At 43.1% G+C, this 57,671-nt stretch carries 54 protein-coding genes (2 of these 54 only partly in view); 17 read left to right on the plus strand and 37 right to left on the minus strand.

Features of this window, described 5'->3' with window-relative positions; genetic code table 11:
- From rpoC to NTZ93_03845, 29 genes are all read right to left on the minus strand, one after another.
- Nucleotides 1-699, minus strand: the beginning of a protein-coding gene (gene rpoC / locus NTZ93_03705; protein MCX6816945.1) for a DNA-directed RNA polymerase subunit beta'. The gene continues 2,976 nt to the left of window position 1, outside the view; the window shows 699 of its 3,675 coding nt (coding positions 1-699); it begins with the start codon at nucleotides 697-699; its stop codon lies beyond the left edge, outside the window.
- Nucleotides 692-3,994, minus strand: coding sequence for a DNA-directed RNA polymerase subunit beta (gene rpoB, locus NTZ93_03710; GenBank protein ID MCX6816946.1), 3,303 nt, complete (start codon nucleotides 3,992-3,994; stop codon nucleotides 692-694). Before rpoB ends, rpoC begins: the two co-directional genes overlap by 8 nt.
- A gap of 184 nt (nucleotides 3,995-4,178) precedes the next feature.
- Nucleotides 4,179-5,117 (minus strand): endolytic transglycosylase MltG, encoded by a 939-nt coding sequence (gene mltG / locus NTZ93_03715; GenBank protein MCX6816947.1) that lies wholly within the window; start codon nucleotides 5,115-5,117, stop codon nucleotides 4,179-4,181.
- A gap of 2 nt (nucleotides 5,118-5,119) precedes the next feature.
- Nucleotides 5,120-5,320, minus strand: a complete 201-nt coding sequence (locus NTZ93_03720; protein MCX6816948.1) for a hypothetical protein — start codon at nucleotides 5,318-5,320, stop codon at nucleotides 5,120-5,122.
- Entirely contained in the window at nucleotides 5,313-5,723 is a 411-nt protein-coding gene (ruvX, locus tag NTZ93_03725) for a Holliday junction resolvase RuvX (protein ID MCX6816949.1), read from the minus strand. Before ruvX ends, NTZ93_03720 begins: the two co-directional genes overlap by 8 nt.
- The gene (locus NTZ93_03730) at nucleotides 5,720-6,469 is read right to left on the minus strand and encodes a class I SAM-dependent methyltransferase (protein ID MCX6816950.1); all 750 of its coding nucleotides are present in this window, start codon (nucleotides 6,467-6,469) and stop codon (nucleotides 5,720-5,722) included. Before NTZ93_03730 ends, ruvX begins: the two co-directional genes overlap by 4 nt.
- Before the next feature lie 4 nt (nucleotides 6,470-6,473).
- Nucleotides 6,474-7,184 (minus strand): sortase, encoded by a 711-nt coding sequence (locus NTZ93_03735; protein MCX6816951.1) that lies wholly within the window; start codon nucleotides 7,182-7,184, stop codon nucleotides 6,474-6,476.
- On the minus strand, nucleotides 7,185-9,284 hold the full coding sequence (locus NTZ93_03740) for a hypothetical protein (protein ID MCX6816952.1): 2,100 nt from the start codon (nucleotides 9,282-9,284) through the stop codon (nucleotides 7,185-7,187). It abuts the gene before it with no gap.
- A complete protein-coding gene (locus NTZ93_03745) occupies nucleotides 9,247-10,974 on the minus strand; it encodes an alanine--tRNA ligase (protein MCX6816953.1) in 1,728 nt (575 codons plus the stop codon). Before NTZ93_03745 ends, NTZ93_03740 begins: the two co-directional genes overlap by 38 nt.
- Nucleotides 10,975-10,997: 23 nt before the next feature.
- Nucleotides 10,998-11,318, minus strand: coding sequence for a YtxH domain-containing protein (locus NTZ93_03750; GenBank protein MCX6816954.1), 321 nt, complete (start codon nucleotides 11,316-11,318; stop codon nucleotides 10,998-11,000).
- Complete coding sequence (locus tag NTZ93_03755) at nucleotides 11,293-11,577, minus strand: hypothetical protein (protein MCX6816955.1); 285 nt, start codon at nucleotides 11,575-11,577, stop codon at nucleotides 11,293-11,295. The genes NTZ93_03750 and NTZ93_03755 overlap by 26 nt, the downstream gene beginning before the upstream one ends.
- 39 nt (nucleotides 11,578-11,616) lie before the next feature.
- On the minus strand, nucleotides 11,617-12,411 hold the full coding sequence (locus NTZ93_03760; protein MCX6816956.1) for a hypothetical protein: 795 nt from the start codon (nucleotides 12,409-12,411) through the stop codon (nucleotides 11,617-11,619).
- Entirely contained in the window at nucleotides 12,408-13,013 is a 606-nt protein-coding gene (locus NTZ93_03765) for a helix-turn-helix domain-containing protein (protein ID MCX6816957.1), read from the minus strand. Before NTZ93_03765 ends, NTZ93_03760 begins: the two co-directional genes overlap by 4 nt.
- Complete coding sequence (locus NTZ93_03770; protein ID MCX6816958.1) at nucleotides 12,997-15,105, minus strand: DNA translocase FtsK; 2,109 nt, start codon at nucleotides 15,103-15,105, stop codon at nucleotides 12,997-12,999. The genes NTZ93_03765 and NTZ93_03770 overlap by 17 nt, the downstream gene beginning before the upstream one ends.
- Nucleotides 15,106-15,114: 9 nt before the next feature.
- Complete coding sequence (locus NTZ93_03775; GenBank protein MCX6816959.1) at nucleotides 15,115-16,449, minus strand: ribonuclease J; 1,335 nt, start codon at nucleotides 16,447-16,449, stop codon at nucleotides 15,115-15,117.
- A gap of 3 nt (nucleotides 16,450-16,452) precedes the next feature.
- Entirely contained in the window at nucleotides 16,453-17,421 is a 969-nt protein-coding gene (locus tag NTZ93_03780; GenBank protein MCX6816960.1) for an AAA family ATPase, read from the minus strand.
- Nucleotides 17,422-17,451: 30 nt separating this feature from the next.
- Nucleotides 17,452-18,525, minus strand: coding sequence for a J domain-containing protein (locus NTZ93_03785; GenBank protein MCX6816961.1), 1,074 nt, complete (start codon nucleotides 18,523-18,525; stop codon nucleotides 17,452-17,454).
- A gap of 48 nt (nucleotides 18,526-18,573) precedes the next feature.
- Nucleotides 18,574-19,041 (minus strand): isoprenylcysteine carboxylmethyltransferase family protein, encoded by a 468-nt coding sequence (locus NTZ93_03790; GenBank protein ID MCX6816962.1) that lies wholly within the window; start codon nucleotides 19,039-19,041, stop codon nucleotides 18,574-18,576.
- A gap of 28 nt (nucleotides 19,042-19,069) precedes the next feature.
- Nucleotides 19,070-21,214: a polyribonucleotide nucleotidyltransferase gene (locus tag NTZ93_03795; protein ID MCX6816963.1), complete on the minus strand. Its 2,145-nt coding sequence runs from the start codon at nucleotides 21,212-21,214 to the stop codon at nucleotides 19,070-19,072.
- The gene (gene rpsO / locus NTZ93_03800; GenBank protein MCX6816964.1) at nucleotides 21,214-21,483 is read right to left on the minus strand and encodes a 30S ribosomal protein S15; all 270 of its coding nucleotides are present in this window, start codon (nucleotides 21,481-21,483) and stop codon (nucleotides 21,214-21,216) included. Before rpsO ends, NTZ93_03795 begins: the two co-directional genes overlap by 1 nt.
- Before the next feature lie 24 nt (nucleotides 21,484-21,507).
- Complete coding sequence (locus tag NTZ93_03805; protein MCX6816965.1) at nucleotides 21,508-22,395, minus strand: hypothetical protein; 888 nt, start codon at nucleotides 22,393-22,395, stop codon at nucleotides 21,508-21,510.
- A 54-nt stretch (nucleotides 22,396-22,449) separates the two neighbouring features.
- Nucleotides 22,450-23,871: a GTP-binding protein gene (locus NTZ93_03810; protein MCX6816966.1), complete on the minus strand. Its 1,422-nt coding sequence runs from the start codon at nucleotides 23,869-23,871 to the stop codon at nucleotides 22,450-22,452.
- Entirely contained in the window at nucleotides 23,822-24,841 is a 1,020-nt protein-coding gene (gene nusA / locus NTZ93_03815) for a transcription termination factor NusA (protein ID MCX6816967.1), read from the minus strand. Before nusA ends, NTZ93_03810 begins: the two co-directional genes overlap by 50 nt.
- A gap of 187 nt (nucleotides 24,842-25,028) precedes the next feature.
- Complete coding sequence (locus NTZ93_03820) at nucleotides 25,029-25,898, minus strand: J domain-containing protein (protein ID MCX6816968.1); 870 nt, start codon at nucleotides 25,896-25,898, stop codon at nucleotides 25,029-25,031.
- Between the two features lie 9 nt (nucleotides 25,899-25,907).
- Nucleotides 25,908-27,797 carry a molecular chaperone DnaK gene (dnaK, locus tag NTZ93_03825; protein MCX6816969.1) on the minus strand — a complete coding sequence of 630 codons (1,890 nt, stop codon included), beginning with the start codon at nucleotides 27,795-27,797 and terminating at the stop codon, nucleotides 25,908-25,910.
- Nucleotide 27,798: 1 nt separating this feature from the next.
- On the minus strand, nucleotides 27,799-28,242 hold the full coding sequence (locus tag NTZ93_03830) for a nucleotide exchange factor GrpE (GenBank protein MCX6816970.1): 444 nt from the start codon (nucleotides 28,240-28,242) through the stop codon (nucleotides 27,799-27,801).
- Between the two features lie 6 nt (nucleotides 28,243-28,248).
- The gene (locus NTZ93_03835) at nucleotides 28,249-28,974 is read right to left on the minus strand and encodes a hypothetical protein (protein ID MCX6816971.1); all 726 of its coding nucleotides are present in this window, start codon (nucleotides 28,972-28,974) and stop codon (nucleotides 28,249-28,251) included.
- 44 nt (nucleotides 28,975-29,018) lie between these two features.
- Nucleotides 29,019-29,681, minus strand: coding sequence for a sortase (locus NTZ93_03840; GenBank protein MCX6816972.1), 663 nt, complete (start codon nucleotides 29,679-29,681; stop codon nucleotides 29,019-29,021).
- A gap of 3 nt (nucleotides 29,682-29,684) precedes the next feature.
- Complete coding sequence (locus NTZ93_03845; GenBank protein ID MCX6816973.1) at nucleotides 29,685-31,088, minus strand: hypothetical protein; 1,404 nt, start codon at nucleotides 31,086-31,088, stop codon at nucleotides 29,685-29,687.
- 64 nt (nucleotides 31,089-31,152) lie between these two features.
- On the opposite strand from NTZ93_03845, the gene NTZ93_03850 reads away from it, so the two are divergent.
- A complete protein-coding gene (locus NTZ93_03850) occupies nucleotides 31,153-32,511 on the plus strand; it encodes a glycosyl hydrolase (protein MCX6816974.1) in 1,359 nt (452 codons plus the stop codon).
- On the opposite strand, the gene lepA is transcribed toward NTZ93_03850, so the two are convergent.
- Both lepA and murJ read right to left on the minus strand, forming a co-directional pair.
- Nucleotides 32,491-34,293, minus strand: a complete 1,803-nt coding sequence (lepA, locus tag NTZ93_03855; GenBank protein ID MCX6816975.1) for a translation elongation factor 4 — start codon at nucleotides 34,291-34,293, stop codon at nucleotides 32,491-32,493. The two genes, NTZ93_03850 and lepA, sit on opposite strands and share 21 nt — an antisense overlap.
- The gene (gene murJ / locus NTZ93_03860; protein MCX6816976.1) at nucleotides 34,268-35,875 is read right to left on the minus strand and encodes a murein biosynthesis integral membrane protein MurJ; all 1,608 of its coding nucleotides are present in this window, start codon (nucleotides 35,873-35,875) and stop codon (nucleotides 34,268-34,270) included. The genes lepA and murJ overlap by 26 nt, the downstream gene beginning before the upstream one ends.
- Nucleotides 35,876-35,912: 37 nt before the next feature.
- Between murJ and rpsT the strand changes: the two genes are divergently transcribed.
- The 7 genes from rpsT (at nucleotide 35,913) to NTZ93_03895 (ending at nucleotide 41,031) form a co-directional block, all read left to right on the plus strand.
- Nucleotides 35,913-36,161: a 30S ribosomal protein S20 gene (rpsT, locus tag NTZ93_03865; protein ID MCX6816977.1), complete on the plus strand. Its 249-nt coding sequence runs from the start codon at nucleotides 35,913-35,915 to the stop codon at nucleotides 36,159-36,161.
- Nucleotides 36,162-36,170: 9 nt separating this feature from the next.
- Nucleotides 36,171-36,719 (plus strand): PilN domain-containing protein, encoded by a 549-nt coding sequence (locus tag NTZ93_03870; GenBank protein MCX6816978.1) that lies wholly within the window; start codon nucleotides 36,171-36,173, stop codon nucleotides 36,717-36,719.
- Nucleotides 36,716-37,306 (plus strand): type 4a pilus biogenesis protein PilO, encoded by a 591-nt coding sequence (pilO, locus tag NTZ93_03875; GenBank protein ID MCX6816979.1) that lies wholly within the window; start codon nucleotides 36,716-36,718, stop codon nucleotides 37,304-37,306. The genes NTZ93_03870 and pilO overlap by 4 nt, the downstream gene beginning before the upstream one ends.
- Nucleotides 37,307-37,609, plus strand: coding sequence for a hypothetical protein (locus NTZ93_03880; GenBank protein ID MCX6816980.1), 303 nt, complete (start codon nucleotides 37,307-37,309; stop codon nucleotides 37,607-37,609).
- Nucleotides 37,596-38,930 carry an Ig-like domain-containing protein gene (locus NTZ93_03885; GenBank protein MCX6816981.1) on the plus strand — a complete coding sequence of 445 codons (1,335 nt, stop codon included), beginning with the start codon at nucleotides 37,596-37,598 and terminating at the stop codon, nucleotides 38,928-38,930. Before NTZ93_03880 ends, NTZ93_03885 begins: the two co-directional genes overlap by 14 nt.
- Nucleotides 38,931-40,132: 1,202 nt before the next feature.
- Nucleotides 40,133-40,420 carry a hypothetical protein gene (locus NTZ93_03890; protein MCX6816982.1) on the plus strand — a complete coding sequence of 96 codons (288 nt, stop codon included), beginning with the start codon at nucleotides 40,133-40,135 and terminating at the stop codon, nucleotides 40,418-40,420.
- 2 nt (nucleotides 40,421-40,422) lie between these two features.
- Nucleotides 40,423-41,031, plus strand: coding sequence for a hypothetical protein (locus NTZ93_03895; protein ID MCX6816983.1), 609 nt, complete (start codon nucleotides 40,423-40,425; stop codon nucleotides 41,029-41,031).
- Nucleotides 41,032-41,033: 2 nt separating this feature from the next.
- On the opposite strand, the gene NTZ93_03900 is transcribed toward NTZ93_03895, so the two are convergent.
- Entirely contained in the window at nucleotides 41,034-42,236 is a 1,203-nt protein-coding gene (locus tag NTZ93_03900; GenBank protein MCX6816984.1) for a glycosyltransferase family 39 protein, read from the minus strand.
- On the opposite strand from NTZ93_03900, the gene NTZ93_03905 reads away from it, so the two are divergent.
- Nucleotides 42,235-43,668 (plus strand): hypothetical protein, encoded by a 1,434-nt coding sequence (locus NTZ93_03905; GenBank protein MCX6816985.1) that lies wholly within the window; start codon nucleotides 42,235-42,237, stop codon nucleotides 43,666-43,668. The genes NTZ93_03900 and NTZ93_03905 overlap by 2 nt on opposite strands.
- 13 nt (nucleotides 43,669-43,681) lie before the next feature.
- Here NTZ93_03905 and NTZ93_03910 read toward each other — a convergent pair whose 3' ends face one another.
- Entirely contained in the window at nucleotides 43,682-44,848 is a 1,167-nt protein-coding gene (locus tag NTZ93_03910; GenBank protein ID MCX6816986.1) for a glycosyltransferase family 87 protein, read from the minus strand.
- Nucleotides 44,849-44,863: 15 nt separating this feature from the next.
- Here NTZ93_03910 and NTZ93_03915 point away from each other — a divergent pair, with 15 nt between their 5' ends.
- Nucleotides 44,864-46,306 carry a hypothetical protein gene (locus NTZ93_03915; GenBank protein ID MCX6816987.1) on the plus strand — a complete coding sequence of 481 codons (1,443 nt, stop codon included), beginning with the start codon at nucleotides 44,864-44,866 and terminating at the stop codon, nucleotides 46,304-46,306.
- Here the strand turns inward: NTZ93_03915 and NTZ93_03920 are convergent.
- A complete protein-coding gene (locus tag NTZ93_03920) occupies nucleotides 46,288-47,337 on the minus strand; it encodes an LCP family protein (GenBank protein MCX6816988.1) in 1,050 nt (349 codons plus the stop codon). The genes NTZ93_03915 and NTZ93_03920 overlap by 19 nt on opposite strands.
- Before the next feature lie 14 nt (nucleotides 47,338-47,351).
- Here NTZ93_03920 and NTZ93_03925 point away from each other — a divergent pair, with 14 nt between their 5' ends.
- The 4 genes from NTZ93_03925 to NTZ93_03940 are packed head-to-tail and all read left to right on the plus strand — an operon-like array spanning nucleotide 47,352 to nucleotide 51,373.
- Nucleotides 47,352-49,091 (plus strand): UvrD-helicase domain-containing protein, encoded by a 1,740-nt coding sequence (locus tag NTZ93_03925; GenBank protein MCX6816989.1) that lies wholly within the window; start codon nucleotides 47,352-47,354, stop codon nucleotides 49,089-49,091.
- Entirely contained in the window at nucleotides 49,081-50,118 is a 1,038-nt protein-coding gene (locus NTZ93_03930; GenBank protein MCX6816990.1) for a peptidoglycan bridge formation glycyltransferase FemA/FemB family protein, read from the plus strand. Before NTZ93_03925 ends, NTZ93_03930 begins: the two co-directional genes overlap by 11 nt.
- Nucleotides 50,115-50,927: a peptidoglycan bridge formation glycyltransferase FemA/FemB family protein gene (locus tag NTZ93_03935; protein MCX6816991.1), complete on the plus strand. Its 813-nt coding sequence runs from the start codon at nucleotides 50,115-50,117 to the stop codon at nucleotides 50,925-50,927. Before NTZ93_03930 ends, NTZ93_03935 begins: the two co-directional genes overlap by 4 nt.
- Nucleotides 50,909-51,373, plus strand: coding sequence for a TrmH family RNA methyltransferase (locus NTZ93_03940; GenBank protein ID MCX6816992.1), 465 nt, complete (start codon nucleotides 50,909-50,911; stop codon nucleotides 51,371-51,373). The genes NTZ93_03935 and NTZ93_03940 overlap by 19 nt, the downstream gene beginning before the upstream one ends.
- Here the strand turns inward: NTZ93_03940 and NTZ93_03945 are convergent.
- The 3 genes from NTZ93_03945 to NTZ93_03955 are packed head-to-tail and all read right to left on the minus strand — an operon-like array spanning nucleotide 51,356 to nucleotide 55,993.
- Nucleotides 51,356-51,997 carry a hypothetical protein gene (locus tag NTZ93_03945; GenBank protein ID MCX6816993.1) on the minus strand — a complete coding sequence of 214 codons (642 nt, stop codon included), beginning with the start codon at nucleotides 51,995-51,997 and terminating at the stop codon, nucleotides 51,356-51,358. The genes NTZ93_03940 and NTZ93_03945 overlap by 18 nt on opposite strands.
- A gap of 16 nt (nucleotides 51,998-52,013) precedes the next feature.
- Nucleotides 52,014-54,977 carry an ATP-dependent DNA helicase gene (locus NTZ93_03950; protein ID MCX6816994.1) on the minus strand — a complete coding sequence of 988 codons (2,964 nt, stop codon included), beginning with the start codon at nucleotides 54,975-54,977 and terminating at the stop codon, nucleotides 52,014-52,016.
- Complete coding sequence (locus NTZ93_03955) at nucleotides 54,974-55,993, minus strand: DNA recombination protein RmuC (protein ID MCX6816995.1); 1,020 nt, start codon at nucleotides 55,991-55,993, stop codon at nucleotides 54,974-54,976. The genes NTZ93_03950 and NTZ93_03955 overlap by 4 nt, the downstream gene beginning before the upstream one ends.
- Before the next feature lie 15 nt (nucleotides 55,994-56,008).
- On the opposite strand from NTZ93_03955, the gene NTZ93_03960 reads away from it, so the two are divergent.
- The 3 genes in view from NTZ93_03960 to NTZ93_03970 are tightly spaced (at most 48 nt apart) and all read left to right on the plus strand, a layout consistent with a single transcriptional unit that may run on beyond the window.
- On the plus strand, nucleotides 56,009-56,335 hold the full coding sequence (locus NTZ93_03960) for a hypothetical protein (GenBank protein ID MCX6816996.1): 327 nt from the start codon (nucleotides 56,009-56,011) through the stop codon (nucleotides 56,333-56,335).
- 48 nt (nucleotides 56,336-56,383) lie between these two features.
- Nucleotides 56,384-56,755 carry a Trp family transcriptional regulator gene (locus tag NTZ93_03965; protein ID MCX6816997.1) on the plus strand — a complete coding sequence of 124 codons (372 nt, stop codon included), beginning with the start codon at nucleotides 56,384-56,386 and terminating at the stop codon, nucleotides 56,753-56,755.
- 17 nt (nucleotides 56,756-56,772) lie between these two features.
- Nucleotides 56,773-57,671 carry the 5' portion of a methionine--tRNA ligase gene (locus tag NTZ93_03970; GenBank protein MCX6816998.1) on the plus strand. The gene runs 517 nt beyond the window's last position, so 899 of the gene's 1,416 nt are visible here — the first part of the coding sequence; its start codon is at nucleotides 56,773-56,775; its stop codon lies beyond the right edge, outside the window.

Below are 57,671 nucleotides of genomic sequence, written 5' to 3' on the forward strand. Positions count from 1 at the left end.
TAAATCTTTAACGGCGTTAAAAACTTCTTTAGCGGTGTCTTTTTCGCCGGCAACGGTTTCGCGAATTGAAGCGATTTCCCGCTTGGTTTTTAAGTTAGCTTCATTAATTGCCAGTTCGCTTTGTTCTTTTGATTTAATTTTGGCCTTGACGGTTTTAACAGCTTCAACACCAATGGTCTGAGCGGCTTTAATATCACTAGTGGCTTTGGTGTCCAGTTCTTTAATTTTGGCGTCAAATTGTTTATCAAGATCGATAAAAACGGCTTTTTTGGCGTCTTTATCAACATCAATAACCAGGTATTTAGAAAAATAAATCACCCCGGCTAGATTACGTGGAGAAATGTTTAAAAGCAGAGAGAGGTGAGAAGGAGCGCCTTTGAAAAACCAGATATGGGCAACCGGACAGGCCAAATTAATATGACCCATGCGTTCGCGGCGAACACGGCTTTGGGTGACTTCGACACCACATTTATCGCAGATAATGCCGCGGTAGCGGATGCGTTTATATTTGCCGCAGTAACATTCCCAATCTTTGGTAGGCCCAAAAATACGCTCACAAAATAAACCATCTTTTTCCGGCTTCAGGGTACGATAGTTGATGGTTTCCGGTTTTAAAACTTCACCGTGTGACCAAGACCGGATCACTTCGGGCGAAGCCAGCTTAATTTGAAGGGTGGAAAAGTCAGTTAATTTACTCATTTTTGGCAGCCTCTTCTTTTTCTTTAATTTCTTCTTTGGTCTCTTCTAAGTCTTCGTCTTTAACTTCTTCGACTAACCCGCCGGGAATAATATTTAAGCTTAAACTTTGCAGTTCTTTAACTAAAACGCGGAAAGATTCCGGAATCATGGCTTCGGGAATATCCAGGCTTTTGACAATCGCCTCAAAGGCCTTGGCTCGGCCAACAACATCGTCGGATTTAATCGTTAACATTTCCTGAAGGGTGTGAGCCGCCCGGTGGGCCTCCAAAGCCCAAACTTCCATTTCCCCCAGACGCTGACCACCCATTTGGGCTTTACCACCGAGAGGCTGTTGGGTGACTAGAGAATACGGCCCGGTGGAGCGAGCGTGAGTTTTATCCTCCACCATGTGGATTAACTTAAGAATATAAGCGACACCAACAGCTGTTTGATTAGAGAAAGCTTCGCCGGTGCGGCCGTCAAAAAGTTGAATTTTACCGTTAACCGGCAAGTTGGCTTTTTTCAATTGTGCGGTAATCAAGGCTTCATTAATCGGTTCAAAAACCGGCAAGGCGACTTTATAGCCGAGTTTTTTGGCAGCCCAACCCAACTGTGCTTCCAAAAGCTGACCTAAATTCATACGGGCAAGCACTGATAAAGGAGAAATAATAATATCGACCGGGCTCCCATCGGAAAAATAAGGCATGTCGGCAGCGGGAACAATTTTAGAAATAACGCCTTTATTACCATGACGGCCGGCCAGTTTGTCACCAACGACAATTTTACGCATTTGAGCGACCTGAACAACTACTTTTTTAATCACGCCTGGGTCAAGTTCGTCTCCTTTATCGCGATCAAAAATTTTAACTTCGATAACTGTGCCGCCTTCACCGTGGGGTACGCGCAGAGAAGTATCACGGACTTCACGGGCTTTTTCGCCAAAAATTGCCCGTAACAACCTTTCTTCGGCAGTTAACTCCGTTTCTCCCTTGGGCGCAATTTTACCAACTAAAATATCATTGGGTTCCACCTGACTGCCAATGACCACAATGCCATCTTCCCCCAAATTAGCTAATTCAGTTTCGCCGACATTAGGAATATCCCGGGTTAATTCTTCTGGGCCAAGCTTAGTGTCCATGATTTTAGCTTCATATTCGTTAATCATGACTGAGGTTAAAATGTCTTCTTTCACCAAACGGTCGGAAATAATGACGGCGTCTTCATAACCCAAACCCTCATAACTCATATAAGCGATGGTGAGGTTTTGTCCGAGCGCCAACTCGCCGTGATCAGAGGCGGGAGCGTCAATAATCAAATCGCCGGCTTTTACTTTATCGCCAACCGCCACTAAGGGTTTTTGAGAGTAGCAGGTAGATTGGGTAGTGCGACTAAATTTAACAACCTGATATTCAATTTCGTTACCAGAAATAATAATACTTTCCGGTAAATTATTTTTGAGGTTTTTCAGTTTAACCACATCTTTGGGCGCGGTTTTAACACAAACTTTTTCACTATCGACGTAAGTGACGGTCCCGGAAACCAAAACAGTAACATTACGCTTCATGGCGGCGACTACGGCGGTTTCCATGCCCGTGCCGACGATCGGCGCTTCGGGATTAACTAAAGGCACTGCCTGACATTGCATGTGTGTCCCCATCAGGGCACGGTTCGCTTCATCATGAGCAATAAAGGGAATTAAGGAAGCGGAGGTGCCGACCACTTGACGGGGAACAACATCAATGTATTCAATTTGTAAAGCAGGCGCCTCAATAAATTCGGTTTGGTAACGGACGGCAACCCAATCTTCAAGAATGTAACCCTTATTGTCAATTTTGATACCGGCGTGAGTAATATAGTGATTTTCCTCTTCGTCCGAGGCCAAATAAACAATTTCATTACTTACCCGCCGATTGGTAACTTTGCGGTAAGGAGTTTCCAAAAAGCCGTATTGATTCACCCGGGCATAAAGGGCCAAATAAGTAACCAAGCCAATGTTCGGACCCTCGGGAGAGCGAACCGGACAAATGCGGCCGTATTGACTGCTATTAATATCCCGCATAGAAAAAGAGGCACGTTCGCGGGTAACACCACCCGGGCCCATAACCGACAGGCGGCGCAAGTTGTCAATTTCTGATAAAGGATTGGTTTGATCTAAAATAGTCGAAAGGCGGTTGCGGCGGAAAAAATCAGAAACAGCGGCAATCACCGGCCGAGGGTTAACTAAAGTGCTGGGAGTAACTTCTACGTCGGCCTTAGACAAACTCATTTTTTCCCTAATGGACCGTTCCAGGCGTAAAAGCCCCACGCGAAAAGCGCTGGTAACGACCAGCTCGCCGACGCGGCGAACCCGGCGGTTCGATAAACTATCAATGTCATCAACCCGGCCGACGCCGTTTTGCAAACTAATTAAATATTTAATCGTGGCAATAATATCTTCGGGGGTTAAGACTCGAGTATTCAGGTCAACATTAAGTTTTAAGCGGCGATTCATTTTGTAGCGGCCAACATCGCCGAGGTCATAACGTTTAGGATCAAAAAACATTCGGCGCAAAAGCTCTTTGGCGTTGTCCAAAACTGCCGGTTCACCTGGGCGCATTTTTTGATAAATTTCAATTAAGGCCTCTTCGTGAGTTTTGGCAGAATCTTTTTCCAGGGTCGACAAAATATAAGAGTGTTTTTGGTCGGTGTCCACGTCGCTAAAAAGTTTTAATAATTCTTCATCATCAAATGACTTGCAGGCGCGCAGTAAGGTGGTAGCAGGCAATTTACGATGACGGTCGATTTTAACAGAAACGGTATTGTAGCGGGAAATGTTAACTTCCAGCCAAGAACCGCGCAAGGGTCTTAATTCAGCCTGATAAAGATTCCGGCCGGTAGATAAATCGACTATGCCTGAAAAGAAAACGCCCGGAGACCGAACCAATTGGCTAACAACAGAGCGTTCGATGCCATTAATAATAAAAGTGCCGATATCCGTCATCTGAGGAATATCGCCCATGAAAACTTCCTGCTTGGTGACTTCGCCGGTTTGGAGGTTGGTTAACCTAGCTTTAACTTTTAAAGGGACTTCATAGGTTAGGCCTTTTTTAATTGTCTGGCTGGCCGAATATTTAGGCTGGCCGATGGAATGTTCACCGAATTCCAAGCGCCAATTTTTACCGGTAAAATCATCAATGGGCGAAGCGCTTTCCAGGGCTTCTTTAATTCCCTGATTTAAAAACCAATTATAAGAATCTTTTTGGACGTCCAACAAATTTAACTGAGGCAAATTGGTGGGCTGAGTTTTCCAAAATTGTCGTTGGTTGGGTTTAATCATGGCAAAAATTTAAACACAAAAAACGGGCGGCAAACCCGTTTTATCTTGAAAAAATAATTAATTGTCAATGTTAAGACTAGAAAAAAGCACTTGGTTTCCTTGTTTAAGGCGTAACTTGGAAATTGACGAACGAAAACCCGCCTGATACCTTAACAGGCTAGGATAAGGGTAATATAGCAAATAATTAAGGATTGTCAACAAGCAAATACTTAGCAATGTTGACGTTGTGCTCGGACAGAGTGGCGGCGTAGTGATTATAACCGGAAGAATCAGAAACGTAATATAAGTAGTTCGTTTGGGCTGGATTAAGGGCGGCTTGAAGACTGGACAGACCGGGGTTGCAGATGGGCCGCGGGGGTAAACCAGGATTTAAATAAGTGTTATAAGGCGAGGCAATTTTTAGATTATCATGAGTTAAATCTTTCGGCCACCAATTACCGGTTTTGCCTAAAACATATTGTACGGTGGCATCAACCTGCAGGGCCAGATTAATTTTTAAACGATTGTGGAAAACGCTACTAACTAAGATTCTGTCTGCTTCGTGTTTGGCTTCCCGCTCGATTAAGGAGGCTAAAATAATCATTTGTTTGTCCTGAGTGGAACTTTTTGATTTAAAAGTGTCCACTAAAAGATTAACAATGTCTTCGACAGAGGCAGATTGAGGAATTAAATAAGTATCAGGGAAAAGTTGGCCTTCATAGGGTTTGGCGGCCAAGATAAAATCCTGCGGGATAAGTGAAGATTTGGCGGCTAAACGTTCGGCATACTCCTCGACCCGCAAGCCCTCGGGAAAAGTAATCCAGTAGTCCAAACTGCCGTGAGTTAAAGATTCAATAATCTGCTCTAAGTTCATTGAGGGCGATAAACGAAAGTCGCCGGCTTGGAGTTTGGCGCTTAAATTTTTCTGGTCAACCAACAACCGAAACACCAGCTCATTTTTAATAAAACCGGATTGCTTTAAACGACTGGCAATAATTTTAGCCGACTGGCCCTGAGGCACCACAAAAACTTGCGGAGTATTATTTTTTGGATTAACCGGCTGACTGGCCCAAGACCAATAAATAAAAACTAGTAGGGAGCCAAGAATTAGCGCTAAGATAACGCTAAAAAATCTCTTAATCATGGCTAGACTTCTTCGAACAAAGCGCGGCGGTATTTATTGCTGGCAGTATCTTTAATAAAAATCCGGCCGCATTTGCAGCTAATTTTTTCCTGACCGGGTTTAAAAGAACTAACTTTAGCTTTAGTTAAGGGCATGCCACAACCAACGCATTGGCCGCGGGATAATAACCAAGCCTGAACCGGAGCAATGACATTTTTAAACATTTTCTTTCCCTCCTTTATTTAACTCAATCGTATCAAGATAATCCTGCAAAATCAAGGCGGCGGCGGCGCTATGGTCCCGGCGGCGCTTGAATTGAGGCACATGAGCGGCAATAAGTTTTTGTTTGGCTTCAACCGAGGAGAGGCTTTCATCCTGGAAGAAAATCGGCAAATTGACAAGAGTTTTTAATTTTTCAACAAAGGTTTTAGTGGTTTCGGCCATCTTGCCCTCGGATAAACCAAAAATTATCTGGTTAATCGCCTGTTCCTCACATAAACGGGCAATAAATTGAAGGGCTTGAGATTCTTCATCATACTTTTTTTCACCAAAAGTTTCTGCCAATGGACCATCAGCAATCGCCAGCCCTAAATGTTTCAAACCAAAATCAATACACAAATATTTCATAATTTTTGCGCCAAAATTACAATTCGGTGACGGGGCAAATTAATTCCTTGTTCCAGGTTGAATTTTCTAACATACTCATCTAACAATTTTTTATCTTTGTGGGAATCATAATCTTCAAAAATCGGTACACCCTGTAAAAAAAGATCTAAATCCGTCCTGGAAAGATAGTATTCGTTATACAAAAAATTACCGCAATAAATTATTTTAAACCCGACTTTGCTAAGCTGTGTTTTTTTTGCTTCTAAAAAAGACTTGTGCCATTTCCCAAAATTTTGTCCCCTGTTAAAAACTTCTTTAATCGCTTGGGTGTCTTTTTCGCCAATATCAATTGCCAGATAATACCCGCCTGATTTTAAAATCTTATAAAACAACGGAAAATCTTCAGGGCCGCGGCGATTATAGATAATATCAAAAGAGTTGGCGGGAAAACTTATTTTATGAATATTTTGCTGGACAAAATTAACATTGGTAATTTGACTGGTTTGTTGATATTTTCTGGCTGCTTGAAGCATTCCTTTAGAATTATCAATGGCAACTATTTTCTTAAAATAAGAGGCTATGGAAAGGGTAAAAACACCATCAGCGCAACCGGAGTCTAAGGCAGTTTTATTTTTACTGCTAATAGCTAATAATTTTTGTTTAAAAATCGCTTCCGGATTACCTTGAGGAAATTCATTAAGGATGTTGATTTTGCTTTGATAGTTTCCAAATTTTTTAGCAACTTTATCATAGAAGTTCTTAGCCATAAATTTAAATTTCCACGAGCTTAGCTTTGACGATGCCGCGGCGGAGCATAGTGCCGGGGGGAACGCAGGTGACCAAAGTTAAATCACGATGATCATACTGCTGCTCCAAAACATCAATTTCCCCCGGGGCGACTTCAAAATAATCGTAGACAATGTATTTATAAATAATCCCGTCAAAGCTGATCAAGATTTCATCGCCGGATTTTAGGGTAGGAATAAGGGAGAAAATCGCCCGGTAAGAGCTAGGATTATAAAACTGTTGCAAAATGGAGTGGCCAAAAATTACCACACTGCCGGCTTCGCCAGGATTGGCGGTGCCGCCATATTGAATTAAACTTGTCCATAGATTGTCGCCACCGATGGTAACCAAGGCATCTTTAATCCGCAATTTAGGAATACTAAGAGTGTAATGAGTAATATTTGACGGGGTTAAAAATGTCTGCTTTTGGGAAAAATTAAACCAAGAAGAAACTTGATTATAATCAGTTTGAGCTAAGACCGGGGCGGTTTGAGCCAGACTTTCCCGGGGCACTGGACTAATAACATTCTGGCGTTGAGATTTTAAGCCGATGGTCAACTCGTAAGAAAGAATCGGATAACCGACAGAAATTAACAGGCTGGCACCAACCACCATCATAACTGTCGGCATTAATGATTTAAGCCGGGGCCAAAAAGATGAAATTTTAACTGGGGCAGTTTTGTAATAAACAATCATTTAGTTTTTAATTTCCAGGGTAATATTTTTGGCCACGTGCGGCAGAGTTTTTAAGGCTTTAGGCAGGCTGGGTTTGATAATAATATCGGCTTTCAAGAAACTCGGCAAAGAAGTTAAAAAGGGTTGAATGGCTTGAGGGTAACGGCCTTTAATTTTAGCTTTAATGGCCGGCAGGTCCAGCTTGGGAAGAAGCTGAATTTGAAAATCAACGGAAGCGGTTGCGGTATTCTTAACCATTTTAACGGCGGTTAATTCGGCGTCGTTGGTAGAACCAATAATAAAATCTGCCGGGATTTTATCCTGAACGAAGGCACTTAAAAGTGTCAGTAAATCTTTTTGACTATAACTTAAAGTCTGATAATCAAGCTTGGCTTCCAACGTTAAGTTGTCAGCCTGTTCGCCAACATTATGGTTAAAATTTTTGGAAGTCAACTTATCCTGACCCTTAATCGTCATGGACCGTTTATCATTGCCGAGGCGGCTTTGTAAATCTGTTTGGGCCTGATTAATTAATTGGTTGGTTAAATTAGTTAATAACTGGTCTTGGTCCGCTTGAGAGACGGCCTTAACTTCCTGACTGGAGCCGTTGGAAAGACCGCTGGTTTTAGCATAAAAATCAGCTTCACTAAACTGCTTAAAAACCAGGCGGGTATCGTTGGCGAGATTCCCCTCGGCGCCGATACTTTTGGCGGTAATTTTGGCATTGGCCTTACCGGGGGTAATGGTAATGACGCCCTCACTACTTTCCTGACTGGAACTGGAGGCAATGGTCGTATCTTCATCCAGAGTAAAGGTTAAGTTGCTGGGGTCGATGAGAACGGTAGCTTGAGTAAATGTTTTTGCTTGGCTGGTTTTATTATAAATAGTAATGTCACCGGCCGCCGGATTACCAATTAATTTTGTCCCTGTCGTAGGCAGAGATTGACTGCCAGAGACAGAAATATCGACCGTTTCTGCTGGCAGAGTGGCCTTGGCCACGTCAATAATTTTGGCATCAGTGGAAGCGGTAATAGTGAAAGCTTGGTCAATATTTTTTGGTTCAAAATAAAGAGTCACCTGGGCTTTGGGCAAATACCAGTAAGCGTAAAAAACCAAGATTAATAAAATAACAAAGCCAGGGATAATTAAATTTAAGCGGGGAAATTTTAGCTTAAAATGAGGCAATTTAAGAGAAAAAAGTTTGACTTTAATCAATTGAATTAGATTAATTTTTGTTTCAGTCTTAGGTTCGATTTTTGGTTCTGGTTTGGGTTCAGGTTGAACTAAAGCGATATCTTGATTGGTAAAACCAAGGGTTTCTTTAACTTCTTCTTTTCCCGGTTCTTTTTCCTTAATTTCAAAACCCAAGGATTTGGCAACTTCACTGCCACCGGCCAGGCTTACAGCCTTAATTGAAGCTTCTAAGGGAAGAACTTCAACTTTAGGAAAGTGAATAAAGGGTAGTTTTTCTTCCCAATCATAAGAAGTCAACTGTTGCTTATCCTCTTCAAAATCATTTTTGCCGTCATAAAGAATCATCCGGCTAGGCAAAGTGTCAATATCTTTAAAGCGGGATAGTCCCTCTTCTACGTCCGCCCCCAAATCGCCGCTCCGGCCAACCACTTCGCTACCAATAACTTTTCCCAATTTAACCAAAGACAAATTAATTTCGGTAGAATTTAACTGCAAAAAAATCGCGCTAACCGGACTGCCTTCTTCAATTTTTAAATACTGGACAACGGCGGTATTGGTAATGACAAAACCTAACGGCTTTAATTCCAAAGATTCACATAGAGGTTTTAAGTAGGCTTTTTTTTCCGGATTAATATTATCTTTATCCACCCAGGAATCGGGCAGGCCAAAAATTACGCCGGAAGGCTGAGGAGAAAGATTTTGGGAAGCGAGAGAAACAGATTCGTCAACGCCGGCCAGAAGTTTTTCCTGGTTTTGACCATCCCAGTTTTTAACCGGGCCAGTTTTAACAACTTCGGTATGGCCGTTAACAACCGTCCAAACAGAGCTTTTAATTATGTCTTCAGTAATCTCAACGGCAAAAAAATATTCGGTTTTTGTCTCTTCTTTTTTATTGGTTAGTCTGGTGAGCAGGTTGGTTAGTTTCATGATTAATCACAACGTAAACTCGGCGCTTACCGGCACCGATTGATTCCTCTTTAACAATCTTAACACCGCCAATTTCCCCTGTCGAGCTAACATGAGGGCCAGAGCAAATTTCTTTGGAAAAATTGCCGATGGAATAGACGGAAACTTTATCTGGGTAAGTTTCTTTAAATAAAGCCAAAGCCCCGGATTTTAAGGCTTCGGCTTTATCCTGAATAGTTTTAGTGACCGGTAAATTAGCTTTTATTTTTTCGTTAATTAATGTTTCCACTTTAGTAATTTCCTCTTTAGATAAAGCCTGAGGATGCGAGAAATCAAAACGCAAGCGCTCGCTGGTAATATTGCTACCTTCCTGATGAATGTGATTGCCCAAAACTTTTCTTAAAGCGGCGTGAAGCAGATGAGTGACAGTGTGAAATTTAATCACTGTTTCGGAATGGTCGGCCAAGCCGGCTTTAAACATGCCGGCCGAAGCAGTGCGGGATTTTTGACTATGTTGTTCCACTAAAGCATCGAATTTGGTTTTATTTAATTTCACTTTCACCACTGCACCAATCACTTCCAAAGGTAAGCCATAAGATTGAAACAAGTTAAAAGCTAAGGCCTCGTCAATAATTTTGGCTTTGTTTAAAATTTTTAAGCCTTCTTTTAAACTTTGGGAAAATTTATTAATTTCGTTGCTCAAAATTATTCGGGCCTCTTCTCCGGTGGTTAATAAACCAAGATAATCAGCTAAGGTTTGAGGTTTAGCGAGTTTAATGGCCGCACGGCGGATTAAACGGCGCAAGACGTAACCTTGTTTTTTATTGGAAGGTAATATCCCTTCATTAAGCATGGCGGAGGCGGCGCGAAGGTGGTCGGCAATTAGGCGGCTGTCGGCTAAAGACTGGGTGTTAATCGACTGCATTAAGGCTCTAAAAATATCAATTTGAAAAATGTCCGGCGTGTTTTGGCAGGCGGCCGCTAAACGTTCGAGGCCGCCGCCAAAATCCACGTTTTGTTTAGGCAAAGGTTTAAAAGAACTGTCAGCCTGCTTTTCAAATTGTATAAAAACCGAGTTGCCGATTTCCATAAAATGACCACAATCGCAGTTGGGGTGGCATTTAGCGCCAAATTTCTGGCGGTGTTTTATTTCCGTAAATTCATAAAAAACTTCCGAGTCCGGGCCACCGATTTCACCAGCAGGCATTTTGTCCGGTGTGCCGGAACGGGACCACCAGTTTTTGGCAGCCGGGTAGTAAAAAATGTGATCCGGAGAAACGCCCAGTTTTTGCCAAATTGAGTAAGTTTCTTCGTCTTTAGGAACACCGTTGCCACCCTCAAAAACCGTGACGTAAAGTTTGTCCTTCGACAAGCTCAGGATTTTCGTTAAGAATTCCCAAAACCAGGCCAGCTGCTCTTCCTTAAAATAGTCACCTAAACTCCAGTTGCCGAGCATTTCAAAAAAAGTGGTGTGGCGGTTGTCGCCGACTTCGTCAATGTCTTCAGCGCGAAAACAGGGCTGGGAGTCGACCAATCTCGTCCCCATCGGGTGCGGCTCGCCTTTTAAATACGGCACTAACTGTTGCATGCCGGAAGAGGTAAAAAGCGTGGTTGGGTCGTTGGGCGGCACCAAGGGCGCCGGCGGAATAAGCTTATGGCCTTTATCCTGGAAAAATCTTAAATACGCCGAACGGATTTCATTGGTAGTCATGAAGCAATTGTAGCAAGATAGATCTACTTTACCAACGGCCGGCCGGATTTGGAGAAAACTTTCTTTTTAATGGCTTTAATTTTTTTCTTAGCGGCCTTGACTTCTTTTTGAGCAATTTTCTCTACCGCCTGGGGTAACGTTTTGGTTTTGGTGTCTTTTTTAACCTCTTTAATCACTTCATCTAGGTGTTCTTTGGCTTCGCGGTAATAACCGCTGAGAACTTTTTTAACTTTTTGGCCTGATTTAGTTTTGTATAAAAAAGTGGCGCCGGCGGCGACAGCGGCACCAACCAGTAAACCGGAGGCAAAAGGCAGAGATTTATTCTTGGTCTCGTTCGGGCTCATCTTTTTTATGGATTAACTCACCGGCTAGTTCAACAATTTTCGCGCCTTTTTTCAAACCGGAAATAAATTCAGAGGCGTGCTCGATCGGATCAGCGACGGACTTGGTGATGCGCTTGACGTCATCCAGCATGGAGTTAGTTTTTTTGAGGGAGATTTTAACTTCTTCCAAAATCTTAAAAACGTAAATCGAGAAAATAATTAACAGAATACAAAGAATGGCAACGACGATAACTAAAATAATTTGAGATAAAGTCAACATGAATTAAGTATCAATTAAGACCAGGGGTTTGTCAAATTTTTATAAATTTATTACTTGGCCTTTGAGTTTCTGGAAGGCGGCGAAATCGAGGAGGTCAGGCTGACAGAGAGTGACGGAAATATAACCGGAGCGGAGAGCGTCGGCATCGGTGTTAATAAACCCTTTTAAGCCCTCATGAAAACCGGTCGGGTAAGAATAATGTTTAGTGGTTTTATCCAATTTCACCTGAGAATAAAAGTCATCAAAATAGTAGGCAAAACGGGTAAATTTAATTTTTTTAGTCGGCTGGTCAGGAAAGTTAATGTTTAATAAAGTTGTTTCCCAAAATTCGTTTTTTATTGCCAAGTCCATTAATTGCAAAGCGGCGGAGCCAGGAAATTCATAATAGTCACGCAAGTCTTCATCACCCTGGTGGTCATGGTACCAAAAATCGGCCGGGGCATTCCAGGAAAAAGCAATGGCCTTGGAGGCCAATCTTAACTTAATGGCCCGAACCGCGGCAGTCATGGTACCGGAAGCCAATTCACCGACCAAGTTAGGACCAAGATTAATGCCGGAAATCACCAAGTCAAAATTGGTTTTAAAATAGGCTTTAGCTAATTCCATGGCATCACCCGGGGTGCCACTCACCCACAAGGCTTTAACGCCGTCAACTTTGGCTTCTCCCCAAGTGCCGCCGTTTTTAATGATTAGTTTGCCGCCCACACCCGACTGCTGAACTTTACTGGCGGCCACAGCCAATTCGTATTTATCTTTTAACAAATGAATTAAAAGCCGGGTGCCGATGGAATTGTAACCATCGTCGCCGGTTAATAAAATCCGTTTAATTTTCATTGAACAATGATAACATACCGAACAAGCGTGGTGGTTTTATTACGCCGGGAGGTGGCTTTAAAGTTCAGCTCGGAGGTGGTACCCGTGGTGATAAAAGAGCCGTCGGGTTGGAGATTGACGGTTCTGTCGTTTAAAGTCAAGGTGACATCACGATTAGTTTTACCTTTAATTAAAAACGGTGATTTAACTTCCTCGCCTGATTGAGGTTGGTCCAAAATTAGTTGCGGCGGAGAAAAAATTTTATAAATCGTAAGGAAAAGATAGGCGAGAATTATTAGGCCCACGAAAAGCCACACAAAGTAACGACGGTTAACCGAAGGATTAAGCGGCTTAATTAGACCGTCGGGAATAAGTTTCTTTTGCCGGCGATGGGTAAAATCGCGCTTAAAAGCAGCAATCGCCAGATCAGGATTAAGATGAACGATCTTCGCGTAATTTTGAATAAACCCTTGGATATAAGGCGTAGGGGGAAGCGCATTAAACTGATTTTTTTCCAAAGCTAACAGGGTTTTAAGAGGAATGCGTGTCAAATGACTAACGCCGGTAAGGGTGAGTTTGGCTTTAATCCGACTAGACTTAAGCAGACTACCGGCTGTTTGCATTACTGCCTCGCTGACTTAAAAAACTGTCGGCATTGGTAATGAAGACCTCCCGGGCTTTGGCGCCTTCTGAGGGACCAACAGCGCCGGCAAGCTGCAACTGGTCTAAAATCCGGGCTGCCCGGGCATAACCAATGGATAACCGACGTTGCAACAGCGAGGCGGAGGCTCGGTCATATTGACAAATAACCCGTGAGGCTTCTTCAAATAATTCATCGATTTCTTGGTCTTGCGGGAGCCCTGGTTGGCCGGGAAGCTTGGCTTTAAATTTCTGAGTGACTTCTTCCGTATATTCCACTTTAACGGCATTCTTTTTAATAAAGTCAACCAAGGCAGTCGTGTCTTTCACTGAGATAAAGGTGCCTTGAATCCGGGTTGGCTTAGCCTGATCAGGCGGAATATAGAGCATGTCGCCACGCCCTAAAAGCTTTTCGGCACCGGGAGAATCAATAATCACCCGGGAATCAACCATAGAATTAACGTTAAAAGAAATCCGGAAGTTAATGTTGGCTTTAATCAAACCGGTCAGGACATCAACCGAAGGCCGTTGGGTGGCTAAAACCAAATGAATCCCGGTCGCCCGGGCCATTTGGGCCAAGCGGGTAATGGCATCTTCCACGTCAGACGGGGCATAAAGAATAATATCGGCCAACTCGTCAATGACGATTAAAATATAGGGTAAGGCCTGAAAGCCGGAAAGTTCGTTGTAGCCGGCAATATTGCGTACCCCGACTTCAGCAAAAATTTTATAGCGCCGGTCCATTTCGGAAATCGCCCATTTTAAGGCAGAGACAACTTTTTCCGGCTCAACAATAACCGGGGTTAATAAATGAGGTACGTCGTTGTAAAGCGTCAACTCCACCCGCTTGGGATCAACGAGAATGAGCTTAACCTCTTCGGGGCTGCAGCGGAAAAGAATAGTAGAGATAATGGAGTTAATACAGACGGATTTACCGGAACCGGTGGCACCGGCGATTAAAACATGAGGCATTTTATCAATGTCCGAAGTGACGAGTTCGCCGGAAACATCCAGCCCCAAAGGAAAGGCCAATTTGCTTTTCTCTTCTTTTAGGGCTTTTTTAGCTAACATTTCTTTAAGGGGAACAATTTCCAAAGAACGGTTGGGAAGTTCCAAACCGACATAGGACCGGCCGGGAATCGGTGCTTCAATCCGGATTTGTCCTTGGGGAGCGGCCAAAGCCAAGGCTAAATCGTTTTGCAGGCTGGTAATTTTGCTTAATTTTGTCCCTTTGGCAATTTCAATACAATATTGGGTCACGGCCGGGCCGTAATTAACTTCTTTAATGCTGGCCTTAATCCCAAAACTATCTAAAGTCCGCTCAATGGTGTCGGCATTAGCCTTAACATCGCCCCGATCAGCTTTAGTGCCGGAAAAGTCTGACAGAAGGGAAAGCGGTGGATAATGCCACATTTGTGCCTGACCGCCGATTTTGTTGGCAATTACCGGGGCAGGAGTTTCCGGCACAGGCCGGGAACGCGGCTGAGGCTTAGAGGACATTTCTTCAGCGCCTAGACCTTTAACAGTAAACCCGGTGGCTTTTGGCCTAAATAAAGGTTCCTGATGTTTGGCCTTTAAGAAAGCGGCTAGAGATTTTATTTTATTAAAAACCGCCTGCAGACCTAAAAGAATATCTTCCAGGCTGGTTTCGAAAATAACAACAATGCTGACAAAAACGGCGGCCAGTAAAACTAAAACCGCACCCGGACGGTAAATTAAATCAACCAGGCTTTGCCAAATTTGGCCGCCGATCGCGCCGGCATGGGTCAGGCTGACAGCGGCAATTAATAAAATAACTGAACCGATAAAAACATTCGGCTTGGTCACCCGCCATTTAAGCCTGGTCAACATCAATCCGCTGGACAGGAAAATAAACGGCAACAATAAAATCCCCCAACCAAACAAGGAATGAAAATAGTTAAAAATTAATTTTAAAAACGCGCCCTGGCGGGACAGAGACATCAAAGTAAGTCCGCCAATGAGAATGAGTCCGGTAGAAATTAAGGTATAAATTGTTTCTTTAGGCAGTTTTATTTTGAATGGTTGTTTTCGGCGACCGCGAAAATGTCTGGACATAAAATAATTTTAGCGATTTTTTTGGTGAATGCGAACCGGGTTTAATTTTAAAATCTCGGCTAAACGATAATGACCGGACGAGTCAAGCTCCACCACCTGACCATACTCAGGCAAAATCGTCTGTTCCGGCCGGAAACCTAACTCCATATTTAATTGCTGGTATTGGCGCATGTGGCGGAAACTGCCGCCGATAGGATAAAGATAATGGGGAGCGGTCAGCTGAATTAACAGCTGTAGTTCGGCCGCGGCAGCATGGCCGGAAACATGAAGATCATCAGAAGTGTCTTGGTAAGCCACCCGGCAACCCGCCTGAGTTAGCTTATCAACGACGCTATAAACCGCTTGTTCGTTGCCGGGAATAATATCGGTGGAATAAACAACACTATCGCTTCTCTTAATTTTTAATAATTTATGGGTGCCGGCGGCATAGCGGGTTAAAGACGAGGTTTCCTGCCCCTGAGAACCGGAGACAATCAAACAAAGTTTCTGATCAGGTACGGCTTTGATTCGGCGTTTATTAATGATGTATTTTTCCGGATATTTTAAATAACCCAAACGGCGGGCCGTCTGAGTATTTTTTTCCATAGAGCGGCCAATAAAACTAATTTTGCGGCCGTGGCTTAAAGCAATATCAATGGCCTGTTGAATCCGGTGAATTTGGGAAGACATGGTCGTAAAAATCAAACGGCCGGGGCAGTGGCGGATTTCCCGCTCCAAAGCAAAAGTCAGCGTGGTTTCCGAAGGAGTATAACCAGACCGTTCGCTTCTTAGGCAGTCGGATAAAAGACAGAAAACGCCGCGGCTGGCCACAGAAACAATTTTTTTAAAGTTAGGCGGCCAGTTATCCAGGGGCGTTAAATCAAACTTAAAATCACTCCCGTGATAAAACAAACCCAAGGGGGTGGTAATGGCATAATGAAAAGCGTCCGGCACAGAATGAGTCACATGAATCGGATCAATTTTAAAAGGGCCTAAATTTAAATGGTCAGATTCTTTAATCACAGTAATCCTGTGATTAATGTCAAATTCACCCAGCTTGTCCTGAGCAAAACCGGCAGTTAAACGGGAAGCATAAATCGGCACATAACCGATTTTGGGCAACAGATGGGCCAGGGCGGCATGATGATCATCATGGGCATGAGTTAATAAAATTGCATGAATTTTCAGTTGCTTGGTTTTAAGATAGGAAATATCCGGAATTAAGATATCATCGGAAACTTTATCCTCAGGAAAACCAATACCGCAATCAATAATAATAGCGTCATGACCGAATTCATACAGCCACATATTGTTAGTCACCATGCCCGGACCGCCGCCCAGTGGGACAATACGCAAGTTATTCATAAGTTAATAATTGGGTAAATAGTTAGTAATATTGGCATCGGTCAAATGGAAATGTTTAGCCTTATTTTCAACAATCGAACGGGCTAATTTATGACAAATGGCTTCAATCGTTCTTTCCAGGGTTCTTAGGCCGGCGTCAAAACCCAAAGGCCGGACTATTTTTGGCCAAACAGAATCATCAATGGTTAAATTGTCGATTGATAAACCAGACTGGAGCAAAACTTTTGACAAAATAAAGTCTTTAGCAATAGTAATTTTTTCCTCGTCAGTATAAGAGGGCATTTGAATAAGTTCCAGGCGGTCTAAAACAGCCGTGGCAATATTGCGGGTATTGTTGGCGGTGGCCACAAACAAAACATCGGACAAATTAAACGGGAAGTCGAGATAATGGTCGGTAAATTGCGCGTTTTGCTCCGGATCCAGAAGCTCGACTAAAACTCCCATAATATCCATCCGGCTGGCATCAGTAACTCGATCGATTTCATCCAAAAGAATAACCGGATTTCTGGTGCCAGCCCGTTTTAAGGCTTTAATAATTAAACCGGGTTCGGCGTCGGGGTGAAGCCGGCTTTGACCTCTTAAATCCAAAGCAGAACCCAGGCCGCCGAAGGGAATCCGGACGAATTGACGGCCCAAGGTCTCGGCTAAAGATTGGCCAAAAGTGGTTTTGCCGGTGCCGACCAAACCAACCAAACATAAAATCGGGGCGCGTAATCTGCCAACTGGCGGCTTGTCCCGTGTTAACACCATCACTGATAAATATTCCAAAATTTTATCTTTAATTTCCTTCATGCCGTAGTGGTGCTGGTCCATAATGGCTTTGGCTTTAACCAAATCCAAGCGATCATCGCTTAATTTATCCCAGGGTAAAGTATTAACTAAAGCCAGATACTGCTTCATCTGCTCCGGTTTGGTGTAGGTCTGCATTTCCTCGATTTTTTTGACTAAATCCGCAGGCAGAGTTGATTTCATAACCTCATTCTAACACAAAGACGAAATCCGTTATCCGTTAGAAAGCATGGGGCCATAAGCGAGAGTCGATAAAAGCATGACATCTGTTTCACTCAATATTGTTTCTGTAAAATCTTTGAGAATAAGCTTGCCGTTTTCTTGCCTCATGGAAATGCGCGGATTCCACGAATCATGAAACCATGACAATGTCTGCATTTCATTCACCTGCCATTCAAAGTCTCGGCTACGAAACCAGGCGTCAGAGTCCTGCTTCACGTCTTTAAAGTCAGGAAATCCCAAAAGCTCCCGAATATAGCCGCTAGAAAATCTCTGTTCTAAAAGAAGGCTGGTGAATTGTTGTTGTTGAGCGGGTTTTAATTTAAACATTTTAAAAAATGGTTGGAGAAGCACTGGAGTTATCTGTTCTCGCCCCTCCTGAATCTCCTGGTATACAGAAAGATGCTTAACCGCAATATCATAGCGATAATCTGACTCACTCCAGGTTTGATACTCATGATCTATCGGCAGTCCCCAATCAAAAGATAGATAAGCACCCGGTATCCAATAGGCTCCTAACTTCTGCTGAAAGATGTTCAATTCTGCTGCTCCTTCAAGAAAAACTTGCTGATAGGAAAAGCCTTCGTCTTCAACAACAGTTCGGGAGTCATAACCGGCAAAAGTCTTCCATTGGCGTTGACCAATCCGCACTTTAATGGCTTCAAACGCAGTATTTAACTGCACCATTTTTTCATGAGCCGTTCCCCGGATAGCTTCTAAAATTCGCCCTCTTTCTTTCAAATCTGCCTCGGTGGTCTGTTCTATCTGTAATATCGCCGCCTCTAGGTTCTCTGTAGGTTCTTCTGAGTGAGAGTCCGGCTGACAATGGAGAACGGTTTCAATCTCCTCCTGACTATACCGCCGAGCCAGTGTTTTTATATCAGAACCGGGGTTAACCATATCCGGATGATAAAGCCTGACTTTGGCAAGATATACCCTTCTCACTTCTGTAAAACCAACATTGTCCGGAAGCCCCAAAAATAGATAAGGGTTTTTCAGAATTTCTGCATGCAATTCTGAGGCAATATCCGAAAATTCTAATCGCCGACTTTCTTCCTGCTTACTCATAGAATCGGCTGATTATAGCAGAATAGCAGAATTCTTCCACCTCGAGAGCTAAAACCAACGCGGGACTTTTTGACAATAATCTAAATACTCTTTACCAAAGCGTTTGGTTAAACCCGGCTCTTCCCAAAGAACAACAATTAAGTTTACCTTCACCCAAAATAAAACTAAATAGACAAGCAATAAAACGCTGCCGAAAACCAGAAATTCGCCTAAGAAAATAATTAAATGGCAAAGATACATCGGGTTGCGGGTGCGCTGATACAGGCTGGCAAGGACAAATTTCTGGGGCGGTTCGGTGGGCATGGGTGTCCCCTCGCCGAAGATTTTAAACATTAAAGTCAGGTGAGCATAAATGGTGATACCGCAAATAATTAAAAAAACGCCGCCAATTTGCAACGGCCAAAATTGCCAGGCCGGCAAGCCGAAATATTGATTTAACTTAATCACCAAATAAGGGAAAATTATCCAAATACACGAGCCGGAAAATAAGGCCAACAAAATAGTTTTTAGTTTCATTTATTTAATTCTAACACAAAAGGGTTATTTATCTTCTGCCGGAGAAACGCTGACCGCCACCGGGACGACGGAAAGGAGGTCGGCCACCCGAAAAACCTCCAGGGCGAAAGCCGCCGGAAGGACGTTGAGGCACTTGCTGTTCCTGTTCAGGAGTTAAAGTGGTCAAGCTGACCCGATTTTGCTCATCGATTTCGCGGACACGGACATGAAGAATCTGGCCTAGTTTAACAATCGTGTTGGGATCGGCCACGTAACTGGTAGAAAGGCGGGAAACGTGAACTAAACCGTCACGGCCGGGAACCATTTCCACAAAAGCGCCGTAGGCTTCCACCCGGACAACCTTACCGTCAAATTCTTCGCCAACTTTAAATTCACGGGTTAAACCGTCAACTTGTTTTAGGGCCTGCTCTAGTTTCTCGGCATCGGTGCCGGTAATGACTACCCGACCGTCATCGTCGACATCCACCTGACATTCAGTCTCTTTAATAATTTTTTTGATAATCCGGCCACCGGGACCGATTAACTCACCGATTTTTTCGACCGGGATATTTAAAGTTTTAATCTTGGGGGCATATTGAGACATTTGTTTTTTGGGTTCGGCTAAGGTCTTATTCATAATTTTCATGATCGACAAACGGGCAATTTTTGCCTTATCTAAAGCTTTTTCTAAAATCTCAGTAGTAACACCGGCAATTTTTATATCCATTTGCAAGGCGGTAATGCCGTCGGCAGTGCCGGCGACCTTAAAGTCCATATCGCCTAAATGATCTTCAGCTCCCTGAATGTCGGTTAAAACCACGTAATCTTTACCCTCGACCATCAGGCCCATGGCAATCCCGGCAACGGGTTTAATTAAAGGCACCCCGGCATCCATTAAAGACAAAGTGGAACCGCAAACCGAGGCCATGGAAGTGGAACCATTGGAAGACATAATTTCGGAAACGACACGAATGGCGTAAGGAAAAACGTTTTCGTCAGGAATCATCGGCTCTAAGGCCCGTTCGGCTAAAGCGCCGTGACCAATTTCCCGGCGGGAAGGAAAACCGACCCGGCCGCACTCGCCGACGGAAAACGGCGGAAATTCGTAGTGATGAATATAACGCTTCTCGGTTTCGCCATCTAAATCTTCAATTAATTGACCTAAACGGGGCGAGCCCAAGGTGGTAACGGTCACCGCCTGGGTGGCACCACGCTTAAACATGGCCGAGCCATGAGTCCGGGGTAAAACACTAACTTCACAGGAAATCGGCCGGATTTCATCGGGTTTGCGACCATCAGGCCGGATTTTTTTAGTAAAAACTGTGTGTCTTAAGGTAGTTTTTAAGTAGTCTTCAGTCACGTTATTAATAATTTTCGGATCGATTTCCACTAAATCTACTTTGGCGGCGGCTTGAATTTCACCTAAGTCCATGGCTTTTTCGTGGGTGGCGGTTTTTAATCTAACAATTAAGTCGTCAATTGAAGATTTAGTTTTAGCTAAAATCTGTTTTTTAACGTCAGCGTCTCCGCCGGCTGGCGGATTGGCAATAAATTCTTCTTTCTTTTGGCCAACTTCTTTGACTAATTCATTAATGGTTTTAATGACTTTTTTAATCTCCTGGTGAGCTTCTCCCATGGTTTGCAAAACTTCCGTTTCGGAAACTTCTTTGGCGCCGGCTTCCACCATCACAATGGCCTCTTCTGACCCGGAAACAATCAGGTCTAATTTGTCATTTTTAATCCTAGCGGCAGCAATCGGTCCAGCCCAAGGAATCGGAGAAATGGCTAAAGCAGCCGAGGCGGCACAAAGAGCTAAAATTTCCGGATTAGTTTTGGGATCATAAGATAAAACCGTGGCAATGACCTGAACTTCTTTTAGGTAATCTTTGGGGAATAAGGGCCGGATGGAACGATCAATCAACCGGGCCTTTAAGATGGCTTCGTCGGTCGGGCGGCCTTCGCGTTTAACCCAGCGGGAACCTTTAATAATGCCGGAAGCAAACAGTTTTTCCTGATACTCAACGGTTAAAGGAAAGTAGTCCAAGCCGGGATTTTCCCGGCCGGAAACCACACTGACTAAAACGACAGTGTCGCCGCATTTAGCCAAAACAGCGGCGGTGGCTTGTTCGGCATAACGACCGACTTCCAGGGTAATTTCTTGATTATTAATGGTAACAGTTTTAGACAACAGCATTATTTTCCTAATTTCAGCTTTACCACGATCTCCTGATGGCGTTTTTTATCTTTGCGGGATAAATAGTTTAATAGCCGGCGGCGTTTGGAAACCATCGCTAAGAGGCCGCGGCGGGAATGATTATCTTTAAGGTTCGCTTTTAGATGTTTGGTAAGATCGTTAATCCGCTCGGTCAATAGGGCAATCTGAACCTCCGGTGAACCGGTGTCGCCTTTTTGAGTGGCGAATTTTTTAATAATAGTTTGTTTTTTATCAGTAGGTAAGACCATTGGTGTGTATTCTAGCAAAAGTTATCAAATCTGGCTAGAAGAAGTTAAAACTTTGGGCTTTAACCAGTCTGGAGGGGTAGCTGCTTTAACTGGGTTGTTGGGTAAGGCCCAAGGGTTGGCGGCCGGACGGGTAAGGGGGTTCAGGGGGCGAGAAAAGGGAGTGGTCATTTGGCCTTTTTTGGCACCAAAGCGCAATAGTTGAGCGACCATTTCAAAGGTGTCGGCCGTAGTTTGGGGGCTGGTAAAGTTAGCGGTTTTGGCTTCAATACCGGCCAGCAAATTGGTGGCAATATCGCTTTCCAGGGCTAAGCCTAAATCATTGATAACGGTAAAAACAATTTCGCAAGTGGCGCTGACGGTCGGATCGTAAAGGTTAACCGTGCCAAACTGGGCGTTTCTATCTAAACTCGACAGGTTGACCAAGATTTTGGTTTTATCATCTAAAAGCTTTTGTTCGCTCTTGTACAAATCGCCTAGATCTTCCAACTGCCGGGCGCCGATGACAAAGATAATGTCGGCCGATGAGCCGGTGTAGGAATACTCAACCGAGGTCGTATCCAAGGGCTGCATACCGGCTTTGGGTTCAATGGTTAAGTTGAATCTTTGGTTGGCCGGATCTTTGTCGTAGGAAACTTTTTCCAGAGAATCTTCGGGATACTGAAAGGAAATCACTAAGTTTTGGTTGCCGATACGGGGCTTGATTTTATCCACGCCGAACAAGCGGTTAAACTGGACAGTCATCGGAGTCGGGCAACCAATAGACACGTTAACTTGTTTTTTGGTTAAAGCTAAATAAAGGGATAAACCGGCGGCAACCGCGTCTAAATCCGGGTTTTGGGGCAATAAAATCAGGGTTTGCTTGGCGGTGGAAAAGGCCTGCCTGACTGGCTCAATATTGTAGGTTTTGGGCATAGTTGTCGCGATTATACCAAAAAAGTATGAGAAAGTAAAGCTATAGGATAGTGTTTAAACTTTCTTGTAAGCCACAAGTTTGTCTTTGGGCTGAAAGGAAAGAACGCCGGTAAAAGAAAGACCGTACTGCTCCCTGGCTTTGGCTTTATCAACTTCTTCTTTGCCCTGACGAATGGACTTGATTTTGCTTTCGGCGACGGTAACTTTATTGCGGATAAGGTGGACCAAATCGCCTTTACTTAATTTGCCGGACAAAACTTCCACGCCGGCGATAGATTCGCCTTTGGCAGAAAATTCCTGTAAAACTTTGGCTTGGCCTAGAATTTCTTCGTCAATCGTCGGCTCTAAGAGTTTTAAAATCTGGGCCTGTAAATCATCCAGAAGCTCATGAATCAGGGAGTAATTTTTAATTAAAATCGACTCAATTTCCGCCAGTTTAATGGCCGTGGCGGTGGTTTTTACCCGGAAACCGATAATTTTGGCCCCGGTTGATTGGGCTAAAGCGACATCGGATTCATTGACTTCGCCAATGCCGGCAGAAATTAAAGCGACATCCGGGCCAAGATTTTGAGTAATGGCCTCCAAGGTGCCGGAAACATCGGCCTTAAGAATAATTTTTAATTTAGTCACTAAGCCGCTATCACTAACCGCGTTAGTAATAGTGTTGGCGCCGACAGGCGGCACAGTGGAAAAACCTAAAACCTGGGCCGGGCAACCGGGAAAAACGGCAGTCAGACTTTCCCCTTTTTCGTTAAATAAAGCCTTAACTTTACCGGTAGTCCCGGCCAAATCTAAGTTATCCCCTAGTTTAAGAGTGCCTTTTTTAACAACAACGGTGGCGACAGGACCGCGTTGTTTGTCCAAAGAAGATTCAATAACCACGGCTTCAAGAAGAGTATTCGGTTCATTTTTCAAACTCTGCATATCTGTTAAAAGCAAGACCATTTCCAAAAGTTGATCTAAGCCCTGGCCGGTTTTAGCAGAAATTTCGCAACAAACAACATCGCCGCCATAACCTTCAACCATAACACCGTTATCGGCTAAGTCTTTTTTAACAACGGCTACGGAAGCGCCGGGTAAATCCATTTTGTTGATGGCGACTAAAAAGGGAGTTTGGCTGGCTTTGATTAATTGAAGGCATTCTTTGGTCTGCGGTTTAACTGATTCGACGGCGTCAATAACTAAAATTACCAAGTCGGTGGCGGAAACGCCCCGCGAACGCATGGCGGAAAAAGCGGCATGGCCAGGAGTATCAATAAAGGTTAATTTCCGACCCGCAAACTCTACCTGATAAGCGCCAATGTGCTGGGTAATGCCGCCGGACTCGTGTTCGGCAACGTGAGATTTTCTTAAGGTGTCTAAGAGGGTGGTTTTGCCATGGTCAATATGGCCCATGACGGTAATTACCGGCGGCCGAGGAACAAGGTTAATCTTTTTTGGTTTTTTTAGTCTTGGTTTTTTTTGGTCTGTCATCATTTAAATTAATTTTATAACCGGTTAGTTTGGCGGCCAGACGAACATTTTGACCGTCGCGGCCGATGGCTAAAGACAGCTGGTCTTCAGGCACAGTAATATTGGCTTCTTTTTTCTTGGCATTAAGCTTGATTTCCAAATGTTCCGCTGGCTGCAAGGCGGCAGTAATAAATTTATCCAAGTCTTCCGAATACTCAATAATGTCCAGTTTTTCGCCGCCCAGTTCGTTAATGACAGCTTGGACCCGGACGCCTTTTTGACCGACACAGGAACCGACCGGGTCAACGCCGGCTTGAGTCGAGGCAACAGCCACTTTACTGCGGCTGCCGGCTTCGCGGGCAATGATTTTAATAGCGACGGCGCCGGAATTAACCTCGGGCACCTCGCGTTTAAAAAGCTCAATCACCAACTGGGGATCGGCGCGGGAAACAACAATTTGTTTGCCTTTAGGTGTGTCGCCAATATTTTTAATATATAAAGTCAGGCGCTGATTAAGATGATAGTGTTCATTCGGACTTTGCTCTTCCGGCGGCATCAGGGCTTGGCCACGACCAATATCACAGATAATAAATTGGCCATCGAAACGTAAAACCATGCCGCTCACCAGGCTACCGATTTTGTCAGAGTATTCGGTAATAATGGCGTCTTTTTCGGCTTCGCGGATTTTTTGCAAAATTACCTGCTTGGCAGTCTGGGCGGCGATGCGGCCAAAACCCGGAGGAGTAACTTCTTTCTTTTTGTCCGGCTTAGCTGTGGCGAACTCAAAAATCTTGGCCGAACCGGTAATCTCGTCAACAATCACTTCGTAGTCCAAGTCTTCATTAGCGCCAAAGTCTTTGCGGTAAGCGGCCACGAGGGCAGCCTTTAAGGTTTCTAAAATAGTCTGAGGAGAAATACCCCGCTCGGCGCAGATTTGGTTAAGGGCCGAGGTAAATTCGGTCCGGGCAGATTTAGGTAAATTGGTTAAGTCCATATTTTAATTAAAAAGGCGGGTCTTAATGCCGCCTCTTGCCTAAATTTCTTAATAACAGTCTATTTTAGCACATTTGGTTTAATCTTTAAAGACTAACATTAATAATCTACCCGACACTGACACCATTGGGAACGGGTTTTTCGGGCAGGGATAAATTATCACACCTCGCAGATGTGATAGAGATGATTTAGCTTTCACTTTCAAATTCTTCTAACAGTTGGCGCTGGCGGCGGGAAAGACGATCGGGGACACGGATAATCAGGCGGACATACTGGTCGCCGCGGCCGCGGCCGCGAAGGATCGGCATACCCTGGCCGCGAAGACGAATTAAAGTGCCGGATTGGGTGCCGGGCTGAACTTTTAATTTCAGGTCGCCGTCAATCGTCGGCACCTCAACCACTCCACCTAAGGCAGCCTGGGAAAAACTGATAATTTCATCAATAAAAACATCGTTAACTTCGCGCTTAAAATGCTTGTCCGGTCGGACTTCGATGGTCACATAAAATTTTTCAAAGCGGATACGGGTACCGTCATCGCTACCGGCGGGAATTTTAATGGTGTATTCTTTGCCCTGATGAACCAGGGTTCTGGTTGTACCCTTGGCCGCTTCCATAAAATCGATGGCCAGGCCATAACGAGGGATTCTTTGCTGCTGATGAAAAGGCGAACCGCCACCGAAAAAGCTTTCAAAAATTTCAAACGGGTCACTAAAGCCGCCGAAGTCAAAGCCACCACCGCCACCAGCGGTAGTGTAAGTGTAAGTGAATGGGCCCTGACGGTAAGACTGAGTGCCACTGCCAAACGGACCGCCGGCGCCAAAACCCTGGCTGGGGTCGAAAGCAGCGTGACCATATTGGTCATAGGTAGAGCGTTTTTCCGGGTTAGATAAAACTTCGTAGGCTTCGGAAATTTCCTTGAATTTTTCCGTGGCATCGGCGGATTTGTTACGATCAGGATGATATTTTAAGGCTAACTGACGGTAGGCTTTTTTCAGTTCCGCCGCGCTGGCGGTTTTGGAAACGCCTAAAACTTCATAAAAGTCGCGCTTGGTGGTCATTTATTTATTTTACTCCACCACTTCGCCTTCTTGGACTTTATCCTTATCGGATTTTTTGTCGTCGGGTTTTTTTTCACCGTCGGCCTTAGGCTCGGACTTCTGCGATTCGTACATCGCGGCACCGACTTTTTGGATGGTTTCGGAGAGGTCTTTAGTCTTGGCCTCCAGCTCGTCTTTGCTGCCGGATTCTAAGATGTCTTTTAAGGCCTTAACCTTCTTTTCGACATCGGCTTTATCCTCTTTTTTAACTTTATCGCCAGCATCCTTTAAAGTTTTTTCGCTGGTGAAAATAAGCGTATCGGCTTGGTTGCGGGCGTCGATGCGCTCTTTCTTTATTTTGTCCTCTTCGGCGTGTTTTTCCGCCTCTTGGGTCATGCGCTTAATTTCGTCATCAGACAAACCAGTCGAGCCTTTAATGGTAATCTTCTGCTCTTTATTGGTGGCCTTGTCTTTGGCGGTAACATTTAAAATGCCGTTGGCGTCGATATCAAAAGTGACTTCGATCTGCGGCACGCCGCGCGGACTCGGAGGAATCCCATCCAGAATAAACCGGCCTAGGGATTTGTTGTCGTTGGCCATTGGCCGTTCTCCTTGCAAGACATTAATTTCCACCGAAGTTTGATTGTCCGCGGCGGTCGAGAAAATCTGCGATTTGCTGGTCGGCACCGTGGTGTTGCGGTTGATTAAAGGCGTGGCGACACTGCCTAAAGTTTCAATGCCTAGGGTCAGCGGGGTAACGTCCAAGAGTAGAACATCAGTGACGTCGCCGGTCAAAACACCAGCCTGAACGGCCGCACCAATGGCCACGACTTCATCCGGATTAACAGATTTATTCGGCTCTTTGCCAAAAAGTTCTTTGACGGTTTGGTAAACCTTGGGCATGCGGGTCATACCGCCAACCAAGACGACTTCATCAATATCTTTCACGGTTTTCTTGGCGTCTTTAAGACAGGCCTTAACCGGAGGAATGGTTTTTTGAATTAAGTCATCCACCAGATTTTCCAGTTTGGCCCGGGTCAACTTCATGGTCAGATGCAAGGGACCATTTTTGCCTTGGGTAATAAACGGTTGGTTAATTTCTGTTTCCGTGGAGGAAGACAACTCCATTTTGGCTTTTTCGGCAGCGTCTTTAATCCGCTGTAAAGCTTGTTTATCAGCCTTAAGGTCAACGCCGTTTTCTTTTTTAAATTCAGCGGTAATATAGTCAATAATTTTTTGGTCAAAGTCGTCGCCGCCTAGATGGGTATCGCCGTTGGTGGCTTTAACTTCATAAACATTATCTCCTAGTTCCAAGACGGAAATATCAAAGGTGCCGCCGCCCAAATCATAAACGCAGATGGTTTGGGCTTTTTTCTTTTCTAGGCCGTAGGCCAAAGCGGCCGCGGTCGGCTCGTTTAAAATCCGCTCGACTTTAAGACCGGCAATTTCGCCGGCCTGCTTGGTTGCCTGACGCTGAGCGTCATTGAAATAGGCCGGACAGGTAATGACGGCTTTGTCAACGGATTCGCCTAAATAAGCCTCGGCATCGGCTTTGGCTTTTTGTAAAATTTTGGCAGAAATTTCCTGGGGAGTGTAAGTTTTCCCGTCAACTTCCACCATCGCCATATCCCCTTTACCACCGACAATTTTGTAGGCAACCATGCCTTGAGTTTTCTTGACTTCGGCATCACCCATTTTGCGGCCCATTAACCGTTTAATGGAATAAATCGTGTTGCCGGGATTAAGAACCATTTGACGTTTAGCAATATCACCAACCAAATTTTTAGTCGGCTCAACTATTGAAGGAATCAAGTTGCGGCCTTCGGCAGTCGGAATCACTTTGGGACTACCGCCTTCCATCACGGCGACCACCGAATTAGTGGTGCCTAAATCAATACCAATAATTTTATTGGATGCCATATTATTTATCCCCGATCTTGCTTCGGGAATCCTCCTTAATTATATTAATATTATCCTTACCAACCTTAACCCGGGCCGGCCGTAAAACCCGATCATGAAGGTAAAAACCTGGTTGAACCACGGCCAAAATTAAGTTTGGTTGACCCGCCACCAACTCACTACACTCGGCGGTTTTGGGGTCAAAAACAGTGTTTAAAAGTTTAATTTCACTAACCCCTTCAGCTTGCAGAACTGATTTAAATTTATCAATGGTCAATTGCAGACCGGCATTTTTCAGGTGTTCCTGGGCCCGCTCCAAATCATCTAAGATCGGCAAAAGCTTGGCAATTAAAGAAGCGGAAACAAATTTAACAAATTCTTGTTTGTCGGCTTCAACCCGCTTGGTTAAATTTTGATAGTCAGCCAAAGTTCGTTTCAACTGATTTTCTAAAGTTTTTTTGGACATAAATTTTTACCAGCCTTTGGCAATTTCATTAATTAAATTGCCGAAATAGCGAACCGTGGGAATTATTCGCTGATATGGCAGGCGGTTGGGACCGATAATCCCCAAAGAACCGGAAAGATTAGGGGTAGAAAAGTCGGCAAAGACCATGCTTAAGGGCTCAAAAATAACGTTGTCAAAATCGTCGCCGACTAAAATATGCACCGGTTCTTCGGTGCTAACTTTGGCAAAAATTGAGTGCATCAGATTAAATTCGTCGATTAAAGACAAAACTTCGCGGCAAACATCAATGTCGTAAAATTCCGGGTTGTCCAAAAGGTGAGCTTCGCCGGAATGAAACAGGTCGCCACCGGAAGTGCAGGCAACCGCCAAGGCTTTGGTTTTATCGGCTAAGGCCTTAGTAATGCTTTTCAAAAATTTACCTGATTCAAAGCGGTTATCCCAAACTTTTTCTTTAACAGCCACTTCTTCGGCGACGGACATTTCATCTTCTTTTAGAAGTTCATGAACGTAGTATTTTAGAGCCATGGGTGTCGGAGTCCGGCCGGCAGAGGTATGTGGCTGTTTTAAAAATCCGGCTTTGGTTAAGGCCATCATTTCGTTGCGGATGGTCGCCGGAGAAACACCGAGATTATATTTTTTCTCAAGCGTGACACTGCCAACCGGTTCGGCCGTAGTGGTAAATTCTTCAATTACCGCTTTTAAAAGTTGGGCCTGGCGATCAGTTAAATTCATATTAGCAGTAGAGTAGCACGACTGCTAATAGGTTGTCAAGGGGGCTATTTTTGTTCCGGCTGAGCAATAATCAACAATCTTTTCCAAGTGGTTCCCGGCGGCCAGCAAGTCTGTAATACCAACCGTTCTTCGCCGGTGACATCGATAATATCGCTAATGTCCGTCGGGTCAACCACTTTTTTCTCCGCTACAATATAGTTATAAGGAACATTGTTATAGTAAGCAATAATTTTATCGCCTTTTTCCAGTTTTCCTAAAAGATAGAAAACCGCATTAAACCGTTCCACATCAAAAGTCGCGTCAGTCGAATGGCCGAAAATATAAACCGTACCGTTTTCTCCCGGAACCGCCGTCCCGACCGCATGGGCGACTCCACCCGCCTGTTTTAACACCGATTGGTAGGCTTTTACATCCTCGGGGTTAACATTTTCCGTCACCGACACGTTGACAAAAATTTTCGGGATCACCAAACCAAACTGGGTTGACAAGGGCTTGACCACATCAGCGTTGGCCAATTGTTTAAAACCGGACATTGATACCATCATGCCTGAAAAACCAACAGTTGGTTTACCGGTTGACGCGGCTTTTACTTCTTGCTGATAACGCGCTTCGGTGATGACGCTCGGACCGAAAATCCAGGCTAAAATTACCACAATTAGCCCTAAACTTAAATTAATCCCCCAAATGATTAATTTTTTATTTTTCATAAACTAAAACCCAAATAATAATTTCACTAATAGTAAAGTTGCTCCCAAACCGGCACTGCCAACGCTTAACCAAGTCGGTGCTCCGGTTGAAGGCTGGCTGGGCGGAAAATTTGGCGTTGGACTGGCTCCGTTAATACCGTTAACCGGATAGTTGCCAAAATAAAACTTATAGTTTTTGCTTTGATTCAGAGTTTGTTCTACTACCGTTCCGGTCGTATTTAACCACCCTTCCTGACCCAACTCCTGTATCTTAACTCTATCACCGATATTGACCGTGATGGTGTCTCCGGCGTCTCCATTCGGTTCAATCGTGTAGCTTTCTTCTTGCCCGCCATTCACCTGATAGGTAAATTCCCAGGCCCGATTAGTCGAACCTTCCCCGGTTTCTCTAACCCCGTTTTTATTAGCATCTAAAAATTTCTCAATAACAAAAGTGGGTTGATTGGCTCCCGGCGATGGGCTGGGACTGGGACTGGAACCGGGTTCGGGTGAAGGGCTGGCGGAAATTCGTTGGTTGCCAAAATCAAAAGTATAAGTATGTCCCGCCTGGCTTAATGTTTGTGTCTGATTTTTAGGAGTGGTAATCTTCCAACCGGATTTAGTAAATTCCTCTACTTCGACTTTGGTTCCTTTGTTCATGGTTGTCTTAGCTGATAAACCGCTGGCAGTGGCCGTATTAATCGCTTTCCAGTCGCCGTCGTTAATGCTGTATTGGAACGACCAGGTCTTATTCGGACTGCCTTCATTAGAATCTTTGTCACCGTCGCCGTTTAAATCATTAAATTTGCGGATTTGAAAATAGGCTTTATTAGAAGATGGGGTGGGTTTATAGGAAAAAATCACTAAAAAATCATTATAGTCTGAGGCTGGCTCACCAGCCGTATCCCAATCTGACCAGCATTGAGTGGAAACAATCGGTTCACCGTTGTCATTTACTTCCTTAACATAGGCCTCAATATTCACCGGTGGGTCTGCCAAACCGCTAACGCCGCATTGTTTTCCGTCATTAATCGGCGTTTGCCAATTAAAGTCGGGTTGGTAAACATCGTTGACTTTCGCGGAGATTTTTTCCGTTAGGCTTTCTTGAGCCTTAATATTAATTCCGGTATCTTTATAGTTGCCGGTGCTTATCTCAAAAACATTCGGAGTTTCTTGGTAAGTTAGCTCAAACTTTCTATTGGTCCAGGAGTCAAACCGCCAATAATAGATCCGGACCTCGCCGTCTTTAGGAAATTTTAACGTGGTTGGGTTAGTGCCGCTAGTTAACTCTTCCGGCTGCGCTTGGGCAATAAACGCTTCCTGCCGATTCAGACTGGATAGGTATGTCCGCATCGATAAATTTAGGCTGACTAGGCCAGTCACTACGATTACCCCGATCCACAAAAGTTTTTTCCAGGCAAACTTCATCTTAAAATAATCCTACACTATTTTACCAAGTTCTTCAAAAAAAGCGGCGTGATAGAATAAAATTATGAGAAATTTTAAGACCTGGGTCGGGTTATTAATTTTAGTCGGAGGGTTAATCATCGCCTTAAGCTTGGGAAGAAGGGCCACCCGACTGCTACCCGGTGCGGCGGGCCAACCGGCTAATATTATTGTCAAGGCAGATGAAAGCGTAGGGCCTCTGCCCCGCCCCTGGACAAATTTAGCCCAAGGCGGTGAAGAATCCACCGGGATGCTCAGCCAAACCGTTGGCAAAATCAAACCATTAAAACCCACCTATATCCGCCTTGACCATATATATGATTTTTATGACACGATTAAAAAAGAAAACGGACAGTTAAATTTTAACTGGACGAAATTAGATAAAGAAATTGAGGCAATTTTACAAACCGGGGCAAAACCGTTTTTATCTTTATCTTATCTACCGCAAGGCTTCGGGTTAAACGACTGGCAGGCAATCGTTAAGGCCACCATCAATCATTATTCCGGCAAGAATGAGAAAAATTTGACAGACGTTTATTATGAAGTTTGGAACGAGCCGGATTTATTCGGCGACTGGAAAATTTCCGGCGAAAAAAATTATTTGGACCTGTACCGGTTGGCGGCGGTCGGGGCCGATCAAATCACCAATGCCAATCTGTTTAAGTTGGGCGGGCCAGCCACGACCGGCATGTACCGCAACTGGATGGAAGCGCTATTTAATTTAATCGACAAAGAAAGTCTAAGATTGGATTTTATCTCCTGGCACCGTTACGGCCTCAACCCGAGTGATTTTTCGGCCGATACTGATGAAATTAGCAATTTAATCGGCCAATATCCTAAATTAATCAAAGCGGAAAGAATTGTTTCTGAGTGGGGATTTGATCCGAAAAACAACTCCGGTTATGACAGCGCGTTTGGAGCCGCCCATATCTTAGCCAGCGTCAGGGAAATGTTTAATCGGATTCAAAAAGCTTTTTTGTTTGAAATTAAAGACGGCAAAGACCCGAAGGGTCAACCATTTTGGGGCCGGTGGGGACTCTTAACCCATGAATCAACCGGCCTATTAATTAAGCCCAGATATAACATGCTGCTCTGGTTGAACGATCTGGGAACAAACCGCTTATTATTGTCCGGAGAAAATGGGTTTATAAGAGGCATTGCCGCTAAGAAAGAAAACGACATTCAGATTTATTTAGTGAATTATGACCCGGCTAATCAGCATGAAGAAACAGTCCCAATAATCGTCAAAAATTTACCACTGGGACAATATCAGGTGACAACCGAGTGGTTCGGACAGAAACCGGAAACTAAAATAATAACGATTACCGCCGGCACCTACGTTGACTCGGTTAACTTAAAACCAAATCAAAGCACCAGAGTTAGCTTAACGCCGAACAACCGCTAAAAAAGCTTCCTGAGAGAGATTGACCTTACCCACCCGCTTCATCCGTTTTTTGCCGCGCTTCTGACTGGCTAAAAGCTTGGCTTTGCGGCTTAAATCGGCGGCGTGGAGTTTAACCGTGACGTCTTTGCGGTAGGCTTTAATCGTTTCCCGGGCTAAAATTTTACCGCCCAAAACTACCTGGATTGGTAGTTCAAACTGCTGACGGGGAATGGCGGCTTTTAATTTTTTCGCTAATTTTAAGGCTAAGCTGACAGCCGCAGGGCGAACAGTTAAAACTGATAAGGGTTCAACCAGCTGACGATTAAGTAAAATTTCCAGTTTAACGATGTCGCTTAAAACAAAACGGGAAAAACGCCAATCAAGGCTGGCAAAACCGGAAGAAACCGATTTTAAACGATCAAAAAAACCGCTGATTAATTCCCGGAGCGGCATAAAATAAACCAGCTTGACCTGGCTGCCAAAAAATTCCTGGGATTTCAGCTCGGCCCGATACTCGCGGCATAAATCCATCACCCCGCCCAGATAAGTAAGCGGGGTAAACAAAGATAAATCAATATACGGCTCCAGAGTTTGGTTGATTAACGAGGGGTCGGGAAAATCGGCCGGGCTAAGGATGGAAATAAGTTGGTGATTTTTCTTCAATTCAATCTGGTATTCAACCGACGGACTGGTAGTAATCAGGTTTAAATCAAATTCCCTTTCCAGACGCTCCTGGACGATCTCGGCGTGCAACAGCCCCTGAAAACCGATTTTAAAACCGCTGCCTAAAACCGCCGAGTTGACGGGATTGTAAGTAATGCTGGAGTCGGTTAAATGAAATTTTTCCAAAGAGGTTTTTAATTTAATAAAGTCTTGGTTGTCAATTGGATAAAAATCCATAAAGACAACCGGTAAGGGTTCCTGATATCCCGGCAAAGCGGAAACGGCCGAGCCTGATTCAACAATCGTGTCGCCGACGCGGCAAAGAGAAATATCTTTCAGGCCGGTGGCCAGATAGCCAACCTCGCCACAGGTTAATTGCTGCGTCGGTTTTAGGCTAGGAGAAAAGTAACCGATTTCCTGAGTTTTAAAGACGGTCGCGTTAGAAAAAAATTTAAGCTGGGTAGAGGCAGTAATTTGGCCGTTGACTAAACGGACGCAAGCAATAACGCCGTGATGGGGATGATAAAAAGAGTTAAAAACTAAAGCTTGCAGGGGGCTGTCCTCCTTCGCTGAAGCTACGGCGGGCGAAGGAATCCGATCAATAACAGCTTTAAGCAATTCCGGTACGCCAGCGCCTGTTTTGGCAGACACTAATAAAATCTCCGAGGCTTTAAAACCGAATGAATCCTGTAATTCCTGCTTAACCCGATCAATTTCGGCATTGGCTAGGTCAATTTTATTAATCACCGGAATTAATTCCAAATGACTAGCCATGGCTAAATTGGCATTAGCCATTGTCTGGGCCTGAATTCCCTGGGTAGCGTCAACTAATAAAATGGCGCCTTCGCAAGCATTGAGCGACCGGGAAACTTCGTAGGAAAAATCAACGTGACCGGGGGTATCGATCAAATTTAGAATATAGGAGTTAGCATTTAGCAAATAGCGCATGCGGACAGGGGCGAGTTTAATGGTGATTCCCCGTTCTTTTTCAATCGGATTAGAGTCCAAGAACCGTTCCTCGAAATCTTTTTTGGCAATCGTACCGGTGGCTTGCAAAAATCGGTCGGTTAAAGTAGTTTTGCCATGATCGATATGACTGATAACGCAAAAATTTCTAATAGTTGATTGGTAGAGATTCATCGTGAGTAAAGCGTTTAATTAAAACCGTAAAGCTATCCAGCTCTCTAATTTTTAAAATTTTGGAAAAAACTGAGTAAACCGTCAAGCCAATTAAGGTCGTGATAATCGATAAAATAATCAAATCAAGGGTCCGGGCGGTATCAAGAATATACCGGTCAAGAACACGCAAAGGAATCCAAAGACTGAAGCCGGTTAAAATCGTCGCTAAAGACATTTTTAAAAAAGGAATAAATAATAAGTGGCGGTCAAAGCCGCCGGTCAACCGGGCGAGAAAAAATAACAACAAGGCTGCATGTAAAAAACTAGCCAGGGAAACTCCCAAGGCCAAACCTAAAACACCGAAATGAAACTGATAAATAAACAGAATACTAAAGGCAACATTGGTAAAAACGGCGGCAATAGCCAGATATAAAGGGGTACGGGTGTTGGATAGCGCATAAAAACCGCGGACCAGAATTTGAATAGCAGATTGGGCAAAAACAGAAATAGCAAAGAGGGCAACCACTTTGCCGGTTAAAATCGTCGCCTCCCAGGGGAAAGTCCGAGCACCGAAAGCCAGACGAACGGCCGGAATTCTTAAGACCAGCAAAATCATTCCGGCCGGCAAACTTAAATATAAAGCCTGATTAAGGGATGATAAAAGCAGGGTTTTAAATTTATCCAAAGAATCCCGGGAAACATTCTGAGACAGAGTGGGCAAGGCGGCCTGACCGATGGTGGCCCCGAACAAACCGACCGGCAAGTTGTTTAAATTTTGAGCAAAATAAAAAATGGCTAAAGAGCCGACCGACAAAGAAGTGGCCAGAAAAACAGCCATGGTCAGCTCAATTTGGCTGACCGCTAAAGCTAAAGTTCGGGGAAACATTAATCGGCCAATCCGTTTCACCCCGGGATGTCGAAAATCAAAACTAAAACGATAATTAAAACCTAAGCTCTTAACTAAAGGCACCTGAATTAAAAAATGCAAAAAGGCGCCGAGAATGACGCCAAGCGCCGGACCGTAGATTCCAAACATAGGTCCCAAAACCAGAATCCCAAAAATTATTCCCAAATTATAAGCAATCGGGGAAAGGGCAGGAATTAAAAAATAATGATGCGACTGCAAGATGCCGGTTAAAAAATTAGAAACCAAAAAACAAGCTTGGGCCAGCAATAAGATACGCGTCAAGACGGTCATCAGATTAAGCTGATCGACGGAAAAATTAGGGGCAATTAAATGGCTTAAGGGCCGGGCAAAAATAAATAAAACAGCGCCTAAAATCATAAATAAGGCCAGACCGATGTTAATAACGCTGGAAGCGACATGCCAGGCTTCATGTTTTTCTTTAATTAAATAGTGGGAGAAAACCGGAATAAAGGCAGCGGAAAAAGCGCCAACGACTAAAAGCTGAAAAATCATGTCCGGCAGCCGAAAGGCGGCAAAATAAACATCCAACTGCCAAGAACTTAACGGATTAAAAAAAGCGCCGGCCAAAAATCTGTCCCGCAACAACCCCAAAATCCGGGACAAAAAAACCGCAAACATCAGAGTACTGGCGGCAGAAAGAGTGTCTGGCTGTGGCCGAAGCCAACGATTTCTCATCTTGACGCGAGTATAACAAAAATATAAAATCCAAACCATGCCAATACTAAAATCCGCCATTAAAAAACTAAAGCAGGATAAAAAAAGAACCAAGGTGAATAAGCCTTATCGCGAAAAATACCGGTTAGCGGTAAAAACGGCCAGAATCCATCCCAGTCTAAAAACGCTAAAATTGGCGGCGGCGGCGTTGGATAAAGCGGCAAAAAAGAAAGTCATTCATAAAAATAAAGCCAATCGACTCAAGTCGAGATTGACACGACTTCTCAAAAAGACAAAAAAGAAGTAGAATTAACTAATGCCTGCCATCAAAAAAGAAATCAACTTGCTACCGAAAGAGCCTTGGGAAAAAGGCTTTTTAGGAAATTTAATCCACTGGGTGTTATCGGTCGGCCGCTACGTAGTCGTATTTACCGAGTTAATTGTAATTTCCAGTTTTTTATACCGATTTAGCTTGGATAAAAAATTAGCCGACTTGAATGAAAAAATAAAACAAGAAAAGACAGTAGTCGAAAGCTACGGTGATTTTGAAGATAAATTCAGACAGGTACAAAAACAGTTAGAAGAAGTAAAGATAAAAGAAGATGAATCAATCCCGATTGGACTGATTTTAAATACTATCAGTGAGATTACCCCCACAGAAACAGTCTATGAATCAATCACAATTAATAACCAAGTGGTTGAGTTACAGGGCCGGGTTTTATCAGAAGTGGGATTAGCCACCTTGCTGACCCAGGCCCAAGCCCGGAAAGAATTTTCAGACATCAACTTAGAAAATGTCACCTCCGGAAAAAATAACAGCCAAGAAATAAATTTTCAAATGACCTTAACTTTAGCTAAAAAATGAAACAAGATTATTTACGCTGGGCACAACAACCAATAGTGAGAATTTCCGGATTAATTTCCCTAACCTTTTTTACGGTCGCCTTCTTTGGTATCTTTGCCATTATGCCAACCTTTAAAACAATCGCTAAACTTAATAAAGAAATTGAAGACAGCCAAATAATTGACAGTCAACTTTATAAAAAAACCGTTAGCTTGCAGGCCGCTCAAACAAATTATGACAAAGTTATTAATGATTTAGGTTTAGTAAATCGGGTAATGCCGGAAAGGGAAGAGTTTGAAACCCTGTCCTGGCAGATAGCCTGGCTGGCTAGCCAAAAAGGGGTAGAGCTGACAAGCGGCACTTTTAACACTTTCAACTTGGTCGGGCCCAGTGAAACCGGTTTACAAACCCTGGAAATTGATTTGACGGTCAGCGGCCCCTATTTAAACATTAAGGATTATTTCGTCTCCTTAACCGGCTTTGACCGATTAATCACCATTAGCGACGTAAATTTCGGCAGTAAGAATTCAAATAATCTAAAAAATAATCTGAACTTAACCGCTAACTTAAAATTAACTGCCTATTGGTTACCTAAGGAGGGAAAATAAATGCTCAGCGGAGTGCAAAAATCCTGGCGCAAAGACTTATTCAGATTGTCAATAATGACATTAATTACCGTGGTCGTCTGGATCGGCTTGGCCACTTACCAAGCTTTAACCAAAAGCCAGATAAAACCGGATGTAGCCAAGGCAATTTTACCCTTGACGCCAACCCTCGACATTGACACAATGGAAAGGATTAAACAAAAACAGGTTACTCCTAATATTGATTGGGGCAGCCTAACGCCGGTAAAGCCGGAAATTTTAGCGGTGCCCAAAGAAGCGACTGCCAGCAGCCATGCAAACGAATAAAGTTCATTTCCCCACTGCCTTAGGCTTGTTAATTTTATTAGTGGCAATATTTTTAGGCGTGTTTTTTGCCAAAACCAGAACAGTAAACACCAACCAGAGCCAAGAAACAGCCACGCCCAGTCAAATAAGAATTACCAACGTGACTGATAATGGTTTTTCCACGTCTTGGCTGACAGATCAACAGACAGAAGGGTTTCTTAAATACGGCACTAAAGAAACAGAGTTAAGCCAATCAACCCTGGATGACCGGGACCAACTATCAGGAGAAAAAGGGAAGTTTGAAGTGCATTATGTGACGAGTAAAAATTTAATGCCAGCAACTAAATATTATTTTAAAATTGACTCGGGCGGCAAACAGTTTGACAACAACGGCAAACCGTTTGAGGTCGTCACGGGCCCAACTTTAACTAATGCTCCCAGCGCTGACCCAATTTACGGCACGATTTTAACTCAATCAGGAACAGCGGCAGAAGGAGTGATTGTTTATATAAATGTGGCTAATGCCGCACCCTTATCAGCTCTAACAAAAACTAACGGCAACTGGGCGTTATCGTTAGCCACAGCCAGAACGTCAGATTTAAGCGGCTTCTTAAAATACGACACCCAGGCGACAATTATAAATCTTTTAGTCCAAGCGGGAAAGTTGGGAACGGCTTCGGCAATTACGACCGCCACTAATGATAACCCGGTGCCGGATATCAGTCTGGGTAAGTCCGAGGATTTTCGGGCCCAGGCCATGCCTTCGTCTTCGACTACGGCAGGCGACGCCGGAGCAACGGAAAGCGGACAAATAGGACAAAAAAGCGGATTTTTGTTAAATCCGCTGGTGGCCCAAGTAGCCACCGAGAGCGGCGAGGTGACCTTGAACAATCCTGCCTACGACGGCGAGGTGATTAATGCCACCCAGCCGGCTTTTATGGGCAGCGGGCCGGCAGGGAAAATTTTGGCAATTGAGATTCACTCCACGCAAACCTATACCGGCTCGGCCACGGTTAACAGCAGCGGGGAATGGGAATTTAACGCACCGAAAGGGTTAACCCCGGGAGAGCATACGGTCACAATTAACTATATCGGAACTGACGGAAAAGAGGCGACAATCAGCCGTAATTTTGTGATTGCCCAGGCGGGAGAAACAACCGTGCCGGCCATTACCGCGACCCCTTCGGGAGGAACAACTTCCCCTAGTCCCGCTCCCCGAACCTCAATGCCGGCAACCGGCAGCGGTATTCCTCACCCCGGCTCAAGTGAGATTTCTTTACTAATGCTGTTGACAGGGTTAGGATTAATTATCGGTAGTTTAAAAATTAAAAATATTGTATAAATAAACTTATGGACAATATCGGCCTGCAGCCACCATTCACTCCGCCACCAGAAAGACCCTCAGTTACTCTTCCACCGATTCCGCCGACGACGCCACCAGCACCACCAGCCACTCCACCAGTACAACCACTAGTGCAACCGGAACAACCAATAATCCAACCGCCCCATAATCAAAGGGCGAAAAAGGCCAAAAAAGTTTTGCCGAAGTTAGCAGTCGGCACACTCTTAGTCGCGCTTTTGGTGGGAGGATTAGTGTTAGGGAAAAACTTAATCGGGCAAAAAACTAGTGTAGAGAAATTGGCAACCGCCACGATTTGCGAATCGCCTTCGCCATATCCGTATACTCACCCACTTGACTGTGGGGCCCAATGTTGTAATAAGGACACACAATACTGTTGTACATTTGGTTGTAAAGATAAATCTGATGGCCCTTGCCCCGGTGAAAGCCCAACGACCGGACATTTTGCCAATTCAGAATGTTTCGAAACCGGCTGCCATGTCAGCGACGCTGACTGGAATAACGGAGTTAGTCCTCTTTGTGTTGTGATGCATTACTGGTGTCCTAATGGAGGAGCTTCGTGGGATCCAAATGTGTGTGGCGAAGCTGTAAGTGGTTACCAAATAATTGGTAATCGGGTTCAAGAAGCGGTTTTTTCTCAAGATTGTGGTACTGAACAAATCGATTTAATATGCCAGGGCGTTACGGATCATCCCCATAGAAATCGCCATAAGGGGCCTTGCGCTAGTCCGTCACCGAGCGAACAACCGGCATCACCTAGTCCGAGCCCGTCGGTTTCATCACCCAGCCCGAGCCCGTCGTCGTCACTTACAACTATTCCAAATTGCACAAGCTTAATAACAACTGCTGATCTAAATAATTTGCAAGTAGGAACCGAATATTCTTTCCAATTAACAGCCGGAGGTACTGCTCCAATTACTAGCGTAGAAATGTCTGTTTATGGTAGTAGTTGTTCGAATAATCTTAAAACATATACTCCACAGACTGTTTCTGGTCCGGGGACTTACACGATTAAATGGACTCCTACCCAAGCAGGTTCGTTTACAGCTTACGGCAGGATCTGGAACGATGGTGTAGCTGAGTGTCGGGCTGACTGTGTTGATGGTCCACCACGATACTTATGCGCTAATGCCCAAGCGTGTAAATTAACAGGCACTGTCACATCACCAACAACCATCAGTTGCGTGGAATTAACGAAAAATACGGCCAACCCTAAATTAAATGACGCTGTGCCTTTTGTTTGCAATGCAGGTTATTCTTCACCTTCTCTCGTGGCTTTCTTTAGATACAGCACCAACGGCGGTTCAACTTACAGCGACCGTTTACCTACGAACGGCGTAGTAATAAATCCCGGCGCTTACCGAGCCTATTATACGATTACTATTGGCCAAATCGGCAACTGGGTTGTCCAATGCCGCATTTGTACCAGCGCGGCGGCGACTACCTGTACTGCTTGGGGGCAGGCAAATTAACTATGAAAAAAGATAATAAATGGCTATTGTGGGGACTGATTGGCTTTACGGCTATCTTGCTGATAACGGCAATAATTTTATTCCTGCAGTTAAGGAAACCAACACAGCCCTTGCCGACGCCAAAACCAGTCGCCTCACCGCAAGTTCCGGAAATAAATGTAGCGGGTACGGCTGGTGTCTGTGAGCTAAGCTTTACGGTGACAGCGTCACCTTCACCCTCACCGAGTCCGGGGACGTCACCTTCACCCTCACCGAGTCCGGGGACGTCACCTTCACCCTCACCGAGTCCGGGGACGTCACCACAACCAAACGTTTGTTTTGACACCTGCAGCACAGATGATGAATGTAAGGTGGCTAATTCTGAGTGGAGGTGTATGACTGTGTCCGGCGATAAGCGCTGTGTTAACCCTAACTGCACGGACGAGACCGACTGTAACTGCAATATCGCTTCCTCGCCTAACCCAACAATTATCGCCTACGCTTCACCAACTCTTCCACCCCAAACCAAGGGCGGCCAGCCGGTGTTACCGCAAGCGGGTATTTCCGGACCGGCAGTTTTAGGGGTTTCAGCCGGACTGTTGCTGATGCTGGCCGGGTTGTTGTTGTTTTAAATTCAGCGCCAGGTAGGTAACCAGAACCAATATTTTAGTAAGTTTACAGGTAGTGGTATTGCGGTATTTAAGGGGTAGAAGAAAATAAAAGTTATAATCGTTATAAATATTATAAATTTTATAATTTTGGCTGGCAGAGCGTTAACCACTTGAGCTAAAATTAAACATAAAAAGGGCAGGGCGGGCAGATAGTGATGTAAAAACATAATCCGGGGAGAAAAAACGAAAGGAAAAAAGAGAAAGAAATAACAAATCAGAAGAAATAAATTGCTGCAGAAAATTAAGGAAATTAAACCGCCCCAGAAAACTAACGGGTTGCCAAGATTATAAATATTGGCGACAGAATTTTTAAAATACTCAACATAAAACCAAACCGGCCGGATTAGAAACGGCCACTGCCAGGCAGAAGACTGATAAGAGTGAGTGGCGGTAAGGTGGGTTTGATACCAAATAATTTGCTTGTGAAGATCAAAAAAACTGGTCAAGCTGCCGCCGCGGAGAAATAACTGAGAATAAGAGAGAAAATAAATAATCACTGTAATAAGTAATATGTAAACTGTAAACAAAAATTTTTTGGGAGATCTAATCAGAAAGAAAATTAGGTAAATCGGAAAAAGCAAGACGGCAGAATGTTTGGTGGCCACGGCCAAGCCGGTAAAAATAGCAGTAAGAAAGAGATTACGATAAGGAGACGCCTTCACATGCGTAAAGGAGTCTCCTTTAATAAATCGACAAAAGAAAGTGAGGGCAAAAATAATCCAGGTAGTCACAAAAATATCATTCATGGTAATCCGCGACATCGTCAACTGAAGATTGTCAAAAGCAAAAAAAGCGGCAGCCATTAAAGCGATTTTTTTATTTTTAAATAATGTCAGGGCGAAATAATAAAGGGCGGCAATGGAGATTGTCCCAAAAAGGGCACTGGGGAATCGCCAACCGAAACTGTTATCGCCGAAAATCTTAACTGAGTTCGCTTGAATTAATTTAGCTAAAGGCGGATGAAGCCAATCATAGGCGGTATTGGGTTCGGGCGCTTTGGCAAAGGGATTATAGGCATCAAGGTTCCCCTGACTAATCGCCCGCACGGCCGGAACATGATAAACCTCGTCGAAAACATAGGCAGCCGGGACACCCAAGCGGAAAACCCGCAGGAAAAAACTAACAACGAGCAACAACCATAACGCTCTCGTGTAAAATGGTTTCATGCTGTCTATTGTAGCAAGTTTTGTTTTTTGGCTTGGCTGGGTTGGGTTTTTTACGATTACCTGGAGCCATGTTCTGGTGAAAGAGGCAGCGGGCTGGTGGTCAAGTTGCGCCAATTGTTGGGGCGATTGGTCGGCCCACCTGGCTTATACGACCAGTTTTGCCTACGGCCACAATTTCCCGCCACAACTGCCGATAATGGCCGGCCACAAATTCAGTTATCCGTTTCTGATCGACTGGTTGTCAGCCATACTCGTGAAATTGGGCTTGGATTTAAGATGGGCATTAATTATCCCCGGCTGGATTCTATCGTTAATTTTGATTTGGCTGATTGTCAGATTGGGGCAAAAATTAACCGGCAGCTTGGCGGTGGGCCGGTTGGCCTCATTGATTTTTTTATTTAACGGCGGCAAGAAATTTTTAAATATTGTGGTAGCCCAATTAATGCCGCAAAGAGGCTGGTTGTTGGGCATGAGTTTAGGGATAATTATTTACTTATTGTTTTGGCAGTGGCTGGAAAAAAAGCAAAAAAAATATTTATTAATTGCCGGGATAATTGCCGGCTGCCTACCCTTAATTCATTTACATTCATTGGCGGCAGTGATTTTTGTAGCCGGGTGGTTAGTAATATTTAATTTCTCCCGGCAGTGGCTGTATTTTTTCCTACCATTGGCTTTGTTGGCCACACCCCAGATATTAAGTTTTTATTCTCTGGGATTACATTTAATTAAGTTTAACCCGCAGTGGTTAGGTTTAGACCTAGGCTTAGTGATAATTTTAGGATTGATCGGTTTTATCAAGGCGGATAAAAGACTTAAAAAATTTGTTCTGCCTTTTTGGGGATTATTTATTTTGGCTAGTTTATTTGTTTTCCAGCCATTTGATTGGGACAATACCAAGATTTTTGACCATTGGTATTTAATGCTGGCAATTTTAGCCAGCCTCGCCTTACAAAAAATGTGGCAAAAATCCTGGTGGTTAAAAATTGGGGCAGGAATTTTGTTTGGTTTAATGATTTGGCCAGGTTTGGCGGAAACGATTAAATTTAACCAGTACCAAAAAAATAAATATTTGTTTTTCGGTAATGAAGAGCTGGCTTTAGCCGAAGTGGGTAAAAAAAACATTCCCCCGCAGGCAGTGGTTTTAACCGCCAGTAATCATAACCATTGGCTGCCAACTTTAACCGGGAGAAAAATTGTTTTAGGTTATACCGCCTGGTTATGGTCCTATGGCGTTAATTACCAACAAAGAGAGGCAGATGTAAAATTAATGTATCAAACGGGGAGCAAATCATTGCTGGAGAAATATAAAGTTAATTATGTGTTAATCGGGCCGGAAGAACGCCGTCAATTTAGGGTAAATGAAGCTTGGTTTAACAAGAATTTTCCGGTAATTGAATTGAACAGAGAGAATAAACTTTACCAAATCAACTGAAAACTGACAGCAGTTAAAGAAGATTACGCAGCAGCAGACAGTAAAAAACCGCATACTGCTGATTGTGCTGATAAAAATTTTCAATAAATTGGGTGTAAAACAAAGGGTAAACTAACTGGTCAAAAATAGCGATAAAGGCTAATAAAACAAACATTAATAAATATTTAAGCTTATTGTTTTTTTTGAACTCTAAAAACGGAAACAAAGATAAAAACCACCAAATATATTGCGGATTAAGATTTTTGGAAAAAACCAGAAAAATTAAAGTCAGGCAAAAAATAATGGCAAAATTGAATTGTTTAAAGTAAGATCTTTTAAACCACAAGAATAAATAAAATAAACCTACCGGCAGCAACCAGATTGAATTAAAAAACGGCAGCTTTAGGCTAGTAATAAAGTTTAAGTTAATTCCCCAAACTCCATAACCACCCAATGGGGGCGGTGGTTGATGAAATTTTAATAAAGAGGTTGCAGTTAAAAGGCTTGCAGGCACGCTTTCGATGCTGACATATTTATTTTTATGAAAGGCTAAGGTTTCAGCTATCTGTTCCCATCGCCCTCCGAAAGCAAAAAAGATTAAAACCGGTAAAATAATGGCGCCTAAATAAAATAAAATAAATTTTTTTAGTTTCGGCAGCTGATGGCGGTAAAGAAGAAATAAGTAGGGCAAAAAAATTATTGGGTAAATTTTAATACCGGTGGCCAAACCCAAAGCCAAGCCCGAAAAAGAGAGTTTCTGCTTCTGCCAAAAAATTAGGCCTAAAATTATTAAGAAAGCGGCAAAAGTATCAAAGCGAAATAAGCTGATTGGGCCGAAACATAAAATCAAGATTAAAAATTGCCATCGGCGGCGGGAAAGCAAAAAACTGATAAAAATAATTAATAAATTGAGCCAAATGACTGCTTTTAAATATAAGGCGTAGTTGAGCTTAGACCAGCCGGAAAAAATTGCCGGAAGAAAATTATAAAAAAGAGTGGCCGGTAGCAGTTCATTGTCTTTATAGCTTCCAAAAGAATTATGTTTAAAAAAGGCGGTTAAGCGCGTATACCAAACCCAAACATCTACCTGTAAATGGGCATTCCAAAGCGGATTTTGCGACTGAAAATAAAGAGCTAGAAAAACAAGTAAGCCTAAAACTCCCAACAAAATTGATTTTTTTCTGAGTAAAATATTAAGCATAACTAAAATTCTAGCATGAAAAAGATTATTGTAATCGCGATTTTTATTCTAGCCTTGGGGTTGAGAGTTTATAAATTGAGTTTGAGCCCGCCGGGATTGTATGCCGATGAGGCGTCCATCGGTTACAATGCCTACTCTATCTTGAAAACTGGGAAGGATGAACATGGAGTTGCCTGGCCAATATTTTTCCAGGCCTTTGGTGATTATAAAAATCCGGTATTTATTTATTCTTTGGCGCCGCTAATCAAGCTAAATGGTTTAAAACCAGAGACAATCCGCTTGGGAGCGGCTATCTGGGGCAGTCTGGCAATTCCCTTGTTAATGGCGGTGGCTTGGGCAGCGACGGCAAACTTTACTTTAAGCTGTTTGGCTGGAGTAGTTTTGGCCTTAATGCCGTGGCACCTCCATTACAGCCGGCTAGGTTTTGAAGCGATTACTTTGCCAACCTTAATGCTTTTATCTTTATGGTTATTTCTTAAATGGCTAAAAAATAAAAAAATTCTCGCGGGGATCGCTTTGGCGCTAAGTTTATTTTTAATGTTTTACAGTTATACCACTGCCCGCTTGTGGATGCCGCTATTGGGTTTGATTTTACTAATACTTTTTCGCAAACAACGGTTGAGTTTGACTAAAAAAATAGTTGTTTTTGATTCGCTGCTAATAATGTTTTTACCGCTTTTGATCTGGCTTAGACAATTTCCGGATAGTTTAACGGCACGGATGAATCAAATTGCCATTTGGGCAGATAAGCCCCCTTTGCAAAAAATGTGGCAACGTTTTTGGTCGACCTATGCCGGCCATTTTACTTTCAGCTGGCTTTTTTCCCGGGGCGACACAACCATCCGTCACTCCAGCGGCATCAGCTCAGAAATGCTGTTAAGTTTTGCCCCCTGGTTAATCATTGGTTTAATCATGCTAATAAAACAATGCCGCAAACAACCTTTTTGGCAGCTGACCTTAATTATGATCGGCCTATTCCCGTTAGCGGCGGCTTTAACCCAAACCAGCCCGATTGCCACCAGAACTTTACAAGCGACCCCATTTTTCAGCCTGGCAATTGCTTGGGGAATAATAAAATTAAAAAAGCCGTTGTTGATTATTTTGGCCTTGATAATTATCGGGTTGGAGTTCGGCCGTTATTACCGGGATTTAATTTATTTTTATCCAAAACGGGTGAGTCAACCGTGGGATGGTTTTGATAGCCAACTGGGCCCAGCCATTAAAACGGCTTACCAGAAAAGCCAAGAACAAAAAAAGCCATTATTTTTATCTAGTAAAATCGAGCAAGCTTATATTCAGGGTTTGTTTTTTACCCAAGCTGATCCCCGGCTCTGGCAGACAAAACATCAGACTCCATTTACGGTAGCTAAGTTTAAGGCAGTTAAAGCTGGTGAGATATGGGTGATTACCCGAGACGAATGTCCGCAAAAAGATAAAGATTATTGCGTTTTATTCTGATAAAGAAGTTCGGAAACGTAAGAATAGACAGACTGCCAGTTATTGTTAACCGGCAACAAGACCCACTGGCCGTAAAGACTACTGGGCGGATTGTATAAAAGAGCGGGAATATCTTCGCTGCTGCTGCCTTGGTCAACGATCCCGGTGCGCAGACTGGAAGATTTAACTCTTAAAACCAGCTTAACTAAATCAATATAGCTAGAGGTAGAAAGATCGGTTTTGACAGCATGCTTAAATTCTTGGTAAAGAGCTTTAAGCTTGGCAGGATTTAATAAAACGGAGGGTGATAACACTTTGTCTTTGAAGGCCAATAAAACCAATTGCTGGCGTTGGGCCCGGGCATAATCACTCCCTTCCTCTCCCTGGGAATAGCGGGAACGGACATATTTTAACGCCAGAGAACCATCCATGTGCTGTTGGCCGGGAGAAAAGGTTAAGGCTTCGTAGCGGCTGGATTCGGGTTCGGCGGTTTCTTTGCCCGGAACCGGATACTGCGGGTCGGTAAAACCATGAAGAACATTAAGATCAATTCCGCCCACAATATCGATGGCTCTTTCAAAACCGGAGAAATCCAGAAGAACAGCGTAATGGACCGGCTGGTTAATAATCTCGGAAACAGCACTTTTAGCCAAAACCAGGCCGCCGCCCAACTGCTTGGCTTCACCAAATTCGTAGGCAGTATTAATTTTAGCGGATAGGGATTCTATCCAAATATCGCGCGGCAAAGAAATAAGAACCGTATCCGAGTGAGTTAAATTAACAGAAATAAACATAATACTGTCGGTTAAGTCGGCGCCGGGATGATCGCCGCCGCCAATACCCAGAAGCAAAAAGTTGGTGCGGCCGCGAAAAGAATTAAGCTGAGTAATGGCCGGATTAATCAGAGAAAAAATTTTAGTCAGCGGCTTGGTTTTCGGGATAAACCAGATAAAAAATAGAATGATTAAACTAATAACCGCTAAATAAAAAACCGGCCGGAGAAAGAGAATAAATTGGTAAGTACGACGTTTTAATTTAGGCACTAAAGACATGTTATGATTCTAACATGAACCTAAACCAGCAACAAAAAAAGGCAGTGGAGTTTAAGGACGGTCCCTTATTAATTTTAGCGGGGGCCGGATCAGGGAAAACCCGGGCACTAACCTATCGGGCGGCTTATTTAATTAAAGAAAAAGGGATTGATCCCCAACGATTACTATTAGTGACTTTTACCAATAAAGCCGCCAAGGAAATGAAAGAACGGGTCAATAAATTAATCGGCGCTAACCTGCCCTGGGCAGGAACATTCCACGGTTTTTGCGCCCGGATATTAAGAATTGACGGGCAGGCCATAAACTTACCAAAAAATTTTGTAATTTTTGACGAAGATGATTCTTTGGCAACAATTAAACAGGCAATGGATAATTTAAAAATAGACAATAAGCTTTACCGGAAAAACAATATTAAGGCCTGTATTTCGGCAGCCAAAAACGAGTTAATTAACAGTCTTGAATATTCACAATTAGCCCGCGGAGTTTTTGGAGAAACGGTGGCTAAGGTTTTCCGTGAGTACCAAAGACTGTTGAAAGAATATCAAGCCCTGGATTTTGATGACTTATTAATGTTAGGGGTAAAACTATTAAAAGAAAGCGGACCGGTAGCCAAAAAATACCAAGAAAAATTCCAATACGTGTTAGTAGATGAGTACCAAGATACCAACAAGGCCCAGTATGAATTAACCAAGGCATTGGTAAAAAAATGGCGTAATTTAACGGCGGTCGGCGATTTTTCCCAAAGTATTTACTCATGGCGGGGAGCAGATTTTAGAAATCTGAATAATCTTCAGGTTGATTTTCCGGATTTAAAAATTATTAACTTGGAACAAAATTACCGCTCGACTAAAAATATTTTGGACGCGGCTAATCAAGTAATCAGTAAAAACAAATCCCACCCGATTTTAAAACTTTGGGCCAACAGCCAAGAGGGCCCAAAAATAAGAATTTTTGAGGCTGGTGACGAAAAGGAAGAAGCGGCGTTTATTGCTAAAGAAGTAAAAAAATTAAAATATAAAGATTGCGCGGTTTTATACCGAACCAATGCCCAGTCAAGAACAATTGAAGAGGCGTTTTTAAAAATTGGCATTCCTTATGTTTTAGTGGGCGGAGTAAAATTTTACTCGAGAAAAGAAATTAAAGATTGCTTGGCTTATCTAAGGTTTTTGGTGAACCCAAAAGACAAGGTTAGTTTTGACCGAATTGTTAAACTGGGGAAAAAACAATTGGACAAATTTCTGGAATGGAAAAGGCCAACATATTTAACGACCAGGAAAATTTTAGAAAAAATTTTAGAAATTACCGCATATTTAAAAAGATTTGACGAGAAAGACGAAGAAGATTTAGAAAGACTAGAAAATATTAAAGAATTAATGAGTGTGGCGGAAGAATACAGCGACTTAAATGAGTTTTTGCAAAATACGGCTTTGGTGGAAGAGGGAGATTCAATAAAAGAAAATAAAAACGCTGTCACCCTAATGACCTTGCATGCCTCTAAGGGATTGGAGTTTAAAAATGTGTTTATGATCGGAATGGAAGAAGGCCTATTCCCCCACGCCCGGTCGATGATGAACCGAGACGAAATGGAGGAAGAAAGACGGCTTTGCTATGTGGGGATGACCAGGACAAAAGAAAATTTATTTTTTTCTTATGCCCGGAAAAGACTATATTTTGGTTTCTTAGGCAGTAACGCCGTCAGCCGCTTCTTGGGCGATATTGAGGAAAATTTGCTAGAATCAATTAATGATTATTAGAGATATCAGTCAAGCCGACAAAGACGCTTTTAATCAAAAAGCCGGGCATCCGCTGCAAGCCTATGAATGGGGGCAATTCCGTGAATTAACCGGAGTGAAGGTAATCAGAAAAGGTATTTTTGAAGGGAAAAAATTAATTACCCCAATGCAAGTAACCATTCATCCCCTGCCTGCGCAGGCAGGTTTGCCAAAAATAAACTTGAATATTGGTTATTTTCCTAAAGGACCGATGCCGGATGAAACACAGCTTAAGGTTTTAAGGCAAATCGGGGAAGAAAATCGGTGCTTGTTTATTAAGCTGGAGCCAAATGTTCCCCGGGCTAGCGCCTCGGAGGCGATCGATAAATTTTTATTTGACCGCGGCTGCAAAAAAGGCCGGCCGATGTTTACCAAATATACCTTTGAATTAAATCTCAAAGAATCCGAGGAAACGCTCTTGAAAAACATGCATCCAAAAACCCGCTATAACATTAACTTGGCACAAAGAAAGGGCGTTAAGGTGGTGGCCGACAATTCCCAAAAGTCATTTAAGTGGTTTATAAAGCTACTGTTTGAAGAAACGGTCAAGCGGCAGGGTTTTTATAGCCATACGCCCGACTATTTTGCCAAAATGTGGCAAGTGTTAAAACCGACGGGGATGGCACAAATTTTGCGGGCAGAATATCAGGGAAAAATTTTGGCAACTTTTATGGTGTTTGTCTTTAACAACAAAATTTATTACCCTTACGGCGCTTCCACGCGCGAGGACAAAGAGTTAATGGCGCCGAATTTAGTCATGTGGGAAACAATCCGTTTGGGTAAAAAATTGAATTGTCAAAGTTTAGATATGTGGGGAGCATTGGGGCCGAAACCAAACCCCAAAGACCCCTGGTATGGTTTTCATCGGTTTAAACAAGGGTACGGAACAAATTTGATCGAGTTCTTGGGAAGTTATGATTTGGTGCTTAGGCCAAAGGCCTACGGGCTTTACCGAATAGCGGAAGAATTACGCTGGCTAGGCCTGAGATTAAAAGCAAAAATTAGATGAAGGAAACGGACTTAAGACAAAGCCGGGAATATGCTCAATATATGAAGGCACTGGGCTGGCAGACAGAAGCAGGGGCATTGATTAAAAAACTACCATTTGTCCCCTGGTCATTTATTAAAATTCAACGGCAAAAACGGAAAATCGATTTTGATAAAATGGCGAAAAAATATCGGGCGCTGCAAATTAAAATTGAGCCCCCTTGGGGTGATAAAACCGATTACGGTAAGTTTGGTTTTAGGCCGGATAATTCACCGATGCTGCCGACAAAAACGACTTGGCTGGATTTAACCAAAAGCGAAAGGCAATTATTGAAAGAAATGCATTACAAAACAAGATATAACATTAAGAAATTTTCAATCCGCCAGCTGGCGGACAGGTTTTCAATGATAAGTGGGGATAAAATAACAGAAAATCAACTACGGGAATTTTATGAGATTTACAGAAAAAATTACCAGAAACAAAAATTCTGGGGGTTAAACTTTAATCAATTAAAGTGTTTATTAAAGGCGTTTAAGTTAAAAAGTTATTTGTTGACGATAAAAAACTTAGGTGGGTTAATTATTTTAGTCCACAACAGTGTGGTTTACTATTCCCATAATGCCAGCACTCAGGAAGGCAGACAAAAATTTGCGCCGACAATTTTAATTTGGCAGGCAATTAAGTTAGCGAAAAAATTGTGTTTAAAAAGATTTGATTTTGAAGGAATTAATGACAAACGCTGGCCCGGCTTTACCAGGTTTAAAAGAAGTTTCGGCGGAAAAGAGATAGAATATAGAGGTAGTTTAAGTAAATGGTATTTATGTATTTAGCCTTGGAAAATATCCGCAGTCTTTATAATGTCGGGGCGATTTTCCGGACAGCCAGTTTTTTTGGGATAAAACATGTTTTATTGGTTGGGTATTCGGGTAGAAAGGCGGCTGGTCTTAATGAGTTGCACGAAAAAGTGAAAAAGACGGCCTTAGGAACGGAAAAAGATCTGGAAATTAAATTTTTAAAAAATTCTCAAGAATTAATTAAGTTTAGTCGGGATAACAAATTAAAAATAATCGCGATTGAACAGGATAAAAATAGCGTGGCGATTGACCACTGGCAGCCAAAGAAAAATTCAGTGCTTGTCCTGGGTAATGAAGTTAACGGGGTGAGTAAGGAAGTTTTGGCCGCGGCCGATGAAGTTGTGGAAATCCCCCGGTTGGGCAAAAAAGGGTCGTTAAATGTCAGCGTCGCGGCAGGAATTATCTTAGGCAGATGCTTGTAGATATGGATCAAGTTTAGCAGCAATAGCACTGGTGTCTGGTGATTTTTTAAAGTAACCAATTAGTTGTCTCACATCGGAATTCTCTAGTTGTTTTGTAGCTGTTTCAAAAAGTCTTCTCCCCATAGATTCTTCTGGACTGTCTTCTAGGCTCGTGCCGACATTTAAAGCGCATAATAAATTAAACCCTTCAGGAGTACTATATGCTTTGTCTGCATCCCACCCTTTAACGTCAAGTCCTAGAAATTCTTCAATTTTTTCTGATAATTTTCCGCCTGCTTCTACTGAGTTTAGGTGTTGAGTTAAACGATCATGCAGTCTTTCGTCAAAAAGAATGTTAAGACCATTACCTCTAAGATAACCTTTATAAAGCTCTGTCGATGGGTTTTCTGACTTAGGCAAAGTAGCTAAGGATACACCAAAATTAAAGGCTTCTTCAGGATTTTTAGAAATTATTTCCTGTAAAAACCCGTCATTTACTATCCAGGCTTGAATGGCAGCTTTAAGATTATGATTAGCCTCGTGATGAGTCCCGATTAATGAAACTAAAAGAGACCTAATTTCTGGCCGTTGCTCAACTGGAATATCTTTTATATCCTGAAAGATCGCTTCAACTAATTCAGTCATAAGTTGTTGTATTATATCACTTGATTAACTCCAGCTGTTTGGTTTTGGGGAGGCCGTCGGGCCAACAGTGGCGCTGAAATTCACAGCGGACACACTGGTGGTAATCAGTGGTGCGAATAAAGTTAAGGGCGCGAATTTCTTTCATGGCGCTAATAATGGTGGCGCGTAAATCTTTTAAGTCATCATCGGAAATTTTAAAAGATTCCTGCCGAAACTTACCGCTTTGTCGGTTAGGCTCGACAAAATCAATTTCTGCTTCGGTCACTTCCAGGCGGAAAGTTTGATCAAGTTTAGTTAACAGCTTGTAAAAAACCAGCTGGCGGTAATAGTCGCCTTGGGAGTTTTTAGTCTTGCCCATAATGGCGTTACGGGTTTGGGGTTGGCCGGTTTTGTAGTCAACCACCCGGACAGTTTTATTAACCATGTCAAGCGGGTCAATCCGGTCAATTTTCCCGGTTAAAGGAATATCTCCCAAAAAGGTCTTTGACCAACCGTAACCAAAAAATTTTTCAGTAAACATGGCTTTAATAAAATCATCCTGATAATAATCATAATAAGCGGTTAGAATTTTTGCCCCCTGTTTTAAGCGGCTGGCAGATTCGTTTTTATCCAACACTTCTGCTTCCAAGGCTTTAGTAAATTTATCCAAGAGGAATTGTTTGCTTGGGTGTTTGTCGTCGAGAATAAACTGACGGTGAAAATTTTCCAAGGCTTTGTGAACGGCCGTACCAAAAGACATAAAAGAAGCCTTGGCCCGGGGAACGCGAATCAAGTTATTAAGTTTAAACTTATAGGCACAGGTAAGAAAAGTGTTTAAAGCGGTAGGAGAAAGCTTAAAGTTTTTAACCAAATTGGCTAAAAATTCTTTTTCAGAAAAAGTTAGAGTTGGCTGACTAACCGGCTCTAAAAATTGACGCAAAATTCTGGCTTGATCTTGATTTAATTTTGGCAAAATTATTTTTTTAAATTTATCGGGAATTTCTGAGATAAACATGGTGGGGACAGCCTCGCTGACATGGCCGCTATTGGCATAGCGTTCGGCAAAAGAAATAAAGATTTTTTTCTTGGCCCGGGTAAGACTGACGTAAAATAAACGACGTTCATCTTCATTTTTTTCTTTTTTTTCTAAATCCGAATGGGTTAAGATTCCCGCGGGCAACTTAATTAATTCACGGGTCCGATTATTCCCCCATTTGCCATCAATGGCCTTAATAATAAAAACATAGTTCCATTCTTTGCCTTTGGCTTTATGGGCGGTGCTCAGAGTAACGGCGTTGGTTTTAATATCCAAATCAGCGGCGGAAATTTTTAAGTGATTAATTTCCATCAACTCCAATGATTTTAAAAATGAGTCCAGCTTTAAACTATGATCAGCATTATTAAGGCGCTTAATGGCGCTGAAAAAAGAATTAAGAATATTTAATTTAGCGGTGGCGTCAGGTTGGCTCAAAATCCAATCAAGAAAACCGCTTTGTTTAATTACCGTCTCGAAAAACTGAGAAAAAGTTAACTGGCTGTTTAATTCCTGCCACTGGCTTAATTGTTTCACAAACTCAATTAAACGTTCCGGTTGAGCCAAGCTTAAAGAGTGAAAATTGTCGGATAAAATCACGTCCACTAAAGACAAATTGGCCTTGCTGGCACGACGGCTGAGCTTAAGAATATCAAGAGAGTTAAATTTTAAAAATTCGTAGTGAAGCAGGGTGAATAAGTCCAGGTCTTCCAAGTTTTTGGGGCTTAAATTAATCGCTTTTAAAAGAGTTAACAACTTAACAATGGTCGGATCCTCCAGAACGTTGCCGCCGCCCTCAATGTCCGTAGGAATGCCCAACTTTGAAAAAAGATCGGCAATGTCCAGGGCGTCGGCATTATGACGGTATAAAACAGCAATTTCTTCCGGTTTAACTCCTTGGTTAATTAATTTTTTAATCCGGCGGCCGGCCCAGTAAAGCTCGACTATTTCCGAAGGCAAACGCACTAGATTAATTGGTAATTCCGGAGAAACTTTTTGGCTAATTAACTTGGATTTAGCGGTTTTTACTACGTCCTCGATTTTTAAATGATTTTTTTGAATTAAATGAAAACTGGTATCCAAAATTGTCTGAGTCGAACGGTAGTTTTGATCCAAGCTAATAATTTTGGCCTGAGGGTAAGTCTTGGTAAAAGAAACAATATTTTCCAGAGAAGCACCCTGAAAGCGAAAGATGGATTGATTGCTGTCGCCGACGACAAAAACATTAGCTTGATCCCCCCAGTAAGAAGCCAATAAATCAACGACTTGATTTTGGGCTGAGTTCGTATCCTGGTATTCATCGACCAAGAAATATTGCAATCGCTCCTGATAGATACGTAGCAAGGTTTGATCGCTTTTAAAGGCAGCGACAACCAGGTTAATCATGTCTTCAAAATCATAGCGGCCACGATCGATTAGAGCCTGCTGATACAAAGAATAAATTTTTAACAGCTCCGGCAATTTTTTATCTTTCTCGCTGGAAATGATTGATTTAAATTTTTCCGGGGAGACCGCTTCCCGCTTTAAATCCTGGATGGCTTTAATTAAGGCCGGCGTGTAATAAAAAGGTGTGTTGACAGGCTTTAAATAATCAAAGTTGTGGGAAGTTAAGATTTCGTGAAAGATTTCCACGCGCTCCAAATCGGACAAAGGTTCCATCTGGGGCGAAATGACGAAATGGTCGGGAAATTCCTGGATTACTGAAGAGCAAAAAGAATGAAAGGTAAAAATATTAACGTAATAAGCAGTCGGGCCAATGGTTTGTGTCAGACGTTCACGCATGGCCTTGGCACCGGATTCGGTAAAGGTTAGGGCTAAAATCGCATCGGGGGAAGTATCGGTCTTTTTCAAAATATTGGCGATCCGCTCGGCAATGATTTGAGTTTTGCCGGTTCCCGGACCGGCAATCACCATAACCGGGCCTTCAATTGTGTCGACGGCCAACTGCTGAGAGGAATTAAGCTTCATTTTAATTTGGGGATGTCGTCATCGGGAGTTAATTCACGGCTGGTACGAAGTTTTTGGCCAATGGAATTGTAGGCAGAATTGACCTCGGAAAATTTATTGTGGGCGTTAAGAATATGGCTGCCAAGAGTCACCAGTTTTTCTTCCACTTTTTCATAGTCGGTTTGGATGGCCCGCAAGAGGCTAAAAATTTCCCGGGATTTATGTTCGATTTTTTTACCCTCAAAAGATAAAAGAATCATCTGCAAATGGGCATAAAGGGTCGAGGGGGAAACCGGAAAAATCCGATTGCGTTTGGCAAAATCCATCACCTCAGTCAAGTTAACTAGTTCGTAATAAACCGCTTCGGAGGGAACATACATCAGGGCAAAATCCATGGTGCCTTCTTCCGGCAAAATATATTTTTGGGAAATGGCTTTAATATGTTTTTTAACATCGGCACTAAAGGCCCGGCGGGCTATTTCCTGATCGGATTTATCTTTAGCCTTAACAATTCTTTGAAAGTTTTCCATGGGGAATTTGGAGTCAATTGGCAAAATACCAGCATCGGTTTGAATGGCGGCATCGACTTTGTCACCGGACTTAAAAGAATACTGCAAATGAAAACTTTTTTTGGGAAACATCTGGCAAATTAAGTCTTTTAAAACCTGCTCACCGATATTCCCCCTTAATTTGGGTGAGCGTAAAAATTCGTTTAATTCTTTCATGGAGCGGGAAACCTCGGTAAACTCACCGGCTTCTTTTTGCAAACCGCCGATCACTTCCGCAGCTTTGTCTAAGCGTTTATTTAAAGTGTGGGAAGATTGTTGAAGCGTGTCAATCATGTGCTGATTGGAAGTTTGCAAAGAATCGGACAAAACTCTTTGTAAATCTTTAATGTCTTTTTGGGTGGATTTGGCCCATTCCATTAAAGTTAGGTCCTCTTTTTTTCTGGTTAAAAACCAAATAACGACAGCAAAGCCGATAACAATTAAGGCGGTAATTAAATAAATCTCTGGAGTCATGATTAATTCTAACATATACTAAAGATTAGAATGATTAAGAGGCGTAAAAACTATCTACCGACATTGCTGTTAGTTTTAATTCTGTGGGCGTTATTGGGTTTAATGCTTTATTTTGTCGAGCCGGCAATGGTAAAGGATATTTTAATACCGGGGTTGTATTTACCATTTTTCTTGTTGTTTTTTCCGGCGAGCAGTTTAACGTTAGGAATAATTTTTAACAACAGCCTGAGGGGGCTTTTGTTGGCCATTGGAATAACTGCCTGGTTAATTTTAAAAGTTTATCAACTGGATAATTGGCTGAATATAATTTTAATTTCGGGAATAATAATAACAGTTGACAGATATCTGTCCACATAGTTTAATTAATTAAAGAGCCGTCTTCATATAAATTTCGGCGAGCCAAGCATGCAGATATCAAAAAAGAACGTTAACAAACAAGTTGAAAAAAGAATTTTTAAATCGCTGTATCAAGTGTTGGCAGATTTAAGAAAACCGGACGAAGTAGAAAAATTTTTAGGCGATATTTTGAGCGAAACGGAAACAACGGTCTTGGCCAAAAGGTTGGGAATTGCCTGGTATCTTAATAAAAAGATGTCTTACGACCTGATCCGGAAAGATTTGAAAGTGTCTTCGGCGACCATTGCCACGGTCCGAAGCTGGCTAGAAAAAGACAGTGTGGGTTTAAAGCTGGCAATTAAGGCAATTGAGGCAGACGAGTGGGCCGGAGAGATGGCCAATAAAGTCAAGCAGTCGGTAAAAAAGATTTTTAAGAAATAATCAGCTAAAATAGGCTGATGCTAGATAAATTTTATGTGACCGCGGCGATTCCTTACGTCAACGGATTTCCCCACCTGGGGCATTCTTTGGAGTTTATCGTTACTGATGTCATTCAAAGATACCAAAAACTATTAGGTAAAGAGGTGTTTTGCGTGTCCGGATCAGATGAAAACGGGCAAAAAATTTTAGAGGCGGTGGCAAAAGAGGGTTTGAAACCGCAGGAATTAGCGGATAAAAATACTTTAAGATTTCAAGATCATGCCAAGCATTTAAACGTTCATTTTGATGTCTGGCGCAGGGCGACTGACCAAAAACTCCACTGGCCGGGGGTCAAAGAGTTGTGGCAAAGATGTATTAAAAGCGGAGATATTTACAAGAAAAAATACAGCGGGCTTTATTGTGTTGGCTGCGAACAGTTTTACACCAAAGACGAGCTTGTTAACGGTAAATGTCCGGAGCATAACCGGGTGCCGGAATTAATTGAAGAAGAAAATTATTTTTTTAAATTATCCAAGTATCAAAAACAATTGGAAGATTTAATTAAAAATGATGAATTAAAGGTGTTTCCGCAAATCCGCAAAAATGAAACCTTAGGTTTTATTAAACAAGGCCTGGAAGACTTTTCGGTTTCGAGACCAAAAGAGCGCTTGAGCGGCTGGGGCATTCCCGTTCCAAATGATCCAAAACAGGTAATGTATGTTTGGTTTGACGCCTTGACAGTTTATATGACGGCGGTGGGTTGGGGCTATGACCAAAAGTTATGGGACAAATGGTGGCCGGCGGATGTCCACGTGATTGGTAAGGGCATTTACCGCTTCCACACGGTTTACTGGCCGGCGATGCTGCTATCAGCTAAGCTCCCCTTACCGAAAGCGGTTTTGGTCCACGGCTACATTACCTCCGGAGGCCAGAAAAT

The organism is Candidatus Beckwithbacteria bacterium (assembly GCA_026397255.1).
Taxonomy (GTDB): Bacteria; Patescibacteriota; Microgenomatia; order UBA1400; family CG1-02-47-37; genus JAPLVF01.

Excerpts from the sequence above, each read along its gene's own strand:
- rpoB (MCX6816946.1), bottom strand. The coding sequence starts at position 3,994 with ATGATTAAACCCAACCAACGACAATTTTGGAAAACTCAGCCCACCAAT.
- mltG (MCX6816947.1), bottom strand. The coding sequence starts at position 5,117 with ATGATTAAGAGATTTTTTAGCGTTATCTTAGCGCTAATTCTTGGCTCC.
- NTZ93_03720 (MCX6816948.1), bottom strand. The coding sequence starts at position 5,320 with ATGTTTAAAAATGTCATTGCTCCGGTTCAGGCTTGGTTATTATCCCGC.
- ruvX (MCX6816949.1), bottom strand. The coding sequence starts at position 5,723 with ATGAAATATTTGTGTATTGATTTTGGTTTGAAACATTTAGGGCTGGCG.
- NTZ93_03730 (MCX6816950.1), bottom strand. The coding sequence starts at position 6,469 with ATGGCTAAGAACTTCTATGATAAAGTTGCTAAAAAATTTGGAAACTAT.
- NTZ93_03735 (MCX6816951.1), bottom strand. The coding sequence starts at position 7,184 with ATGATTGTTTATTACAAAACTGCCCCAGTTAAAATTTCATCTTTTTGG.
- NTZ93_03740 (MCX6816952.1), bottom strand. The coding sequence starts at position 9,284 with ATGAAACTAACCAACCTGCTCACCAGACTAACCAATAAAAAAGAAGAG.
- NTZ93_03745 (MCX6816953.1), bottom strand. The coding sequence starts at position 10,974 with ATGACTACCAATGAAATCCGTTCGGCGTATTTAAGATTTTTCCAGGAT.
- NTZ93_03750 (MCX6816954.1), bottom strand. The coding sequence starts at position 11,318 with ATGAGCCCGAACGAGACCAAGAATAAATCTCTGCCTTTTGCCTCCGGT.
- NTZ93_03755 (MCX6816955.1), bottom strand. The coding sequence starts at position 11,577 with ATGTTGACTTTATCTCAAATTATTTTAGTTATCGTCGTTGCCATTCTT.
- NTZ93_03760 (MCX6816956.1), bottom strand. The coding sequence starts at position 12,411 with ATGAAAATTAAACGGATTTTATTAACCGGCGACGATGGTTACAATTCC.
- NTZ93_03765 (MCX6816957.1), bottom strand. The coding sequence starts at position 13,013 with ATGCAAACAGCCGGTAGTCTGCTTAAGTCTAGTCGGATTAAAGCCAAA.
- NTZ93_03770 (MCX6816958.1), bottom strand. The coding sequence starts at position 15,105 with ATGTCCAGACATTTTCGCGGTCGCCGAAAACAACCATTCAAAATAAAA.
- NTZ93_03775 (MCX6816959.1), bottom strand. The coding sequence starts at position 16,449 with ATGAATAACTTGCGTATTGTCCCACTGGGCGGCGGTCCGGGCATGGTG.
- NTZ93_03780 (MCX6816960.1), bottom strand. The coding sequence starts at position 17,421 with ATGAAATCAACTCTGCCTGCGGATTTAGTCAAAAAAATCGAGGAAATG.
- NTZ93_03785 (MCX6816961.1), bottom strand. The coding sequence starts at position 18,525 with ATGAGTAAGCAGGAAGAAAGTCGGCGATTAGAATTTTCGGATATTGCC.
- NTZ93_03790 (MCX6816962.1), bottom strand. The coding sequence starts at position 19,041 with ATGAAACTAAAAACTATTTTGTTGGCCTTATTTTCCGGCTCGTGTATT.
- NTZ93_03795 (MCX6816963.1), bottom strand. The coding sequence starts at position 21,214 with ATGCTGTTGTCTAAAACTGTTACCATTAATAATCAAGAAATTACCCTG.
- rpsO (MCX6816964.1), bottom strand. The coding sequence starts at position 21,483 with ATGGTCTTACCTACTGATAAAAAACAAACTATTATTAAAAAATTCGCC.
- NTZ93_03805 (MCX6816965.1), bottom strand. The coding sequence starts at position 22,395 with ATGCCCAAAACCTACAATATTGAGCCAGTCAGGCAGGCCTTTTCCACC.
- NTZ93_03810 (MCX6816966.1), bottom strand. The coding sequence starts at position 23,871 with ATGATGACAGACCAAAAAAAACCAAGACTAAAAAAACCAAAAAAGATT.
- nusA (MCX6816967.1), bottom strand. The coding sequence starts at position 24,841 with ATGGACTTAACCAATTTACCTAAATCTGCCCGGACCGAATTTACCTCG.
- NTZ93_03820 (MCX6816968.1), bottom strand. The coding sequence starts at position 25,898 with ATGACCACCAAGCGCGACTTTTATGAAGTTTTAGGCGTTTCCAAAACC.
- dnaK (MCX6816969.1), bottom strand. The coding sequence starts at position 27,797 with ATGGCATCCAATAAAATTATTGGTATTGATTTAGGCACCACTAATTCG.
- NTZ93_03830 (MCX6816970.1), bottom strand. The coding sequence starts at position 28,242 with ATGTCCAAAAAAACTTTAGAAAATCAGTTGAAACGAACTTTGGCTGAC.
- NTZ93_03835 (MCX6816971.1), bottom strand. The coding sequence starts at position 28,974 with ATGAATTTAACTGATCGCCAGGCCCAACTTTTAAAAGCGGTAATTGAA.
- NTZ93_03840 (MCX6816972.1), bottom strand. The coding sequence starts at position 29,681 with ATGAAAAATAAAAAATTAATCATTTGGGGGATTAATTTAAGTTTAGGG.
- NTZ93_03845 (MCX6816973.1), bottom strand. The coding sequence starts at position 31,088 with ATGAAGTTTGCCTGGAAAAAACTTTTGTGGATCGGGGTAATCGTAGTG.
- NTZ93_03850 (MCX6816974.1), top strand. The coding sequence starts at position 31,153 with ATGAGAAATTTTAAGACCTGGGTCGGGTTATTAATTTTAGTCGGAGGG.
- lepA (MCX6816975.1), bottom strand. The coding sequence starts at position 34,293 with ATGAATCTCTACCAATCAACTATTAGAAATTTTTGCGTTATCAGTCAT.
- murJ (MCX6816976.1), bottom strand. The coding sequence starts at position 35,875 with ATGAGAAATCGTTGGCTTCGGCCACAGCCAGACACTCTTTCTGCCGCC.
- rpsT (MCX6816977.1), top strand. The coding sequence starts at position 35,913 with ATGCCAATACTAAAATCCGCCATTAAAAAACTAAAGCAGGATAAAAAA.
- NTZ93_03870 (MCX6816978.1), top strand. The coding sequence starts at position 36,171 with ATGCCTGCCATCAAAAAAGAAATCAACTTGCTACCGAAAGAGCCTTGG.
- pilO (MCX6816979.1), top strand. The coding sequence starts at position 36,716 with ATGAAACAAGATTATTTACGCTGGGCACAACAACCAATAGTGAGAATT.
- NTZ93_03880 (MCX6816980.1), top strand. The coding sequence starts at position 37,307 with ATGCTCAGCGGAGTGCAAAAATCCTGGCGCAAAGACTTATTCAGATTG.
- NTZ93_03885 (MCX6816981.1), top strand. The coding sequence starts at position 37,596 with ATGCAAACGAATAAAGTTCATTTCCCCACTGCCTTAGGCTTGTTAATT.
- NTZ93_03895 (MCX6816983.1), top strand. The coding sequence starts at position 40,423 with ATGAAAAAAGATAATAAATGGCTATTGTGGGGACTGATTGGCTTTACG.
- NTZ93_03905 (MCX6816985.1), top strand. The coding sequence starts at position 42,235 with ATGCTGTCTATTGTAGCAAGTTTTGTTTTTTGGCTTGGCTGGGTTGGG.
- NTZ93_03900 (MCX6816984.1), bottom strand. The coding sequence starts at position 42,236 with ATGAAACCATTTTACACGAGAGCGTTATGGTTGTTGCTCGTTGTTAGT.
- NTZ93_03910 (MCX6816986.1), bottom strand. The coding sequence starts at position 44,848 with ATGCTTAATATTTTACTCAGAAAAAAATCAATTTTGTTGGGAGTTTTA.
- NTZ93_03915 (MCX6816987.1), top strand. The coding sequence starts at position 44,864 with ATGAAAAAGATTATTGTAATCGCGATTTTTATTCTAGCCTTGGGGTTG.
- NTZ93_03920 (MCX6816988.1), bottom strand. The coding sequence starts at position 47,337 with ATGTCTTTAGTGCCTAAATTAAAACGTCGTACTTACCAATTTATTCTC.
- NTZ93_03925 (MCX6816989.1), top strand. The coding sequence starts at position 47,352 with ATGAACCTAAACCAGCAACAAAAAAAGGCAGTGGAGTTTAAGGACGGT.
- NTZ93_03930 (MCX6816990.1), top strand. The coding sequence starts at position 49,081 with ATGATTATTAGAGATATCAGTCAAGCCGACAAAGACGCTTTTAATCAA.
- NTZ93_03935 (MCX6816991.1), top strand. The coding sequence starts at position 50,115 with ATGAAGGAAACGGACTTAAGACAAAGCCGGGAATATGCTCAATATATG.
- NTZ93_03940 (MCX6816992.1), top strand. The coding sequence starts at position 50,909 with ATGGTATTTATGTATTTAGCCTTGGAAAATATCCGCAGTCTTTATAAT.
- NTZ93_03945 (MCX6816993.1), bottom strand. The coding sequence starts at position 51,997 with ATGACTGAATTAGTTGAAGCGATCTTTCAGGATATAAAAGATATTCCA.
- NTZ93_03950 (MCX6816994.1), bottom strand. The coding sequence starts at position 54,977 with ATGAAGCTTAATTCCTCTCAGCAGTTGGCCGTCGACACAATTGAAGGC.
- NTZ93_03955 (MCX6816995.1), bottom strand. The coding sequence starts at position 55,993 with ATGTTAGAATTAATCATGACTCCAGAGATTTATTTAATTACCGCCTTA.
- NTZ93_03960 (MCX6816996.1), top strand. The coding sequence starts at position 56,009 with ATGATTAAGAGGCGTAAAAACTATCTACCGACATTGCTGTTAGTTTTA.
- NTZ93_03965 (MCX6816997.1), top strand. The coding sequence starts at position 56,384 with ATGCAGATATCAAAAAAGAACGTTAACAAACAAGTTGAAAAAAGAATT.